Raw genomic sequence first — 55717 nt, 5'->3', positions numbered from 1 at the left:
TTTTCAAATTGGGTATGAAGGGAAATCGAGTAATTTTTGGCGAATGCTTGTAGCTGGTTTTATGAAATAAGTATAATTACCCTTTTGGGAGAAGGATAATTATACTATGTGTAACGGAATTTCGATATGAACGGTCGTTCCTTCGTTTTCTATACTGTCGATAAAAATATGCCCATTGTACATCTCTACAATTCGTTTACATATGACAAGTCCAAGACCTGTTCCAGTATCTTTATTAGTAAAGAACGGATGAAAGAGGTGTTTTTGAATATGTTTTGGAATCCCTTTTCCAGTATCTATAATTTGCAATTGTGCGTGTGTTTCATTGTTCGTTACGGAAATAGTTAGTGTGTCACCAGAAGTCATGGCTTCAATTGCATTTTTTGTAATGTTTAAAACCACTTGTTTCATATGGTCTTTTGAGCAACGGATATGAACAGGATGGTCTGGCAAATGTAAATTGAATATAATGTTATGTAGATTCGCCTCAGATTGAATAATTAATGCTACCTCATTTAGAATGTTTCTCACATCATATGTTTGTTCAATGATAGCAGTTGGCTTTCCAAGAATAAGAAATTCGCTTACAATTTCATTAATCCGTTCTATTTCTTGTTCGATGACGGAAAAATAGAACTGATCTTGTTCATCTTTATATTTTTCTTTTAATAGAGCGACGAGTCCTTTAATTCCGGTAAGCGGATTACGGATTTCGTGGGCTGTACTAGCTGCAAAAGTGCCAACTAATTCAATTTTTTGTAGTTCATTTTGTTGTCTTTCCAGTTTTGTTTGGCGTTTTAACAACATATATTGAGCAAGTAAAAATAAAATAGACATTAAAAATAAAGTAGCTATACACTCTATTGAAACCCACTGATATAATGTTTTTTGATGGATAGGCAATGGAGAAACAGAGACCTTCCAATTTAATCTTTGGAGTGGGGTAGTAAGCATATTAGAATGCGCATCACTTGTTTCGTTATTATCATCGGTGAGAAAAACTACATCATACTTATCAGTTACTTCAAAGTGGTATTGTGGCTTAATGGCATTTAAAGATGCTGAAATGTAGTCAAAGCGTAAACTTGCTAATAATAAGCCCGATAGCTCCTTCTGTTTATTGAAAATGGGAGAAGCAATTATAATAGCTTGATGCCCAAGAACACGATCTGTAATGACTGATGATACAGTTGTTTTCTTCGTCTGTAACGCGTCTTGAATATATTTACGATCTGAGACATCAATAGGTGGTTGGTCGCCTTCGGATGCGACTGTAATGATACCTTCTGGTGTAGCGTAATATAGACCAGAAAAGCGTGCATCGTTTCCATCTGTATCATGTACAATTTGTTTTACTCCATTTATATTTCCAGTCTCGGTTCCTACGACTTTTGAGAGCATTTCTAATGCGGAAATTGCTTCACCAAGATGATGATCTAAATAGTCTCTATATAAAAAGAGAACCGTGTGAGCAGATAGTTTGTTTTCCTGTTTCATTTTATACGAATGATATGAATAAAATGTAGCACCAATCCCTATCGTTGGTAGGATAACAAGCAATATATATAAAACGATGCTGTGGAATTTGACTTTCAAGTTTGGTACTCCTTCTTTTTTATTATCATTATATATAAACTATGTTAAAATTGTCATGTTTTTATTCAAGAATCATTCATAATATATTTGGGGAGAGGTAATGAATGAGTGAATACTCATTCGGAATTTACATGAAGTACTAAACTGTTTTTCTTTTTATTACTGAGAATTTAAGTGAAGGGTTGAAAGTTGTATGACATCAAATAATGAACGAGAAGATATTTCTCAATCTCTAAAAGTATTTATTGCATTATCTCGTGTACATCGTTCTGTTATGGATACTACAAATAAATCTATACAAAGTAACGGGTTAAATCCAACTGAATTTGCTGTATTAGAACTGCTATATCATAAAGGTGGTCAACCACTTCAGCAAATTGGTGAGCGTATTTTAATAGCGAGTGGCAGCATTACATATGTTGTAGATAAGCTAGAGAAAAAGGGACTAGTAAAGAGAATTCCGTGCCCGAATGACAGACGTGTTATTTATGCACAATTAACTGAGTCTGGAGAGAACTTTATTGCTTCTATTTTTCCAGGGCATGAGCAAGTTATACATCAGTCTTTTGAAATGTTAACGAAAGAGGAAAAGGATGAATTACTTGATCTATTAAAAAAGATTGGAAAGTATGAAAAGTAATAGTATGTGCCAAAGGAGCTTTGGATAACGAAATCCAAGGCTTTTTTGTTTACATGTAATTATGACAATAGCTGCCGTATTTTGCTGAAGAATAAGAGGAGATTTGTAAGTAAGCATTGAATTATAGTAAGGATGCACATAATGGAGAGGAGGCTCGTTCATGTCATTTAAAGACTATGAGTATAAACGGCCAAATATTGAAGAATTAAAAGAGAAGTTTACTGTTGCCTTAGAGAAGTTTGATAACGCCAAAACGGTAGAAGAACAAAAACAAGTCATCAATTCAATTAACGAAATTCGCAACGACTTCGGTACAATGGGGAATCTTTGTTACATTCGTCATTCTGTTGATACGACAGATGCTTTTTATAAGGAAGAGCAAGATTTCTTTGATGAATTCTCTCCAGTTGTACAAGGATATGGTACAAAGTATTATCATGCGTTAATACATTCTCCATACCGTGAAGAATTAGAAGCGTATTATGGGAAGCAATTATTTGCTTTAGCGGAGTGTGATTTAAAAACATATTCTGATGACGTGGTGAAAGATTTACAATTAGAGAATAAATTGTCTTCACAATATACGCAGTTATTAGCATCTGCAAAAATTGACTTTGCAGGAGAAGAAAGAACGTTATCGCAGCTTATTCCATTTATGCAAGGGAAAGAAAGAAGTGAACGTAAAGTAGCGAGTGAAGCATACTACGGATTTTTAGCTGGGAATGAGGAAGAGTTAGATCGTATTTATGATGAGCTTGTTAAAGTGAGAACGAAAATCGCTAAATCTTTAGGTTTCAAAAACTTTGTTGAACTTGGATATGCAAGAATGTACCGTACAGATTATAATGCGGAAATGGTGGCGAATTATCGTCAGCAAGTACTTGATTATATTGTTCCAGTTACAACGGAATTAAGAAAACGACAACAAGCACGTATCGGTGTAGAGAAGTTAGCTTATTACGACGAAAACTTTGAGTTTGCTACTGGTAATCCAACTCCAAAAGGAGATGCGGATTGGATTGTTAATCATGGGAAAACGATGTATAAAGAGTTATCGGCTGAAACGGATGAATTTTTCAATTTTATGCTAGATAATGATTTATTAGATTTAGTTGCGAAAAAAGGAAAAGCTGGTGGCGGATATTGTACATATATTGAGAATTATAAAGCTCCATTTATTTTCTCGAACTTCAACGGAACATCTGGCGACATTGATGTATTAACACATGAAGCTGGTCATGCTTTCCAAGTATATGAAAGCCGTAAGTTTGAAATTCCAGAATACAATTGGCCAACGTATGAAGCATGTGAAATTCATTCTATGAGTATGGAATTCTTTACATGGCCATGGATGAAGTCATTCTTTGAAGAAGATGCAGATAAATATTATTTCTCTCACTTAAGCTCAGCGCTTCTGTTTTTACCGTATGGTGTATCTGTTGATGAATATCAACATTATGTATATGAAAATCCAGAAGCATCACCAGAAGAGCGTAAGACAGCATGGCGTAATATAGAGAAAAAGTATTTGCCGCATCGTGATTATGAAGATAATGATTATTTAGAGCGCGGTGGTTTCTGGCAACGTCAAGGACATATTTATAGCTCGCCGTTCTACTATATAGACTACACATTAGCACAAATTTGTGCACTGCAATTTTGGAAACGTGCAAGAGATAATAGACAAGAGGCGTGGGAAGATTATGTAACTCTGTGCCAACAAGGTGGAAGTAAATCATTCTTGGAATTAGTAGAAGTTGCAAATTTAACATCACCATTTGCTGAAGGTTGTGTGAAAAGTGTCATTACAGAAATAGAAGCGTGGCTACATGCGGTTGACGACACAAAATTGTAAAAAACATGCGCTTTTTTTCACATGTTTAACATCGACATAACGAGAAAATGATGAGATAATAAAAGAAAATTCAGAATACTAAAAGGTGTTTCTAATAAGGGACACCTTTTTTCACCAACAAAAAGGGGGGAAAGAAGTATGCTTCAATCTAATATGGATGTGAGTTTAGAAAGTTTGGTGAACTCGTTACAGTCTACCCGAAGCACGCTATTATCAGAAATTGAAATGTTAAATGATACAGAAGTGAATGTAAAACCGCGCCGTGATAAATGGAGTATTATTCAAATTTTGCATCATTTACATTTAGTTGAACAATCCGTCACATCTGCCCTTGTATATGCTTTACAAAAAAATGAAAGAAACACGACTCCATTTAAAGACCTCCAACTTACGCTTGATCGCACACATAAACGAGAAGCTCCTCAGCAAATGCAACCAACAGAAACGTTAATGAAAAAACAGCAAGGAATTCAATTACTAGAACATTCACGACAAGAACTATTACACGCGCTTCATAGTGTGCTAGATGAAAAAGATCTATTTGAAAATGGATTAAAGCATCCGGTTTTTAATGATCTGAATTTGTATCAGTGGGTTCAATTTCTTGATTTGCATGAACAAAGACATCTTACGCAGTTAAAAGAGGCGAAACATGCAATTTTACAGCGATAATTAGAAGGAAGTGGGAGACCACTTCTTTTTTGATACGTGCATAGTTTTCTTTCTTATTTTGGAATACTACATGGAGAAAGAATAGAAGGAGTTGAAAAGTATGTCCAACAAAAAGAAAGAAGAAGAGCGCGCTTGGAAAGCACGTAAAGAAAATCAAAAACCACATGGAAAAGTGAAAGCCTTTGCTGAATTAGTTGAAGGAACAGAAAAAACGTGATGATTATTTCATCACGTTTTTTGTATGAGCGGAAAAGTTAATAAGAAGGTTGTACCAGTCCCTTTTTCGCTTATAATATCAATTTTTCCATTCATAGCTTGCACAACACTGAATACGACCATCATTCCAAGACCAGTCCCTTTTTCTTTCGTTGAGTAGAAAGGGGATCCAAGGCGTTTTACTTGTTCTTGATCCATACCAATCCCTGTATCTTTTATATACAATTGTATATGTTTATGATCTGGAACTAAAGTAAGTACGAGATCACCGCCTGTAGGCATAGCCTCAATACAGTTTTTTAAAATATTTAATAAACATTGGTTCAGTTTTTGTTTTTCACCAGCGATATAGAAAGATGTACTTTGTTTGATGTAGTGGATACGAACGTTTGTTAAATTAGCAAGAGGTGTGATTAAAGATAAGGCATGCAATAATTCTTCCTCTACTTGTAACTGTTGTTCTTTTTCGATACTTGGTTTCGCAAAAGTTAAGTAATCTGTAAGAACATGATTTGCTTGTTCGATTCCGTTGATGGCTATGTCGATATATAATTTTCGTTCTTGCTCAGTACATGTATTCGACTGCAAAAGTTGTAAAAATCCTTTTGTTGAAGTTAATGGATTGCGAATCTCATGTGAGATGGACGCGGCCATTTCGCCAATTAAATGGAATTTTTCAGCATTCATAAGTTCGTTTTGAAGACGAACTTGCATTTGTAGTATGTGTAGCAAATATAAAGTAAGGATTGTTCCAATTATTGTACATATTTCGTATACGATAATATGTGGTATATAATCTGCACTATTTGTAACCTCTAAAAGGAAAGATGGTATCCACCCTAAGCCAAATATGAGACTGTAAAAGATAGCGAGTGCTATTTTTATACGATTAGAACTTCGGTTAAATAGTTTGTATGTTAATAGTAGAACAATAAACAGTAAAACCGAAGCGATAAGGGATGGGAATACACCTATTCCCCCTAATAAGAAGCGGTATATGTTTAATACAGCTAAGATGGAAGCGCCAGCAATAGGGCCTCCTGTTAATGTACCGACAATTAATACGATATGGCGCATATCAAATTGAAATCCATAATTTGTTTTTGCTCCAAAAGTAATACATAGTATGGTAGTGAGGCAACACAATGTAATAAATATAGCTGAATTTAATTTAGGAGAGCGTTTCCCTTTTTGATTCCAAAATAAATGGTATACGAGCATGGTAACGAGGATGAATAATATATTTAAAAAGAGATAAATAATAAAGGGTTTCAGTAGGGTGCCTCCTCTCTTCTCATATTAAATTAATCATACTATAAAATGATAGAAATGAAATGAGAAATAGCGGAAAAGTCAGAAATTTTTTCTGGTAGTATACAATATGTTACAATAAGCTTTGTCAATGAAAGAAGGAATTCCGTGCATTGCACGGGAGAGGTTCGCGAACTCCCTCTATAAAAAACTATGGAAACAACAATATCTTTAGGTATTGTTTTGTTTTTTTATTGTGACAGTTCAAGAACGTTCTTTCTTCTTATTCGTAGTAGAGAAGGAGAATGAGTGAAATGAAAAAAGAAAAGGCAGTTGTTGTTTTTAGTGGAGGACAAGATAGTACGACATGTTTATTTTGGGCAATAGAGCAGTTTGTAGAAGTAGAGGCTGTAACGTTTAATTACAATCAACGTCATAAGCTAGAAATTGATTGTGCAGCGGAAATTGCAAAAGAGCTAGGAATTAAACATACGGTACTTGATATGAGTCTATTAAATCAACTTGCTCCAAATGCGTTAACGAGAACGGATATGGAGATTACACATGAAGAAGGTGAATTGCCATCGACGTTTGTAGATGGACGAAATTTACTATTCTTATCATTTGCTGCTGTATTAGCAAAACAAGTTGGAGCACGTCATATTGTAACGGGTGTATGTGAAACTGATTTTAGTGGTTATCCAGATTGCCGTGATGTGTTTGTGAAATCGTTAAACGTTACTTTAAATTTATCCATGGATTATCCGTTCGTAATTCATACACCACTTATGTGGATTGATAAAGCGGAAACATGGAAATTATCAGATGAGCTTGGAGCATTCGAGTTTGTTCGAGAAAAAACATTAACATGTTATAACGGAATCATTGGTGATGGTTGCGGTGAATGTCCAGCATGTCAACTTCGTAAAGCAGGATTAGATACGTACCTACAAGAGCGCGAAGGAGCGAGTAACTAATGGATAACTTCTTTGGATTTCGCATCGTAGAAAATTTGCAAAAAATGGACAAGGATATTCAGCGTAAACAGCTTAAATATCATAATAAAAGAGTAATGGTCAGCAAGGAATTTACATTTGATGCAGCACACCATTTACACTGTTATGAAGGGAAATGTAAAAACTTACATGGTCACACATATAAAGTTGTATTTGGTATTAGTGGATATGTGAATGAAATAGGTCTTGCGATTGACTTTGGAGATATAAAAGAAATTTGGAAGAATGAAATAGAAATTTATTTAGACCATCGTTATTTAAACGAAACGTTACCAGCGATGAATACGACTGCTGAAAACATGGTCGTTTGGATTTACGAAAAGATGGCAGAAGCATTAATAAAAGATAATCGTGCGAACGAATATAAAGGAGCTCGCGTTGAATTTGTTCGTCTTTTCGAGACGCCAACTAGTTATGCGGAAGTAAGACGGGAGTGGATGCTCGATGAGTAAAATCCCTGTCTTAGAAATATTTGGTCCGACTATTCAAGGTGAAGGGATGGTTGTGGGACAAAAGACGATGTTTATCCGTACAGCAGGTTGTGATTATAGCTGTGCATGGTGTGATTCTGCTTTTACGTGGGATGGATCAGCTAAGGATCAAATTAGACAAATGACAGCAGAGGACGTTTGGAATGAGCTTGTAGAAATTGGTGGCGAAAATTTTTCTCATGTTACGATTTCAGGTGGAAATCCAGCATTGTTGAAAAATATTGAGTTTCTTCTTTCTATATTAAAAGAGAATGGAATGCGGACGGCAATCGAAACACAAGGGAGTAAATGGCAAGATTGGTTACTTCAAATTGATGAGATAACGATTTCTCCAAAACCACCAAGTTCGACAATGAATACTGATTTTCAGAAGTTAGATGCAGTTATTCAGAAACTAGCAGGAAAAGATATTAGTTTAAAGGTAGTAGTATTTGACGACTATGACTTTGAGTATGCAGTTAAGATGCACGAACGTTATCCAGATGTACCATTTTTCTTACAAGTAGGGAATGATGATACAAAAACAGTGGATGATGCGATGTTGATTAAGAAATTATTAGATAAGTATGAGTGGCTTATTGATAAAGCTGTAAATTGTAAAGAGATGAATGATGCAAAAGTATTGCCGCAGCTTCATGCGTTAGTATGGGGAAATAAACGCGGAGTATAATGAGAAGGGATGTTTAAAATGGCAGGAAGATTAGATGAAGATTTAAAAGATGTAACGTTACTAGGAAATCAAAATACAAAATATTTATTTGAATATAGCCCAGAAATTTTAGAGGTATTTGATAATAATCATCCAAACCGTGATTATTTTGTGAAATTCAATTGCCCTGAATTTACAAGTTTATGTCCGAAAACAGGCCAACCAGATTTTGCGACAATTTATATTAGCTACATTCCAGAACAAAGAATGGTAGAGAGTAAATCTTTAAAGCTATATTTATTTAGTTTCCGTAATCACGGTGACTTCCACGAAGATTGCATGAACGTTATTATGAATGATTTAATTAAATTAATGGATCCACGTTACATTGAGGTATGGGGTAAGTTCACACCACGTGGAGGGATTTCAATTGATCCTTACTGCAACTACGGTCGCCCAGGAACGAAATATGAACAAATGGCAGACTACCGCATGATGAACCATGATCTATATCCAGAAACAATTGATAATCGTTAATATATAATAGAAAGAAAGGATCTGTATGTTATACAGATCCTTTCTTTCTATTATATTATGCATTTTGATTAATGACAGTATAGTTTTTATGACTTACAACTGTAAGAGGTTCCATATCTAGTTCTCTAAAATTTTCCATAATTGTTATATCTACAATAACGGAGTTTTGATTTACTTTTTGAACACGGCCTTGCATTCCACCTTTAAATTCAATGATATCTCCAGTTTCTGCGATCTGCATAAGCAACTCTCCTTGTTACAGTTTTCCCAAAAAAGAATAATTTTGGTTTTTTTATTTCTTCCTATTTTGAACCATATTGTCCAGTTTGTAAATGTTTCCAAAGTAAAAATTCGAAAAATATTCACATTTTGTAAGAAAATATGCAAGAACTCCATGTTAATAGAAAAAAAGAACGGTTTAAATGCGAACATCTTTATATGGGGGTATAATAAAAAATATACAATAACCTACTAAAGTGGGAGAAATTAGAGGCGGTAAAATGATGTTTGAATTTGTGGGGAGTGTTATAGCATTAATTTTATTTGTATTTTCTTATATAAATTTAAAAAAGATTCGTCATCATGAAACGACTACATATTTTGATGGGATGGATGGTATACATGCTGGGGTCACAAATGAGAGTGGCGAGGATATGTAAAGGTGTATAACTTTCTTTTTTTGCGTGGTATGATATTAAAAAATAGTACATAATAGAGTTCGTAAGTGATGAATGGAGAGTGGAAAGAATGAAGATTTCTTTTATTCGTCATGGTCGCTTAGATCGTACTATAGAACCAATGACGGTTACATCCTTTCATGCATGGATGAAAGGATATGACTTACATACTACAACAGAACAAGCACCTATACCAATGGAAACAAAGGAAGCGGTTGAAGCAGCAAAATTGATTGTAACGAGTGATCAAAGGTGTGCTGTACAGTCAGCAGCTGAATTAATGGATTCTTTATCCTTTATGCAAAATTCTCTTTTTAGGGAAGCTGAAGTTCCGACGAGTTTTTATGCTCCGAAATGGTTGAAATGTAAACCTAACGTATGGATGTTTATCGGACGAACATTATGGATACTTGGTTACCATAAAGATGTTGAGTCTTATAAGGAAGTAAGAGCGCGGGCAAGGCAAGCGGCTTACTTATTACATCGTTACGCCCTCGTACACGGAAGTATTGCTCTTATAGGTCATAATTATGTGAATGCAATGATTGGTGCGGAACTGAGAGCAATGGGATGGTCCGGTTCTCCTATTTTACATAGGAAGCCATGGGGATGTACAATCTATACATTCCACGAAGCGATGGATGGTAATGCATTACATACAAATTTAACATAAAAGCACACGATTTATATAAATCGTGTGCTTTTATGTTAAGATATAGAAACTTTGATGTTTAATGTTTTTACAAGATGTGCATAAGGTTCGCCTACGAGCATAACGATTTGATCTTTTTTATAACCTAGCTTCTCGTATAGTGAATAGGCACGTTTGTTTTCTAAATTAACAAGTAATGCGATTTTTTCATACACCTTTTCAGTTGCATGGATTTCAGCAGCTTCAATTAATTTAGAACCAATGCCTTTTCCGCCATATGCACTTGAAACTGATAATGTATCAATGTAATATTCATCAAGTTCAGCTTCTTTTTCTAACGTAATCGATTCATCTTTATGTAATTCTCTTAAGTAATGTACAATTGGTGTATCAAGCGTTGTTGCTTCACTACCGTGATAAGCGACAATAACCCCAACTGCATCACCGTCTTGTTCATATACAAAACAGTTTTCGTAGCTCAGTCGATTTCTCTCTTTTGAGAACCATGTTTCAAGTCCTAGTAATACTTCTGTCTCAACTGTGCTACCAGTAATTTTTTCAGCAATTTCGTGCAGAGCGTTATACAATAAAGGCGCTACTAGCTTCGCATCTGTCTTTTTTGCTTTCCGAATCATAGTATCCCTCCTAGTTCTATTTGTATATTGTAGCATAGTGGTATGGAACTTTGCATAATTGAATGTCGAAATGTTTGATATAGAGAAGTAGCTATGTTAGTATATGATATTTAGTGGACATATAGTAAAGTGATATCGTTTGCAAATAATGAAAATGAAATGAAGGTATAGCATCTGGATAATTTTACAGTTGTTGACCTAAAGAATATACGATAAAATAAAATATTGCATAGAGGTGAAATACATGGATGAGCAATTAGCAAATACAATTTTGGATCAGCTGAAAAATGGTGAAATAAAGGAGTATGTTGCAACGAAAGATGTATTTTATACGTTTAGGAAAGTTGTAGTAGGGCGTGAAGATTTTAAACATATTATTGGGAACGCGCAGCGCGGCGGACAAGTAATTTATACATATTCAGAAACGCCACGTTCGTAACTAGAAGAATATAGGGGAGGAGAATTATGGGCGATTTTAAACAAGGCATATTACCACATTGGGATTATATGTGGAAAGACAGATCCGGCAATAGGTTTATGGGGATGGTTATGTACCCAGAGAAACGAAAGTGTTCGGAAAAAATGCTTCGAAAAATAAAAAGAGCATATGAAGAGGCTATAGAAATTAAAGTAACTGTACAAGTTCAACATACATATCAGTACGTAGAAGGAATGATTGTGTACTTTGATGAAGAAGCTCCTGTATGTACAATGATTGATAAAGATGAAAATCCACATCATATATTTGTAAAAGATATTTTGCGTATTGAGCACTCTGAATAATCTTTTCATAAATAAGTTGAATTTCCATAATAATAATCTTTTTCTATAATAGTTATCTTTTAGTATGTAACGCGAGCCAAAAGTATATGTATAATATTTAATAAAGTAAAATTGATAAATGTAATCGTTTGTTAGAACAGATTATCGTTTCATGTCTGTTCTTTTTTGCGTGATGCTGGAGAAATATATTCCTCCAGCATTTGCCGTTTTATGACAAAATATATTGGTAACTTTTTTAAAAATAAGGTTAAATTCGTTGACAACTTTTTTGAAAAGCACTTTATTGACATGAGTTTTAGAATGTTGTTTCATAGTCATTGTATTGAAAAAAATCGACTATCTTGTCGAAAAGTAAAATTTAAAAAAAGAAAGAATTTATACATATATCTTGTGTCTTATTTTGAAACGTAATACAATATATAGAGAAATCGAGAATCAACATACAGAGAGTATAGATTGGAGAGGGAGGGTCGGAAATGATAGTTGCATATGATTCTATGACAGGAAACGTGAAGCGTTTCATTCACAAATTAAATATGCCGGCCGTTCAAATTGGTGAAGATCTAGTAATAGATGAAGACTTTGTTTTAATTACGTATACAACAGGTTTTGGCAATGTACCAGAACGTGTTTTAGAATTTTTAGAGCGCAATAATGAAAAATTAAAAGGCGTATCTGCAAGCGGCAATCGTAACTGGGGAGACATGTTCGGTGCAAGTGCTGACAAAATTTCTGCTAAATATGAAGTGCCTATTGTATCAAAATTTGAGTTATCAGGAACAAATAACGATGTAGAATATTTTAAGGAAAGGGTGCGGGAGATTGCGACACATTGAACTGAATAATGAAATCACGCAAATGCAGGACGGTTTTTATCAGCTTCATAAAGATAAAGAGGCGTTAGAAGTCTTTATGGAAGAAGCTAGAGAGAATACCGTTCATTTTAATAGCGTGGCAGAGCGAATGGAATATATGAAAGAACATGATTACTATTACAACGTTCTGGACGAGTATAGCTTGGAGGAAGTAGAAGAGGTATATAACATCGCTTATGGTGAAAACTTCGAGTTCCAATCTTATATGGCAGCATCTAAGTTCTACAAAGATTATGCGTTAAAAACAAATGATCAAAAACAATACTTAGAAAGCTATGAAGATCGTGTAGCAATTGTTTCATTATACTTAGGACGCGGTGATGTTGCGAAGGCAAAACACTTCGCAAGCATGATTGTAAAACAAAACTACCAACCAGCGACACCAACCTTTTTAAATGCGGGACGAAGCAGAAGAGGAGAAATGGTGTCTTGTTTCTTGTTAGAGATGGATGATAGCTTAAATTCAATCGGCTTTAACATTAATACTGCAATGCAATTATCGAAAATCGGCGGGGGAGTAGCTTTAAACTTATCTAAGCTACGCGCACGTGGTGAGCAAATTAAAGGTATCGATAATGCTGCAAGTGGTGTAGTACCTGTTATGAAATTACTTGAAGATTCGTTTTCATATGCGAATCAGCTTGGCCAACGAAAAGGTGCCGGCGCAGTATACTTAAACATTTTCCATTGGGATATTATTGAATTCCTTGATACAAAGAAAATAAATGCCGATGAGAAGAGCCGTATTCAGTCTCTATCAATCGGAATTATCGTTCCAAGTAAGTTCTTTGAGCTTGCTGAGAAAAACGAACCTTTCCATGTTTTCGCGCCTTATACGGTGTATAAAGAATATGGTAAGCATCTAGATGATATTGATATCGATGAAATGTACGATGAATTAATGAGCAATCCGAAAGTGAAGAAGAAGCCGCTAGATATTAGTGCACGTGATATGCTTATTAAAATTGCTATGATTCAGCTTGAGTCTGGTTACCCATACTTAATGTTTAAATCAAATGCAAATAACCAACATCCACTGAAGGATATTGGAACTGTGAAGATGTCGAACTTGTGTTAAATATGTAGCACCTTCTAGTAGAAATGCTAGTCGAAAACTCCGTTAAACGGGGAAAGCCTCAAATTTGAGGTAACCTACCGTGCTAAATCTTATCTTAGAATGAAAATGTAAAAGTTCAGAATGTATCTTATTATTTTGTATAGCAGAGTTAAGGGACAACATAAAGTAATAAGAGACTTTCTGAAGTATTAAGATAAGTAAAAGCCTAACGACTATCCCTTATGGGAGTAGAGCGCAAGCGATTGGCGTTCGAAAAGCGGAGCACCTAATCAGGTAATGCTGTAGGTGATGATATAGTCTGTCCTGTATGGTGACATACAGCGGTTGCTTGAGCAACGGACTGAGGAGTAGCGAACTCGGTTGAACATTCGAGACAGAAATCTTCCAGCTTCAAGAAACTTCTGAAATAAATGATTACGGTACAGATGACATTATCCGCCGTGATATTAACTGTAACTTAGGATCGTTAAATATCGTAAATGTAATGGAAAATAAAGAAATTCGTGAAGCGGTTCATGCGGGAATGGAAGCTTTAACAGCTGTTTCTGATATGACGATCATTCCGAATGCACCAACTGTGAAAAAAGCTAATGATGAGCTTCATTCAGTTGGACTTGGTGCCATGAACTTACACGGATATTTATCAAAAAACAAAATCGCATATGAAAGTGCTGAAGCGAAAGAGTTCGCTCGTACATTCTTTATGATGTTAAATTACTACTCTATTGAGAAAAGTATGGAAATCGCTAAAGAAAAAGGCGAAACATTTAAAGACTTCGATAAGTCTGATTATGCAAATGGCACATACTTTGAAAAATACGAAACGACAGATTACAGCCCAGTAACTGAAAAAGTTCAGCAACTATTTGATGGAATTCATATTCCAACAAAAGAAGATTGGACAAGTTTAAAAGAGCAAGTGAAGAAGAATGGATTATATAATTCATACCGTCTTGCTATCGCTCCAACACAATCTATCAGTTACGTTCAAAATGCAACTTCAAGCGTAATGCCGATTGTAAGTCAAATTGAGTCAAGAACGTATGCGAATGCGACAACATATTATCCAATGCCGTATTTATCAAAAGATACGTTCTGGTACTATAAATCTTCTTACGATATGAATCAGTTTAAATTAATTGATTTAATCGCAGAAATCCAAGAACATATTGACCAAGGAATTAGTACAATTCTTTACGTTAATAGTGATATTTCAACACGTGAATTAGCACGTTACTACATCTATGCACATAAAAAAGGCTTAAAGAGTCTTTATTATACGAGAACACGTAAGTTAAGCGTGGAAGAGTGCGTAGCTTGTACCGTTTAATATAAAAAGTGAGACAGCATGAGCAGGGTTTTCTGAACCCTGCTCATGCTTAGTTATCAATTTTTCATGTTTATTTAGAGAAGGGGCGATTGAATGCGTGCGGTAAACTGGAACAAAAAAGAAGATGATTTTAGTTTAATGTTTTGGAAGCAAAACATCGCTCAGTTTTGGACAGAAGAAGAAATCGCGGTATCTTCTGACAAAAATACTTGGGCACAATTATCAAAAGAAGAGCAGGTTGCTTATAAGCGTGTATTAGGTGGTTTAACACTTTTAGATACGAAACAAGGTGGCGAAGGGATGCCACTTGTACTTGTTCATCTTGAAAATTTACAAGCGAAAAGTGTATTAGCTTTCATGGGAGCTATGGAAGAAGTACATGCGAAGAGTTACAGTCATATTTTCACGACGTTAGCTACTGAAGAAGAAATTGATGATATTTTTGAATGGGTAGACAATCATCCATTACTTGAGAAAAAAGCTGGTATTGTTACTAGTTACTATCGTCGTTTATTAAAGCCTGAAGTAACGAAAAAAGAATTATACATGGCAATGGTAGCCAGTGTGTTCTTAGAAAGTTACTTATTCTATAGTGGATTCTTCTATCCACTTTACTTAGCAGGTCAAGGTAAATTGACGGCAAGTGGTGAAATTATTAACTTAATAATTCGTGATGAGTCAATTCACGGCGTATTCGTCGGTATTTTAGCACAGCAACTCTTCGCAGAACTTTCTGCAGAAGATCAACAAGAAGTGCAAAAAGAAACGCAAGAGTTATTAATGGAACTATATGAAATCGAAATGGCATACACAGAAGAAATTTACACTTCTATCGGTCTTGTAGAGGATGTAAATCGTTTCGTTCGTTACAATGCGAATAAAGGACTTATGAACTTAGGACTTGAGCCGAAGTTTGAAGAAGAAGAAATTAACCCAATCGTTTTAAATGGTTTACGTACAGATACGAAAAACCATGACTTCTTCTCTGTAAAAGGAAATGGTTACGTAAAAGCAACGAACGTTGAAAAGTTATCTGACGATGACTTCGTGTTTAATTTTTAATATATGATCATAAAGAAAAGCTGTCTTATCAATGAATAAGACAGCTTTTCTTTATGAGTTTGTTTACATAACACTATTATTTTTGTATAACAATTTCTGTTTAAAAAGTGCTATCCAGCTAATGGATAGCACTTTTTTGTAATTAAATGGGTATTTACAATCCTTTTGTATCAGTGTATTATTTAACTAGTACACTGATACAAAAGGAGGGAAGAAATGAAAATAGAGTTTTCTCCAAATACACCAATTTACATTCAGGTAATGGAATACATAAAAAAAGAAATCGTAACAGGACATTTATTGCCTGGTGATAAAATTCCCTCTGTACGTGAATTAGCGAGTGAATTACAAGTAAATCCAAATACGATTCAGCGTACATTTCAAGAGCTAGAACGGGATGGAGTTGTTGTAACGCGTAGAGGAATGGGACGATATGTAACGAATGAAGGGGAGAAAATTATGGAGCTACGAAAAGAGATGGCGAAAGAATTACTTCATTCTTTTATAGATGGAATGGACAATTTAGGTTTTTCAGAAGAAGAAATTCTTACAATCCTTCGTTCTTCATTACATGAGAAAAGGGAGGAGAGCGAATGACAGAGTTATTAAAAATAGAAAACTTATGGAAGAGATACGGGTTAAAAGCAGTGATCCGTGAATTAAACATAGAGATTACGGAAGGGAAAATTATAGGACTCGTTGGAGATAACGGGAGCGGGAAAACGACGTTATTGAAAATGATTGCCGGTCTGCAGCATCCTTCTGAAGGGAGTATTACAATCGCTGGTAAAAAGGTCGGATTAGAAACGAAAGAAATTGTTTCTTTTATGTCGGATAAACCAGTATTTGATGATTGGATGACGGTAAAAGATTCTTTATTTTTCTATCGAGATTTTTATAAAGACTTCGACATTCAAAAAGCGGTAGATACGATTGCGGAATTTAAAATACCGTTAGAAGAAAGAATTACAGCTTTATCAAAAGGTATGGTTGAAAAGTTACAAATTATTTTAACATTTTCGAGGAAAGCGAAGTTATACGTACTAGATGAACCGCTTGGCGGAATTGATCTCGTTTCTAGAGAACACGTATTGAATCTCATTCTACAATTTTATAGAGAAGATTGTACGATACTAATTTCGACTCACTTAATAAATGAAGTTGAAAATATTTTTGATGAAGTAATCTTTTTGAAAGATGGGGAAATTGTATTGTATGAAAATGTAGAAGAGTTACGCTTTCAGCGAGGAAAAGCTGTCACAGATGTGTTTAAGGAGGTTTTTAGTAGATGAAATCGAGCTTAATATATATATACAATATAAATAAAAAGCAAATTATTATTTCTTTGTTATCATTTATATTTATTGTCGCTGTAGCTTTCGTAAGTTTGGGGAATTACATTAAGCAAGAATCAGGAGAGGTAAGGCAAATAATTATAATTAGCTTGGTTATTCTAGTATATATAACCTTTTTAGCAATGATATATATTCAAGCAGTGTCTGCATTTGGGAAAATGACTGAAAGTACATTATTTCGGTTAACACCGACACCCGGTAAAAAGATTGTTTTAGCAATAGTGTTATATGCTGTAATTTATCTCCTTATTTTCGAAGTAATAGGTTCTATTTTTTTATATGGTATTTCTATGAAAATAATAAAAGGTACAGAGCTCTATGAAGTGTTATTTACCCAAAGTGTATTCAATCCACTAAAGCACCTCTTTAGTACCATGTTATATGTATTTAAATTATCTAGCATATTGCTAGTATTACTTTTTGCCGTAGCTAGCGTTAAAATATTTGCTTTGAAAAAGAAGAAGCTTGAATATACGATTATATTTTTCTTGTTTTTATTAGTAACAAAAGTGATGAGCATTATATATGAAATGTTGGGTGGGCTTGCTCCTATAGCACCCTTAATAAGAAATTTAGTCTATATAGATGAATCACCAGATACAGATATAATGTTATTCCCGGAAAAACTTATGAATTTATATAGCCTTAGTTTTTCTATAGCAATATTTATTCTACTTGTTTATATAACAGGTCGCATAATTGATAAAAAACTAGAAGTCTAAAGGAGGAATCAACATTGGGAAATGTAGTAGTAAAGTTAGAGAATGTTCGAAAAAAGATTGGTGGAACGGAAATTATCCGCGGTTTATCATTTGAAGTTCGTGAAGGGGAAGTGTACGGGTTTCTTGGACCGAACGGTAGTGGTAAAACGACGACAATTCGTATGATGACAGGTCTTATATCAATGACAGAGGGCGATATTACAATTTGTGGTCATAGTATTCGCACGGAGCGTGAAAAGGCGCTAGAGCAAATTGGAGCGATCGTAGAAAATCCTGAACTATATGATTATATGACTGGAATGCAAAACTTGAAGCATTTTGCGAACATGGCAATTACACCAATTAGTAAAGAGCGCATTGCTGAAATTGTAAAGCTTGTTGAATTAGAGCATGCGATTCATAAAAAAGTGAAAACATATTCACTTGGTATGAAACAACGTTTAGGAATTGCACAGGCATTACTTCATCAGCCGAAAATTTTAATTTTAGATGAGCCGACAAATGGATTAGATCCAGCTGGTATTCGTCAAATTCGTGATTATTTACAGCGTTTAGCGAAAGAAGAGAATATTGCCGTAATCGTATCGAGTCACTTATTAAGTGAAATTGAACTCATGTGTGATCGCGTCGTTATTATTAAGCAAGGGGAGTTTGTACAAGAGTACAACTTACATGAACAAGCGAAACATGATGAGACAGTAGTTGTAGCTTTTGAAGTAGACCAAGTACAGAAAGCAAATGAAATCATTAAAGGTAAGGCGCAAGGAAACGTAATTGCAGTATCTGTAATGAAAGAAGAAATTCCACAACTTGTAAAAAGACTTGTGAATGACGATGTGCTTGTATACGGAGTTACTGTTCAAAATAAAACGTTAGAGGACGAGTTCTTAGCGATTACAGGGGGAGTGAAAGCGTAATGTTTAAATTAATTCAAAATGAATTTTTAAAGTTGCATGCGAAAAAGAGTATGTATATGTTAATGGGTGTTATTGCAGTATTGGAGATTTTGGGAGTTTTAGCGATGCTGAAATGGGGAGACGGAAGCGAATTTAAAGGATCATATTTAGATTTTGCAAGTTCAGAGATTGGTTTAATTACTTTGTTTGCAACAATTTTTGGCATTACGATTGCTTCTCGTATGATTACTGATGAGTTCCAAAAAGGTACAATTAAGCAGTTATTAATCCGTCCAAGAAAACGAATTACAGTTTTATTCTCTAAATACATTACAGTGTTACTTACTATAGTATTTATCATATTTGCTAACACGATCATTTCAATGATTATTGGCGGAATTGTAATGGATGGTAGTAAAACAGAATTAACGCTAGGAATCGTAATGAAATCTACGTTATATCAAGTACTTTCACCATTCTTCTTTGCGACGCTTGCATTTTTCTTAGCGAACGTATTTAGAAAGTCTGTACTACCATTAATTATTACGATGTTCCTCTTCTTTTTACAAGGGCCAATTAATATGGTACTGATGATGTTTGCAAAAGGTGTAGCTAAATTTGTAGTGTTTTTCCATTTAAACTTAAGTGTGTACGATAGCAATAAATTAGTAAGTGGCGGAACGGAACCAACATTTACAGAGTTTACATTTACAACTTCATTATTACTTGTAGCTGCATATTTTGTTGTATTACTTGTAGCATCAAGTGCATTATTCCAAAAACGTGACGTATTATAATAAAAGAAATCCCCGCTTGTAAAAACGGGGATTTTTATTACATAACTTTCTCGTAGATTTCAATTGAAAAAAATGATAACTATATGTTATTTGAAAGAATTTGAGAAAAATAGGAAGATTTCCAACTATATTCATATTATAATTTCATTATCAGATCATGTATTTTTACTATCTTTGGGGGTGTTCTATATGCACTATGCATTTTCACGTATAAGACTACGCAGTTTTTTTGGATGGATGATTATAGGATTGTTCCTTACGATGATCCCATTAAGTCTATCAAATGTTTCTGAGAATACGGTGGAAGTTATTTCACAAATAACTTTATTTTTTGTATTTCCGTTATTTTGGTTATACGTAAAAACAAATAAAAATAATGTTGTATTTAATAGTTTTTTTGATAAACCAGGACGGTTACCGTGGGGCTTAATTGTATTAGCAACGATAATGGGAATGATTTTTTCAGTCGGTATATCTCATATTCAATTTTACATATTAGCACATACGTTACCGAATTTCTTAGTTACTATGTTAGAAGACGGAAATGTTATTAACACGAGTAACGTATATATTACGATATTTACTTTCATTTCAGCATGTGTGTTAGCACCTATTATGGAAGAGGTTATTTTTAGGGGCTTCTTTTTACAGCGAATGGCTTATAAATGGGGAATTAAAAAAGCTGTAATCATATCTTCACTTATTTTTGGCCTAGGACATTTTGATGTTATTGGTGCGTTCATGTTTGGTGTTGTAATGTGTCTATTATACATAAAGACGAAAAATATATGGACGAATATCGCTGTGCACGCTCTAAATAATTTAATTGCAACAAGTATGCAATTTGTCGGTGGAGAAGAGAGTAGTGCAATTTCAATTCCTGAATTACAAGCGCAAAGTAATTTATGGATCGGTATCGGACTTACAGTTGTTGGGTTACTTTGGTTAATTCCTTATGTTTGGAAACAATGGCGTACAGTAAAAGAAGTAGGTGTGCCGCCGATACGCTTTATAAATGAGGAAAAAGTGGTGAATGCATTACAAGAAAATGAAGCGTATAGTCAAGTGATCGTAACAGATAGACTGATGGCTGTAGAGCTACCAGATGAGGCTGTGAATAAGCTTCGATTAGAAGAAAATGATTATGTAACAGTATCTGTAGAAGAAGATAAAATTGTGATAAAGAAAGCGCATAATAGATAATTAAAAAGTAGCTCCTTGGAGCTACTTTTTAATTTGTAATAATTTCTACTCGAAAATTATTACCATTCTTTACATATTTAATATCTGTAACAGTGCGGACTGTTTTTAAAATCTCCACTTTTTCACCAATGCGAGGGATAGTCGGAACATTGTCCCAAATGCCAAGCAAGTCATCTAATTGTGCCGTTTTTTCATAAAACCAGATTTTCAATGTAAAGCCCCTTTCTCGAACTTTATGTATTTTAATACATAATATATTATTTTTATTCTTATTGTAAGGGGTTTTTATATATTTTATGAATAAAAATAAATTAAACTTCTGGGAAGATATGTTCAATATCAGGAGTAAGAGATACTTCTGATAATACGATATGAGAAACAGTCGTTGCATATGAAGAAACATCATTGATAAATTCTTCAAGTTCAACGAGTGAAGGAACAGAAATTTTTACAATGTAGCATAAGCTCCCTGTTACGCGGTAACAAAAGCTTGCAGATGGATAAGACTGAATAAACTGTTGCATACGTATTGTATCACCATTTTTTAAAGTGATTTCTAAAATACAATCTAAAACAAGTCCTGCTTTTTTATAATCGATATCGATTGTGTACTTTTGAATCACGCCTTCACTTTCGAGTTTACGAACACGTTCTGCAGTAGACGGAGCAGATAAGTTTACTCGTTTTGCCAATTCGCGCATTGAAAGGCGACTATCATTATATAATTCATTTAAAATTTTTCGATCTACACGGTCTAGTTGCATTTGTAAATATACCTCCAGTAAAATGATAATTTTTGTAAAGTGAAAATATAAATTAAGATTCATATGAAATGTAAAGTGAACTTTATTTATTTTACAATAAAACAGAAAGAATTAGGAGGGGAAATGATGGGGAGAATTTCATTATCAAATGTAGGAGATACAAAGTTTCAAAAGTTATTAGGGCATAATCCGGATCTATTGCATTCATGGAGTATGGTAGAGAACACATTGTATAGTAAAGGAACTCTTTCGGCAGAGCTGAAGGAGCAAGTAAGAAGAACCTTAGCGTATGGGAATGAATGTCCGTACTGTATGGCAAAGGGGAGGCCTGATGATATGCAAAAGGTAGAAGAAATGAGTGTAGCCGTTACTTTTGCACATACATTTGTTCATGACAAAAAGGCGATAGATGATAATATGTTTCATGTATTGAAACAATATTGGACGGAAAAAGAAATTGTAGAGCTTTGCGCTTATATTTGTTTTATTACTGCGTCACAACAACTTGGTTTTTTGTTTCAATTACAGCCGAATGAAGGAGAAAATAATGACTAATCAAATAGCACTTATCATAATTGATGTACAAAAGGCGTTTCAGTTACCATATTGGGGCCAGAGAAATAATCTTTTTGCTGAAGAAAACATAGGAATTTTGTTAGAAGGATGGAGAAAAAGGAAACAACCAGTTTTTCATATTCAACATGTAAATAAAGAAAATGCTCAGTCGATGTTTTATGAGGGAGCGGAAACGGTAAACTTTAAAGAAGAAGTGCAGACACTACCAGGTGAAGTGATTATTCAGAAATCTGTTAACAGCGCGTTCATTGGGACAAATTTAGAAGAGCAATTAAGAGAGAACAAATGTAATGCAGTAGTGGTTGTAGGATTAACGACAAATCATTGTGTGGAGACTACGACACGAATGGCAGGGAATTTAGGGTTTACAACGTATTTAGTGAGTGATGCAACGGCGACTTTTAACCGTAAAGGTCTAGATGGTAAAGAGTATAATGCAGAGGATATTCACAATATGACACTTGTAAATTTACATGAAGAGTTTGCTACGATTGTGACAACAAAAGAAGTGTTAAAATTATTTTAAGAAAATAATTGCGAATTATGTAGAAAAAAATAAGAATATTTCGTATAATCTAAGTACAATCATTTTGAAATAGGGGTGGCATCATATGGAGCAAATTCCGGTAAAGAGAATAGAAGAAGTACTTGTTATAGCAGGGGACGATAAACAGAAGCAAAAGGAATTTTATGAATTGCTCTTATCTACTGAGTTTTATGTTGCTGGTTCACTAGAAGCAGAGGACGGGGCAACAGAAGGAATACTTCGTTTGCGTCATTTCCAAGGAGAGGGTAGATGGATCGTTCCCTTCTTTACACAAATGGAATTTGTAAAAGACGTGTTGCCAGAAGGAACGCCCCTTATTACGATACGTGGGAAAGAGTTATTTGGTGGCATTGAGAAAGATGCTACAGCAGTATTAAATGTTGGAACTGAGATAAGTAAAACATTTATTCCAGAAGAAATTGCAGATATCGCATCTGGACGAATTTTTAATTATTATAAATAAAAGGAAAAGCGGGATCGCTTTTCCTTTTTAATTTGAGAACGGAGTGGCTACGCCAGAAGAAATAGAGAGTGTTTTATTATTTGTACTTATGGTCGCTGTAGCTCCAAGAGGAATCCCGATATTTGGGCTTATATGTCCAATCGATAAACCGAATAGAACAGGTATATGATATGGTGCAAAATATTCATATAGTATTGTTTGCAATGATTGAGATGGTTTAGAAGGAGTGCAGTCGTGACAACTTGTAAAAATAACACCACTACATTCGTTAAACTTTCCAGATAAAAGTAGCTGATTTAACATACGATCAATGCGATACGGTTCTTCCCCAATGTCTTCAAGTAACAAAAGTTTATTCGCCGTATTTATCTCATAAGGTGAGCCAATTATACTCGCTAACACAGCTAAATTTCCTCCCGCTAATGTGCCTGTAACTGTACAGGAAGAGGTAGGTACGATACATTCTGAAGCAGATAAGATGGTGGAATACGGATGGAATAGTTGATTGAAAGAAGATAAAGAGAGAGAATCTACACCTTTTCCTAATTCTTCAACCATTGGACCATGAAAAGTAACGAGCTTTGCATAACGTGAAAAGGCAGTATGTAAAGCTGTAATATCGCTATATCCCCAAAAGATTTTTGGATTTTGCCTAATGATTTCATATTGAATATGAGGGAGGAGACGAGCACTTCCGTAACCACCTCGTGCACAGAAAATGGCCTTTACTTCATGATTTGAAAATGCTTCATGTATATCATCAAGGCGAACTTGATCACTTCCAGCTAAATATCCATATTTCTCATAAACACTCTTCCCGATTACTACAGATAAACCCATTTCTTGTAATACGTTTACACCTTTTAATACATTTTCAATTGTTGGTGGACCGGACGGGGCAATAACCATTACTGTATCACCTTGTTGTAACGCATTTGGATAAATCATCGTTTTCAGCCTCCTTCACTTTCAATATATTCGCTTCATAGGAAGTTCAACCCTTGTAAAAGAAGGGGAAAGTTTGTCAAATAAAGAAGATATAAGTGGAATAGGAGGAGGAATAATGTTTACAAGTCGAGTGTTAAATATATTACAAATTAAGTATCCAATCATTCAAGCAGGTATGGCGGGTGCGATTACGACGCCAGAACTTGTTGCAGCTGTAAGTAATAGCGGAGGATTAGGAACGCTTGGAGCAGGCTATATGAGCCCTGAACAAATTCGTGACGCAATTTATAAAATAAGGGAACGAACGGATAAGCATTTCGGTGTTAATTTACTGTTAACGAAAGAAATACAAATAGAAGAAGAGAAGGTAACTTTGGCAAAGGGATTACTTAGCGGAGTAAATAGAGAATTCGGTATAGAGGAAGAAGAGACGATAAAGCTTCCGAAAAGCTATAAAGAACAATTACAAGTGTTAGTAGAAGAAAACGTGCCAGTCGTTAGCTTTGCATTTCAAACGTTAGAAAAAGAAGAAATAGATGACTTAAAAAGAAGAGGAATAAAAGTCATCGGAACAGCTACTCATGTGGCAGAGGCAAAAGTACTTGCTGAATTAGGAGTAGACATTATTGTCGGTCAAGGTAGCGAGGCAGGAGGGCATAGAGGAACATTTATCGGGAAAGAACAGGACGCTATGATTGGGACATTCGCATTAATTCCGCAGTTAGTAGCAGCAGTCCCGCATATACCAATTGTTGCAGCAGGTGGTGTAATGAACGGACAAGGGCTTGTTGCGGCATTTACACTGGGTGCAGAAGCTGTTCAAATGGGATCAGCCTTTTTAACGAGTGAAGAAAGTATTACGCATGATGTGTATAAAGAAGCAGTTTTACATAGTACAGATACGAGTACAACTGTGACCCGTGCGTTTTCCGGGAAATATGCACGGGGTATTCGTAATGAATTTATAGAGAGACATGAAGGGCATGAAGAAGGGCTTCCGATGTATCCAGTGCAAAATGTATTAACCTCTAAAATACGCCAAGAAGCATCAAAGCATAATAAAGGAGAATACATGTCGCTTTGGGCAGGGCAAGCGTCATCATTAGCACGAATAGAATCAGCTCAGCATGTAGTGGAGCGAGTGATGAAAGAAGCAGATAACGTAATCGAACAATTGCAAAATGTATATAGAAAAAGACCACTTGAATAATTCAAGCGGTCTTTTCATTAGTTTGCTTTATAAAATTGTTGGATGGCTTCATCGATATAAACCCAACCTTTCCAACCTAAGTGCATATGATCTTTTAAGAAGTATTTATCATACTCATGATTTGAGAAGTCGGCAATTGGATAGCCAGCTTTCTCAATTTGCTCATGAACTTTCTTGTAGTACAATTCGCGACGTTCTTTCGGGAAGCCAGCGTAATCGTACCAAGGACCTTTTACAGGAACAGAAATGAAGAGTGGTTTTGCACCAGATTGTTTTAATAAATCAAGTACAATTTGTAAATCTTCATATTCTGGCGATTGATCATAAGCATCATTTTTTAAGTAGCCTTCACGTTGCTTTAATTTCTTCTTAATCTTGCTGTTGAAGTAATCATCTTCGATACCGTATTCGTTAGAACCTGATTCTACTGCACCAGTTTGATCTGCATGTTTACGAGCTTCTTCCCAATTCATTTGTTTTAATGAAGGGTCAAGTTTTTCCTTATGCGGTTTAATATCAAACATTGCTGTAAATAAATCTTTACGATCTAAAATGTTACGATAAATATAAGCGAAAGGTTTAGCAGCAAGTGCTTTTACTTTATGCTTTGTATCATCATAAACGATACCTTCAAGCGAAATTTTTAATAAAGTTTCTTTCTTAACGATCTCAAAGTTTAATAAACGTTTTGCAATTTGCTTTTTCATTTCAGGCTTTAGATCATCATTGAAAAGTAAGTGATAACCTTGTTGTTTTGAAAAGTTAGGTGCAAAGTGTGTTTCATCAATACCTTGTGGTACAAACCATTGAGGAGAAAGAACAAATACCATTTTCTTATCTTTCAATTGATCCATTGTAGATGCAAAGTTTAACACATGTACAAGGTCTTGTGTTCCTCCGCGTCCAAGAAGGAATGGTGTGAACCCTTCAGGCTTTACTTTGAAATAATTTGATGGATGGAAAGCATCCATACGTGCGAATTCCGATGAACCGTACATCGGAAGGTATTTCGGGTCTGCTAACATCTTTTGCTGTAAAATCATACTTTGAATCTTTTCTTCTTTTAAAGAAGTGGCAGCTTGTTCTACTTTTTCATCACTTAAAAGTGGAAGTAGGAAGCGCGTTGGAATAAGTAAGAATACAGCAAAAAGGGCCAATGCTAAAAGCATCGGACCAAATTTTGCTTTGTTCATCGGATTTCTTCCAACTTCTTAATAACCATGTTTGGTGTAGCCCACTCGTCACGGTCAAAATCAGAAATAGAAACTTCAATATCTAAACGCTCTTGGAATTCAACTAATAAAGATACTACAGCGAAAGAATCAAGAATACCTTCTTCAAATAATTGAACATCTAAGTTTTCTTTCACAATATCGTTTTCACATACTTCTTCTAAAATATCTAATACTTGCTCTTTGAATTCTGCCATTTTTAAAATCTCCTTTATATCCGAAATATATTATATGTGCAACTTCTTATTAGTATAAGAAGGGTGCATTAAAAGTATCTGTTAAGGTGTCCAGAGAAAATTAGGAAACCGAAACATACAACGTGGAACGTAATTACAATCGCAAGGACGTGTGTAAATTTATTGTTTGGCCAAAACTTATGCTTCTTGTTTTTTCGTTCGAAAATATCGAATAAAATAAACAGTGCGGCATGATAGAGACCATAAATAACATACTGCGCAATGGCGCTTCCTTGGATGTGCCAAATTCCCATAATGAAGAAGTTTAAAAAGGCACCGATATACGAAATTGTGTAACGGTTCTTGATTAACTTTTTCTTCGTTGCAAAAAAGACGAAACGCATGTAAATAAAATCACGGAACCAGAATGATAAACTCATGTGCCAGCGGTTCCAGAAGTCTTTAATGTTACGACTAAGGAATGGCTTATTAAAGTTTTCTGGCGTTTTAATTCCCATCATGTAACTGATACCAATTACGAACGCACTATAACCTGCAAAGTCAAAGAATAATTGCATGCTAGTAGCGTACATAAAAATCACATTAGATAAAAGTGTATCTTGATTGGCGAATACTGCCTTAACAAGATATGTTGTTATCAAGTGCGCGATTATAAACTTATACAGAAAACCTTGGAAAATACGGTTAAGTCCTGTATATAGTAATTTTTGATATTCCTCAGCACTAGGTGGCTTTTGGATATCTTTTTGGAATCTACGGTAACGATCGATAGGTCCACTTGAAATCGCAGGGAAGAATAAAACAAACTCCCAGAAATTAAAGAAGGAAAGTTCTTTAATTAAATTATCACGAACTTCAAAGACCATTTGTACAGCTCTAAATGTTACGTAAGACATACCTGCGAAAACAATAAAATGTAATTCAGGTACAAATGGTGCGACCTTTGCCAAAATAAGTGGCAAAATCGATAAAATAACAGCTATACAAAACATGAATGTACTATTATTTTGTTTTCTTAAAATTAAATAGCCTTTAATCAGGGCATATTGCCAAATAATAAATACGGCTAACATAATCGCTTGCTTCGGTTTATCCGAGAAGATAATAGCAATCATGACTAATGTTAAAACGGCATTATATTTACGCAACATTTTACCTTTTAATCCAGCTATGATAGTAGGTATTAATAAAATGCCCACTATAGCGAAAAAATAAAATGATCCATATGCGGTCATGCTGTAACCTCACTCAATAATTTTTTGCGATCTACCTTTCCATTTGGTGTCATTGGAATAGAAGATTGATACATGAATTTACGTGGAATCATGTAGTTTGGTAATCGCTCATTGAGTTCTTTTTTAATTGCAGATGTTAATTTGAATTCTTTTTCAAATGAATGTTCTCCAGGAACAACAACCGCTAATAAATAATCGTATTTCTCACCTTTTTTAATTGGAACGATAACTGCTCCTTCTACGTAAGAACACGCACGAAGGTGATGCTCAATTTCTTCTAATTCCATTCGATAACCATGCAGCTTAATTTGGAAATCAAGACGACCATTATAGAATAGAAGACCATTTTCAACATAGCCAGCATCGCCCGTTTTATAGGCGCGCTCACCGTCAATCATAGTAAATGCTTTTTCTGTTAATTCAGGGCTTCCTAAATATCCAACACTTACGCTTGGACCGACGATTACGATTTCACCTTTTTCACCATCAGGTGCAATCGTGCCATCTTCTTTCATAATAAGAAGACGGCAGTCTGATTTACAGTAGCCAACTGGAAGTGATTTGTATTGATCAAGCACTTCTTCTGTAACGTGAATACCTGTTACAGCGACAGTAGCTTCTGTTGGACCGTACGTATTCATAATTGTCGCTTTCGGGAAACGCTCAATTAATTTTTTAGCCACTTCGTTTGGTAACACTTCACCGCAGAATAAGAATGTTTTCATGTTTGGTAGCATACTCTCAGAGAAAGATGCTTCCATTAAACACATTTCTGCGAAAGATGGTGTTGAAGTCCATACTTGTATATCCGATTGCTCTAAAGAAGCAAACAAGTCTTTTGGACGTGCAATCATATCTTTATCGATTGCCCAAAGTGTACCACCTGTTACTAATGATGGGTAAATATCCATGACAGATAAATCGAATGAGAAAGGTGCTTGGTTTAAGAATACTTGCCCTGTTTGTAAGTTGAAATCTTCTACAGCCCATTTTGTAAAGCTTACAAGGCAGTTATAAGTAATCTGAACCCCTTTCGGATTACCTGTGCTTCCTGATGTGTAAATAATGTAGAAGTTCTCATCACCTTTTACCGCATGTTCAGGATTTGGAGTTTTCCCTTTATGAGTAAAGAAAATATCTTTTAAGTTGTCTTCACTTACAATGCGAACTGGTAAATCAGTTACAGTTACTTCTGTTCCTGATAAAAGTAGTTTCGCACCAGAATTTTCAGCGATACGTTGTACACGATCAGCTGGGATAGATAAATCTACAGGAATATAAGCATGTCCAGCTTTTACACATCCTAAAAAGTTAATAATCATTTCAGGTTGCATATGGCCATACACCATAATTGGTGAACGATCATCTGGATACTCAGAAGAAATCCAATGTGCTAACGCATCAGAATCTTCCTTTAATTGTTTGTACGTAATTTTCGCATCTCGCCAAACAAAAGCAGTTTGATCAGGCGTTTCAATAGCCCACTTTTCAATTTGTTCTAATAACTTCATAACGTTCCCACCCTAGAATTCATTGTAAATAAATGTACTTGTGTTTGTATCATGGAATCCATACAACCAAAGTAATGCAAATAAAATTGCAAGGTAATAAACCGTCTTTGCAACCCATTGTGTGAGTGGTCGAGACCATATCTCTTTTAATCTTTCCATGTCTTTCCCTCTCTTAATGAAATGATAGCTCTTTGTAGGTATCATGTCCTACATTATTGTGAAAAAAACAAAATTCCACATTTTAGGTAAAAATAAGTCAAAAGGCTCTTTTCTGATATTAGCACTAAATACTAAAAAAGAAAATCCCTAACTTAGCAATTATATTACATTCAGCATCAATTTGTAACGAGTTTGACATGTAAAAAGAAAGTGGATTGTGTGAATACATAAAAGTGGACTAAAAGAATACGTGAAAATATAAGATTTGTTACTTATTAATCGGTAGAGAGTGAACAAACTTTAAGTTTCTAAATCTTTTTAAAAGGAGGGAATTATCATGAATAGAGTGTGGAAGAGTCTTATTTCGGAAGAAAATATCGTGAAATGGAGAAGGCATTTCCATAAGTATCCGGAATTATCATTTCATGAAAAAGAAACTTCGCAATTTATATATGATACATTATGTTCATTTTCTTCTTTTGAAGTAACGAGACCGACGAAGTATAGTGTACTAGCAATTAAAAGAGGAACGGAACAAGGGAAAGTGATTGCGATTCGAGCTGATATAGATGCTTTACCAATTCAAGAGGAGACAAGGAAATCTTATACGTCTGTGAATAAAGGAATGATGCATGCATGTGGGCATGATGCTCACGCAGCTATCTTGTTAAGTACAGCAGAAGTGCTATCACATATAAAGGAAGATTTTGCAGGTGAGATACGTCTCTTCTTTCAGCACGCAGAAGAGGTGTATCCTGGCGGCGGACAAGAAATGGTTGAGGCAGGTGTGATGGATGGTGTGGATTATGTAATAGGTTTACATGTTATGTCAGGACTTGAGAGCGGGAAGATAGGAATTACGTATGGACCTATGATGGCAGCACCAGACGTATTTACAGTTGAAATTCAAGGGAAAGGAGGGCATGCGGCGAGGCCGGAAGAAACGATAGATCCTATTGCTATCGGAGCGCAGATTATTACAAATTTACAACATATCGTATCAAGGAATACAAGTGCTTTCATGCAAAGAGTTGTTTCAGTTACGCAGTTTCATGGGGGAATGGCTGATAATATTATTCCTAGTGCAGCAACTTTAATGGGAACTGTTCGTTCATTTAATCAAGCGTTAAGGGTGGAAGCAGAAGAGAAAATTGAGAAAATCGTAAAAGGCATTATAAAGGCACATGGAGGGGAGTATACATATACGTATCGATATGGATATGATCCTGTTATTAATGATGAATATATTACGAAAGTAGTAGAAGATAGTGCACTACATTTGTTTGGGAATGAGCGTGTTGTGAAGCTTGAACCTTCTATGGGAGGAGAAGATTTTTCAGCATATTTAAGAAAGGCACCGGGTTGCTTCATTAAATTGGGGACGGGGAATGAAAAGGTAGGTACTTGTTATCCGCATCATCATCCAAAATTTGATGTAGATGAATCAGCTTTAATTTATGGAGTGGAATTATTTCTAGAGACAGCGATAAGACTACTAAAATCATAGAAAAGTATAAAAAAAGGCAACTGCGCTCTATCGCAGTTGCTTTTATTTCTTTCCGTCAGAGAGGGCTGAGAAAGAACTATGCTCATTTATAGTATATGAATAGCTAACGGACAAGCTTGTACATTTTCATCATTTTTTTAAAAATAGTTATTGACATTGATAATCACCGTCAATTAATCTAAGGGTAGTTGAAATTGATAATTATTATCAATAGGATGGGTGCGACATGTTAATGAGAAAAAATTTTCACCTTCTGCGGAGGGGATTAAAAGATAAAAATAAAGATGTGGATCAGCATATTGAATGGCAAAGAAATGTAATTCGTTCTGAATATGTAGATGAGAAGAGTACACTTCCAACAGAAAAAGAGACACAAGGTAAAAGGAGAGATACAGTTGAGTAAGTTAGTAATGATTTTTGCAAGTATGAGTGGAAATACAGAGGAAATGGCTGATCATATTGCAGGTGCCATTCGTGAAACGGAAAATGAAATTGAAGTTATCGATATTATGGATTCACCAGAAGCTTCTATACTAGAACAGTATGATGGAATTATTTTAGGTGCTTACACTTGGGGAGATGGTGATCTTCCTGATGATTTCTTAGATTTTTATGACGCAATGGATTCTATTGATTTAACTGGGAAAAAAGCAGCAGTATTCGGATCATGTGATTCAGCTTATCCGAAATACGGCGTGGCGGTTGATATTTTAATAGAAAAGCTACAAGAGCGCGGAGCGGCAGTTGTGTTAGAAGGACTAAAAGTAGAATTAACGCCAGAAGATGAAGATGTAGAAAAATGTTTACAGTTTGGAGCTGAATTTGTAAAACACCTTTCTTAATGGCAGAAGGGAGATGAAGAGCAAGTGCATGAGAAAATCGCAATCAAAACGATGACAGATTATCATTTGTATGATTTTATGCGTTGTCCGCATAAATTTTATTTTCGTCATATAAAAAGAAGAGAACCTTCTTCGTTTGAATGGCAACAAATCGCACAAATGATTGTGAATCGAATTATTAACGAATATTACACACTACCTGCGGGCCAACAAACGAAAATCGTACTTTTAATATTAATAGAAAAGTATTGGAAAAAAGTAAGGATTAATATGTTTGCTTCAAAGACGGAGTATTATATTGTGTTAGCGAAGTTAACGGATCATTTATTACAGTTCGTTGAAAGAGATGATAGTCAAACACCGCCGTTATTTTTATATGAAAAATTTCAAACATATATGGAAGAGCTAGGTGTCCACATGTCATTGACATTAGAAGTTGGTGAGTGGAGTACTGAGTCGTTTGTAATTAAAAAGTATGTTGTCGATGCGGATGAGGAAATGCTTGCTCTTTGTCAAAAGTTAATGACAGTATTCAGTTATAAAGCTTTCGGCATTCTTCCCGGAAAAATTGAAGTTATTAATTTAATAGAAGGAACTAAGTACGAGTATGTTCCGAAACAGGAAGATATTATAACTGGAATGGCTGATTTATCTAGAATGAAAGCAATGTTGCAACAACCTGAGCATTATACAGAGCGTCATTTTCGTTCTGAGTGTATAAGTTGTGCATTTCGTAGCGAATGCCAAGGGGAAGAAGTAAAGAAAGAAGCGAAGCAGAAGAAAAATATCGTACATTAAAGGATGCAATGTTGCATCCTTTTTTATTATTGACATGAAAAGCTTTTCATCATTTACCGTATATTTGTAGCAGATTTTAATAAAGGGAGGAATAATCAATGAAAGATGAAACGAAAGTATTTCAATGGTTAAAAGAACAGAATGCTCCTTTTGGAATTCAACTGCAAATTTTACAAGCATTTCAACTGTATCAAGTCATTGTTGAAATGGATAAAAAGTTAATGATGTATGAGGAGAGAGAGTATAGGGAGAGAATGTAATCTCATCCCTGTAGTATTACTTTCAGTTGCTCTGTACCCGCTAGGAATGCAAGTTCATTCTTTGTTTCAAAGCTATAAATAATATTATGTAGTATTAGAACAAAAGCAATATGTACAATAAAGTGCCACAAATAGCCGATAAAAAATCCCCCAGTTCTTTGAGGGATTTTAAAGGTTTTCATTTTGTTGACCAAGTTCTTTTTGCGCAATGTATAAATTTCCTTGTCCGACTTGTTTCTGAGTAAGAACAGAATCACCTGCATACCCTTTTTCTGTTTTTACAGTACTTTTCGTATGATTGGAATTTTGTTTCTTCATATAATATGTCACCTTTCCTTAAAAATAAACAAAAATGATAAGCACAAGTAGTACAGCAGCGAAAATGGTAATACCCATTAAAAAAGAAGTGTTTTTATTTTTAGGTGGCTTATGTACATCTTGTCGATATCCAGGTGAAATTTCAGGGGCGAATTCTTCATCGAATGATTGCTTTTTTTCTTTTTCGTCCATATGTATCCACCTTTCTTTTTCATTATGTTATACGTTCAAAGAAAAAATATGCATAAAGAAAACCGCCCCTCTATCATGAGCGGCGGTTTTCTGTTGTATATTTTCTTTGAACTTGAAAGAGACGGACAAGAAGGAAAATAGCACCAAATGCTAGACCGATAATAAGACCGATCCAATATCCTTTTGCTGCCCAGTCAGTATACGTTGCTAATATGTAACCGAGAGGGAGACCTATTACCCAATAAGCGATTAATGTCATAATTAAGGAAACATTTACGTCTTTATAACCACGTAGTGCCCCTTGTACAGGAGTTGCAATTGCATCTGAAATTTGAAATAAAATCGCAAATATGAGAAATTCTTTTGCTAGATGATGTACTTGTATATCTGTCGTATAAATAGAAGCAATTTCATCATCAAAGAAGTAGAGAAGAATTGAATATAATAGGGCAAATGCAAGTGCTAAGCCCATCCCAATAAATCCATATTGTTTTGCGTTATTATATCGCTTTGCTCCAACTTCGAATCCAACAGCGATGGTCATTGCCATTGCTAAACTTAAAGGAGTCATATATAACAAGGAAGCGAAGTTCATAGCTGCTTGATGCGCTGCGATTGTTGTCGTACTAAAATTACTCATCATAAGTGTCACTGCAGCGAAAATACTCGTTTCAAAAAAGATAGCAAATCCGATAGGGACGCCAAGTTTTAAGAACTCTTTCCAACTTGAAAGAGAAGGACGATATAATTGTTTAAAGATATGGAAAGATGCGAAAGGCTCTTTCGTACGAATAATAATAACGGTAATAATTAAAATACACCAATAAGTTGCTGCAGAAGCAATTGCTGCTCCGACACCACCGAGTTTTGGAAAACCGAAATGACCGAAAATTAATACATAATTCAATACTACGTTAATTGGTAATGATAGTAATGTAATGATCATTGTTGTGCGAGTTTTTCCTAATGCATCAATAAATCCGCGTAAAACAGTGTAAGTAAATAAAGGGATAATTCCAATTGCAATAATACTTAAAAATTGTGCCGCAATACGTTCCACAGGTTCTTCCAAGCGCATGCCGTTTAAAATAGGTGAAACAGCGAAGAAACCGATAAGGATGACCACGAAACTAGCACAAATTGCTAAATATACTGCTTGTATGACAACTTGGGGCACATCCTCTTTTTTCTTTGATCCAACGAGCTGCGCAACAATTGGAGTAGTAGCCATTAAAATTCCTGTTAATCCGGTACTAACGGGAAGCCATATACTTGTTCCGATAGCGACACCTGCTAAATCAATAGGACTCGCGTGCCCTGACATTGTCGTATCAAAAAAGCTCATTGCAAATAATGACATTTGTGTTACGAAAATCGGGAAAAATAGTAATACAAATTGCTTTAATTTTTGTGAGAATGAATTAGTTTCTTTCATAAAATCCCCTTTCCGATAAAAAAACAAACTCTTACTATCATACAATTTAATTAAAAAATAGAAAAGAAATACGCGCCTAGAACATATGGAGTCGATAAAAAAGGATGCACTTTGAAAAGGGATAAGGTATTATGATAAGGTGTGAAAAAATTACATATTCGTTATTAAGGAGGCACTACTCGTGGCTGATTGGTTAATTGGAATAATCATGGGTGCTGTTGAAGGTTTAACAGAGTTTCTACCAGTTTCATCAACAGGACATATGATTTTAACAGGTCATTTACTTGGATTTGACGATGAGAGAGCGAAAGTTTTCGAAGTTGTTATTCAATTGGGATCGATTTTAGCAGTTGTTGTTATATTTTGGAAGCGTCTATGGTCTTTAGTAGGTATAGGGAAAGTAACAGAGGGACCATCGTTAAATTTATTACATATTATTATCGGGATGATTCCTGCCGGTGTACTTGGCGTATTGTTCCATAGTGCGATTAAAGAAGTTTTATTTGGGCCAGGCCCAGTTGTCATCAGTTTAGTGGCTGGTGGTATTTTAATGATTGTTGCTGAGAAATTTTCGAAACCAAGTACAGCAAGAACATTAGATGAAATCACATATAAGCAAGCTTTTACAATTGGAATGTTCCAATGTTTAGCGCTTTGGCCAGGATTTTCTCGTTCTGGTTCTACAATAAGTGGTGGTTTATTAGCTCGCGTGTCACATACAGCGGCGGCTGAATATACATTTATTTTAGCAGTACCAATGATGGTAGCTGCAAGTGGTTTAGATTTAATTAAAAGCTGGGATATATTAAGTACGGCTGATATCCCATTATTTGCAACAGGATTCATTACAGCATTCGTTGTTGCGATGCTTGCAATTGTTTCATTCTTAAAATTATTAGCTCGTGTAAAACTAACACCGTTCGCTTACTACCGTTTCATTTTGGCTGCGGTATTCTATTTCTTCTTCATTATGTAATAAAAAAACTGCCGAGTTCGGCAGTTTTTTTATTTTACTACTTTTTCCATCATACTTTCCATTACATGTTCCCAAAGAGAAGTATCATCCGCTAATGTAGCACGGAAGTTAGCGTACATTTCTTTTTGTTTTTCCTCGAATGTTGGATCTTCTTTTTCAGGCAATGTAGCGCGCATAGAAGTTACTAATTCTTGTACTTTTGGAGCGCGTGGTCCCCAAACGGCTTGTTCATTTCCATCTTTATCAATGAAAATAAAGATTGGAATGGCACGTGCTGTTCCATTTGTTAAATATTGATCCATTAATTCTAAGTTTTCATCGCGAATTAATAATCTCATATCAATATTTGCAACTTCAGAAATTCGTTTCATAACAGGTACGCATAAAAGGGCGTCACCACACCAATCAGCTGTTAATACGATAACGCGCCACTGATCATTTTGGCGTTCTTCTAATACAGGAAGTAATTCATTTGGAATTAAAAAGTTATTGTAAATGTGTAGTAGCTCGTATTGATTTACTTTCATTTCATTCACATATGTATCAAAGGACATACCTTTATCAGCCCATTGTTGTAAGTTCATAAGTAACACCTCTTTAGTATGATTTGTTTTTATTGTACCAATTTTTATATAGAAAAGCTTGTATTCTTACTCTTTCTTGTCGCTTAATAATGTATTTACTAGGAAAAAGAATAGTACGACACATAATTCAGCTATGTTGGACAGTTGTACGTTCTCTATCCAATCGTCGGCAGTATGAATGACGAACCAATCTAACGTAATTTCAATGATTGCAAAAAGGGTAATAGCTAGCCAATTTGGCATGTTTCTTGTCATTGGGTATAGCAACGCCTTGAGGAAACCGAATATAAAGAATGTAATACCGTCTAAGAAAGTGATTAATAAAAAAAATAGAAGTAAAGCAGTGCGTGATCTATACTCTATACCTGTCATATGAAAGATTCCTACATATACAAAGAAAATAAATGCAAAAATTATAATGAGAAATAGAATAACAAAACCAATAATCAAAGTCTTATCTTTTAGATTAAGATTAGAAAATTTGTCTTCTTCACTCACTACCTCATCTCCTTTTTTTGGAAATTTAATTTTATTGTATCATGAAATGTATATTAAAAAACTACGAATTATGGGAAAATAAGGTGACAAAAAGTAAGATTTCATGTAAAATTATTAATAAGGTTTTTATTTAACCAAATGAAATAAAAGGGGCTGTCAAAATTGTCTCAAAATCGAGAGCAATTAATGGAAGAACTATCGACAAATGTGTTTGCTATGTTTCGCACGTTGCGTAATGATATTGGAAAAATATTTGGTGGTTACATACCGTGGAATGAGTTCATCGTCCTTAGAATATTGAACCGTACGAATAAAGAAATGGTATCACGTGTAGCTAACGAATTAAATGTATCGAATAGTCATATTACAGCTGTTACAGAAAAATTAATTAATAAAGGCTTTGTAACCCGTTCACGTTCTACATCAGATCGCAGAGTTGTATATTTAGAGATTACAGAGCAAGGAAAAGATTTGGTTGCGAAAATGGAAGGGGAGAAAAAGAAATATTTACAAGAAAGATTCTCCGCCCTTTCAGAAGAAGAAATGAATATCATGATATCTATTTCTAAAAAACTTATTTAATTCGTTATAAATAAGAAAACGCTTACAACTAAAGAAGAGAAGACCTTCCTTATATGAGGAAGGTCTTCTTTCGTATGTAAAAGATTATAAAAAAGAAAATATGTAACATACTACTAGTAAAGGAAGGGGGCAGAAATATGACAAATCGAAATGGTAGTAAAGGGAGCGGAAATCAAGGCTCACCGAAATCAGTTCAATTTCAGCAAGAGTTTAGCACTGAATTTGAGACTGGTAATGATAACAAAGGAAAAGAATATCGTTCGAAAAAAGGAAGTAAATCAAAAAAGGAGTGAATTCACTCCTTTTTTGATTTAAGATGCTGCAGATTGATCCGTATTATATTTTTCTTCTGATTTTGCGACAATCATTGCGCAAATCGCATCGCCAGAAATATTTACAGCTGTTCGTGACATATCTAGAATACGGTCAATACCAATAATTAAGGCAATACCTTCTACTGGTAGATTTACTTGATTTAAAACCATCGTAAGCATTACAAGTCCAACGCCTGGTACACCAGCAGTACCGATACTAGCTAGTACAGCAGTTAATACGACGACAGCTAATTGGGACATAGTAAGCTCAACTCCATATACTTGAGCGATAAACACAGTTGCTACACCTTGCATAATGGCAGTACCATCCATATTGATAGTTGCACCTAGTGGTTGTACAAAAGAACTTATCGCTTTTGGAACACCAAGTTTTTCTTGTGCTGTTTTCATTGCAAATGGAAGAGATGCATTGGAGCTAGATGTACTAAATCCAATTGCCATTACTGGTCCGAAATGTTTAAAGAAACGGACAATGCTTTCTTTTGCTAATACCTTTAATAATCCACCATAGACGAAGACGCCGTGAATAATAAGTACTAGCATAACGACAATCATATACTTGAACATCGCAGCGACGCCTGCAAGACCCATTTTACCAACGGATGAAGCGAGCAATCCAAACGTTCCGATTGGAGCTAATTTCATAACGAGATTAACAAGATACATCATTAATTCGTTGCCCTGTTCAAGTAATGAATGGATACCTTGAACTCGTTTTCCTAAAATAGCGATACCGAGTCCAATTAATACGGCAAAAGCAATAATTTGTAACATGTTTCCATCAGCCATCGCTTTTGCTGGGTTATCTGGTACGATATTGAGTAGTGTATCGACGAAAGATGTTTCGGTTTTTGCACCTTCATATTTAAGCCCTTCGGTTTTAAAGTTACCACCAGATCCTGGTTGTATAATCAGTGCAAATGTAACTGCAATAGAAATGGCAACGGCTGTAGTGACAAGAAAGAATGAAATTGATTTTAAGCCGATTCTTCCAAGTTGTTTCGGGTCTCCAAGCCCAGCAGCCCCAAGCACGATAGAAATGAACACAACAGGAACAACTAGCATTTTAATGAGTCGAATAAACAATTGACCAAGTGGATTGAACACATATTGATTTAATGGTTCAAAAATGGATGGTGCAGCTAAATTTAAAGTGAGTCCGACAACTAAACCGAGAAATAATGCAATTAAAATTGCTTTTGTTTGTTTCAATATAACCCCCCCTTATTTTTGTGAAATTACTTTCTACATTAATTGTACCGAAAAACTACCTATTTTGACAGTATTTTCTGAATATTTAGTATAAAAATATCTATTTAAATATAGATTGCTTTTGCTAGAGTAAGCAAAAAATCGGGAAATCTAGTTAGAAAACAAAATAGACCATCACATAGGATGGTCTAGGGAAGGGGACAATTTATGTCAATTTAATTAGGGATGGAAGTTGTTCAAGACACTGGGGAATGTCTTATAGATTAGGGAGGAACAACTTCGATACATATACTATAAAAGGTGGATGTGACCCCTATGTGAACATAGGGTGAAAGAGAGAGGGAGTTTTACATAAAGGATAAAGTAAACAAAAAAATAAGACCATCACAAATGATGGCCTAAGGAAGGGGACAATTTATGTCAATTTAATTAGGGATGGAAGTTGTTCAAGACACTGGGGAATGTCTTATAAATTAGGGAGGAACAACTTCGATACATATACTATAAAAGATGGATGTGACCGGGGTGTGAACATAGGGTGAAAGAGAGAGGGAGTTTTAAATAGAAGCTAGAGTAAACAAAAAATAAGACCATCACATAAGAGATGGTCAAGGAAGGGGACAATTTATGTCAACTTAATTAGGGATGGAAGCTATTCAAAGACACTGGGGAATGTCTTATAAATTAGGGAGGAACAGCTTCGATACATATACTATAAAAGGTGGATGTGACCTTGATGTGAACATAGAGTGAAAGAGAGAGGGAGTTTTACATAAAGGATAAAGACAAAAAAATAAGACCATCACATAAGAGATGGTCAAGGAAGGGGACAATTTATGTCAATTTAATTAGGGATGGAAGTTGTTCAAGACACTGGGGAATGTCTTATAAATTAGGGAGGAACAACTTCGATACATATACTATAAAAGATAGATGTGACCTTGGCGTGAACATAGAGTGAAAGGTATGAGGAATTGAGAAATGATACATATAACATGATTGTTGCGAGAGTTATAGAGTAAGAATAAATAGAATAGAAAATGTCTCGTCATAAAATGAAATAAAAGTTGAAAACTATGAAAAAAAGGATTATGCTCAACTATATTATGAGAATATAAGGTTTATCCCGCTATGTAAGGTTTGTTATAAGCCTTTAGTTATGAGGGGAAAAAGGGAGTTAGTGAATATGGAAGTAACAAAAAGACAAGGGCTGTATAATCGTTTTATACGATTAAATCCACCACAAATATTAGCATTAGGTTTTTTCTGCTTAATTGTGGTTGGCGGTTTGTTATTAAAGTTACCATTCGCAACGAAAGTACATATTAGTTGGGTAGATGCTTTCTTTACGGCAACGTCAGCAGCAACTGTAACGGGATTGGGAGTAGTAGATACTGCAAGTACGTTTACGATGTTTGGCGAGATTGTTATTATGTTTTTAATTCAAACAGGCGGTTTAGGTCTTATGACAATTGCCATTTTAATTGTTTGGGTATTAGGTAAAAAAATCGGATTACGCCATCGATTATTAATTGGAGAGGCATTTAATCAGACAAATATAGGTGGTCTTGTAAAATTAGTAAAACGTGTCTTTATATTTTCAATTTGTATTGAGTTGATTGGAGTCATCTTTTTATCATTTCGCTTTATTCCAGAGTTTGGTTTTGGAAAAGGTGTATACTATAGTATTTTTCACGTGATTGCATCTTATAATAATGCTGGATTTGCTCTATGGCCGGATAATTTAACAAGGTATGTAGGAGATCCTATTATTAATATTGGGATTTGCTCTTTAATCGTAATAGGTGGTCTCGGTTTTACTGTATTAATTGATATATGGTATAGCCGTAGTTTTCGAAAACTATCGCTTCATTCCAAAATTATGATTGTTGGAACAGTAGCGTTAAATGTTATAGCGATGATTGTGATTTTTGTATTGGAATATAATAATGTGAAGACGTTAGGGAATTTACCTTTAAATGAAAAGTTATGGGCTTCTTTTTTCCAAGGTATTACTCCTCGTACTGCTGGATTTAATACAGTTGACTACGGGGGTATGGAAGAATCATCTATATTATTTACGATGGTTTTAATGTTTATTGGTGCAGGAAGTGTATCAACGGGTGGAGGGATTAAATTAACAACGTTTGTTATTTTAGTTACATCTGTCCTTTCTTTCTTTAGAAAGAAAGAGGAAATCGTATTATTTCAGCGCACAATAAAAATGTCGACAGTAACGAGAGCGTTAGCTATTGCTGTTGCCAGTCAAATCCTCATTTTTGCAGCTGTATTTGTATTAATGCTTACAGAAAACTTCAGCTTTATTCAGTTACTATTTGAAACAATTTCAGCGTTCGGTACAGTAGGGTTAACGATGGGGATTACTGCAAAGCTATCAGCGTTTGGAAAATGCATTATTATGTTTGTTATGTTTTGCGGATTAATTGGACCGTTAACACTTGTGTTTTCTTTAGCGCGACCAGCAAAACAAAAAATTAAATATCCATCGGAAGATGTATTTACAGGATAAGGTATCCCGCATAAGCGAGATACCTTTTTCATTTTAAAAAAGGGAGAACAATAATCCGACAAGTGCTACTCGGAATAAAATTGCAATGAGTGCTGCAATTCCGCCGACAATCGCAGCGATACCACCAGTTACAGTAGCTCCGCGATTATAAGCGTAAATCCCTAATAATACAGAAACAAGACCAAATAATGTTGGGAAGGTAAAGAGTGATAAGATAGATAAAGCAAGAGCGATAAAGCCAGCAGTTGATCCAGCGGCCGACGATCTTACATCATCTTTATGATCTTTCTCATCGTAATCATAATCAATGCGCTGTGGTGCAACCTCAGCTGCATATTCTTCGTTATAGTCACTATAATCACTATCTATTCTATCTCTTTTTTTATACTCATCAAATTTCTCAGTCAAAGTCATAACTCCTTTCATAACAAGGTTCAATAGTAGTATGTTTCTCTTTTTCTTTTTTATCCCGCTTTAATGGGCAGTAAGCCCCCCACCTCAAAATTCAGCGAAAGCAAAGAAGTTAGGTGGGGGATCAACTGCCCATAAAAGTCCGATTGGTGAGGGCTAATAATCAGTGGGGGATGAAGAAAACCCCCACTGATTAAAGTTTCACTTTATCCGAGTATGTACAGGGAGTAATATCCATTTAAAAGGTGGAAATTGTTTTTTTGAAATAGGAAAAGTTAGTATGACTTCCTCTATTTTGGAAAGTATAAAAAAGAATAAGAAGGAAAGGGTGCAATACATAATGGAACATCCAATTGAAAATTTAATGAAAACAGCAATGACAAATTTAAAAGAGATGGTAGATGTAAATACAATTGTCGGAAGCCCAGTTTCAACGGCTGATGGAAATGTAGTATTAACAGTATCTCAAGTGGCTTTTGGTTTTGGTGCCGGCGGAAGTGATTTTAAAGGTGATTTTATTTCTGAAAAACATAATAACGGACAAGGGCAACATAAAGAGAACAAGCAAAGCCATCCATTTGGAGGCGGAAGCGGGGCTGGGGTTTCTATTAGTCCAGTTGCTTTTTTAGTAGTTGGTTCTAACGGTGTGCAAGTATTGCACCTCAATAGTAGTACGCATTTAATTGAAAAGGCTTTAAATACTGTACCAAGCACTGTAGATAAATTTGTAAATGGTCGCCAAAAGTGAACTTGCATTTTTTAGGAATTATGATATATTAGAAAAAGTGCGCTTTAGGATGATCGGAATAATTGAACTGTAAATATATATGATGTGTGGAATAAGGGAGAGGAATTTATGATTAATATCAAAAACTTAGTAGTTGGCTTATGTATGTTAGTAAGCGGTTTTGTTGTATATGTAATAAAAGAAAAAGCTCCATTCTAAAACAGACAAACCGTTACTGTCTGTTTTTAATTTGTAAAAAATGTTGACAAGTTATTGTATTAGTGTTAAGATTTTAATTCGTGTCTCGGTTACAGCTAGTGTAAAGTAAATAAATCTTATAAATATAATACGAAAAGTTTGCGAAAGATCGGGTAGTCTTACCAACAACTTTTGTGAACAAACCCTATAAATTATAATTGTAGGCTTTATAGGTATACTAGTGAATCAAGGAGCGGTCATTGGAACCGTGATGATGAGAGAGAGGTAGGGCTTTCATCCAGTATATGTTACTTTCCCGTTAGGTGAATATAAAAAAGAGGACTCCTTTTCAAAAGGAGTCCTCTTTCTTTTTTAAGTGCGGCTCTCAACTTGCTGACAAATTTCATCTGTTGTTAAACCATGAGCTGTAATTACCGATCCCTTAATAGATGTATCTGCAATACCCATCATATTGGAATCTTGCCCAGTTACAACACAACAATCGCACCCTTGTGCATCATGTTCGGAGTGAAGGGTAACGACCTCATGTCCCTGTTGCTTAAGAGCTTGTTGAACATCTGTTAATGAGTTTTCAACGCCAATTCTAGCCATAATTCTCACCTCCTACCATCTAGTTGCTAGTATGCCCAAGTACATCGCATATATTTATCCCGCTTTAATGGGCAGTAAGACCCCCACCTCAAAATTCAGCGAAAGCAAAGAAGTTAGGTTGGGGTCGGGCTGCCCATAAAAGTCCGATTGGTGAGGGCTAATAATCAGTGGGGGATGAAGAAAACCCCCACTGATTAAAGTTTCACTTTATGCAAAGACGGTAGGAAGCCTATATTTATTCTGCTATTGACGGATAGCTTAATTAACATATCACTTTATTTAGTCGTTATATACACCAGTAAGCATTTGACTTACGAATTGATCGTTTAAAGTATCTTGGGCGGAAGAAGTATTTGAATGAATGTCGATTGAAGCAATAAAATTATTATGTTCTTTATTATTTGGTTCTACCTCTACATAATTATTGAATTTACAAAACCCTTTCGTATCCATTAGATCAAATAGTTGAAGCATTTCTACTACCTCTTGTCTCGTTCCTTTAATTTGTACACACGCCATATTGATTTCCTCCTTCATTTTGACAAATTGTTTTTTAAAAATAGGATTATGATTGCGAGATGAAAAATATGAATGTTATTTTTAGACAGCGTTATTTTTCTTATTTTCCCCCTTTTTCAGCAAAAGTCGTTGTATATTCCCGAATTTATAAAAACGGACGTCCGTTTATTGAATACAATAGATTCGTATCAATTGATGAAAATCCTTCTTTTAAACAAATATTTTTTTTAGTGGAATTTGGCGAAAAAAATTTTTTGACTTTTTGTAAACGTTAACAATGCTGTTAAATCAATATAATCAAAGATGTACGTACGATTAAAAATTATAAATTTTCTAAAAATTCACTTGATTTATTTAGAAAGGAGAGTAAACTAGGAAACAATAAAAAATTCATAGAACATAGGAGGCGCTTTCCAGTGAATGAGCAATGGATTTTCTTAAATGGAGAATTTGTTCCAAAAGACGAAGCAAAAGTTTCAGTATATGATCATGGTTATTTATATGGAGATGGAGTATTTGAAGGAATTAGAGTTTATAGCGGTAATGTTTTCCGTTTGAGAGAGCATCTTGTCCGGTTATATGAATCAGCAAAATCCATCATGTTAGAAATTCCATATTCTTTAGATGAAGTAACGAATATTGTTGTTGAGACGATTCGACAAAATAAATTATCTAATGGATACATTCGCCTTGTTGTATCGAGAGGTGCAGGAAATCTTGGATTAGATCCTGATTCTTGTAAGAAACCGAATGTAGTCGTAATTGCAGAACAATTATCTTTATTCCCACAAGAATATTATGAAAAAGGGATTCCTGTTGTAACAGTTGCAACGCGCCGAAACCGTCCAGATGTTTTGTCGCCTCAAGTAAAATCATTAAATTACTTAAACAATATTTTAGTTCGTATTGAAGCGAAATTAGCTGGAGTACAAGAAGCACTTATGTTAAATGATCAAGGATACGTAGCTGAAGGCTCAGGAGATAACGTGTTTATTGTAAAAGGAAATAAATTAATTACACCACCAAGTTCTGCTGGAGCGTTAGAAGGTATTACACGAAACGCTATTTTAGAAATCGGTGAAAAACTTGGATATGACGTTAGAGAAGAATTATTTACAAGACATGATGTATATGTAGCTGATGAAGTATTTTTAACAGGAACGGCTGCTGAAGTAATTGCTGTTACGACAGTAGATGGTAGAACGATTGGTTTAGGGCAAACAGGTCCACATACGAATCGTTTATTAGAAGAATTCCGAAAGTTAGTTATAGAAGATGGAGAGAAAATTTACGAAGAAAATAAAGTTGGATAACAACTTTTTATAACATAAGAAAGCGTTGAGAGGGAGGAGTAGTTGATTGTGAAGCCTCACAGAGAGTCGGTGGTTGCTGAAAACCGATGGTTCACGTCGACGAACATCGCCCTTGAGTGCTAAGCTGAAGCATTTGTCTAGGCTTAGACGGTAGCTCCGTTATTAGCTAGACTCATTAATGGGTCACTGAGGCAAGAGTATTCTTGCGAAGAAGGGTGGTACCGCGAAATCTTTCGTCCCTTCAGCACATAGCTGGAGTGTGGACGTAGGATTTTTTTTATTGATAAAAGTTTTCAAAAAGGGGGCTTATAAAAACAATGTCTTCAAAAACGGAAGAGAAACTGGCAACTGGTGCACAGCTATTGTTAGAAGCGCTAGAAAAGGAAGGAGTAGAAGTGATTTTCGGTTATCCTGGTGGTGCTGTTTTACCTCTTTATGATGCACTCTATGACTGTGAAATTCCGCATATTTTAACAAGGCATGAGCAAGGTGCTATTCACGCCGCTGAAGGGTATGCCAGAATTACTGGTAATCCAGGGGTTGTCATTGCAACGAGTGGACCAGGTGCTACAAATGTTATTACAGGTCTTGCAGATGCCATGATTGATTCGTTACCACTTGTTGTATTTACAGGGCAAGTAGCAACAACGTTAATTGGAAGTGATGCTTTCCAAGAAGCGGATATTATGGGGCTTACGATGCCGGTGACAAAGCATAACTATCAAGTGCGAAAAGCTTCAGATTTACCTCGAATTATTAAAGAAGCATTTCATATTGCTAGAACAGGAAGACCAGGCCCAGTCGTTATTGACCTTCCGAAAGATATGGTGGTAGAGCAAGGGGAACGATGTAATGACGTACAAATGGATTTACCAGGATACAACCCGAATTATGAACCGAATTTACTCCAAATAAACAAATTATTACAAGCAATTAGTGCTGCAAGTAAGCCGTTAATTTTAGCTGGAGCAGGTGTATTGCATGCGAAAGCATCAAAAGAGTTAACAAGTTTTGCTCGTAAATATGAAATCCCAGTTGTGCATACTTTACTTGGTCTTGGAGGCTTTCCGCCAGATGATGAACTTTTTCTAGGAATGGGAGGAATGCATGGCTCATACACAGCCAATATGGCGTTATATGAATGCGACTTACTTATTAATATAGGTGCAAGATTCGATGATCGGCTTACTGGAAATTTAGCTTATTTTGCTAAAGAGGCGACTGTTGCGCATATCGATATTGATCCAGCAGAAATCGGAAAAAATGTGCCGACTGAAATTCCTATTGTTGCAAGTGCTAAGCAAGCGTTGGAAGTATTACTTCAACCGGAAGGAAGGAAAGAAAATCATCATAATTGGCTTTCCTTATTAAAGAGTAGAAAAGAAAAATATCCACTATCTTATAAACGGAATTCGGAAAGTATTAAGCCTCAATACGCAATTGATATGTTATATGAACTTACGAAAGGAGAAGCGATTGTAACAACAGATGTTGGGCAACATCAAATGTGGGCCGCACAATATTATCCGCTGAAAAACCCAGATAAATGGGTAACTTCTGGAGGATTAGGAACGATGGGCTTCGGATTTCCAGCAGCAATTGGGGCACAAATTGCAAAGCCTGATGAACTAGTTATCGCAATTGTCGGTGACGCTGGATTTCAAATGACGCTGCAAGAATTAAGTGTGTTAAAAGAACACTCCTTACCTGTTAAAGTGTTTATTTTAAATAATGAAGCTTTAGGAATGGTAAGACAATGGCAAGATGAATTTTATAACAAAAGATATTCGCACTCTTTACTATCGTGTCAACCAGATTTCGTCGCTCTTGCGAATGCGTATGGCATAAAAGGAGTTCGCATAGATGATCCACTTCTTGCAAAGAAGCAAATACAGCATGCGATTGAATTACAAGAACCGGTCGTAATTGATTGTCGTGTACTTCAATCAGAAAAGGTAATGCCGATGGTTGCGCCAGGGAAAGGTGTTCACCAAATGGAGGGAGTGGAAAAAAGGTGAAGAGAATTGTTACAGCGACAGTTCGAAATCAAAGTGGTGTGTTAAACCGAATTACAGGTGTTATGACACGAAGGCATTTTAATATTGAAAGTATTTCAGTAGGTCATACAGAATCATCGGACATATCACGGATGACGATTGTTGTACACGTTGAAAATGAGCAGCAAGTTGAGCAGTTAATTAAACAACTTCATAAGCAAATTGATGTTCTGAAAGTATCAGATATTACGGAAGAAGCGATGATCGCAAGAGAACTTGCACTTATTAAAGTCGCAACATCAGTAGCAAGAGCAGAATTATATAGTTTAATTGAACCGTTTCGAGCCGCTGTAATAGATGTTGGGAAGGATTCCATAGTTGTGCAAGTAACCGGTACGCAGGAGAAAGTAGAAGCATTAATTGAATTACTTCGTCCATACGGTTTGAAAGAAATTGCTAGAACAGGTGTAACAGCATTTACGCGTAGTATGAAAAAACAAGATAAGCAAGTTATGTTAATTCAATAATCATTTAAATATAGGGGGAAATGAAAATGGCAAAAGTTTATTATGAGAAAGATGTAACGGTAAATGTATTAAAAGAAAAGAAAGTAGCAATCATCGGATATGGCTCGCAAGGTCATGCGCATGCGCAAAATTTGCGTGATAACGGATTTGATGTAGTAGTAGGTTTAAGAAAAGGTAAGTCTTGGGATAAAGCGAAAGAAGATGGATTTTCTGTATATACAGTAGCAGAAGCGGCGGAGCAGGCTGATTTAGTAATGATCTTACTACCGGATGAACTGCAGCCAGAAGTATATGAAGCGGAAATTGCACCAAATTTACAGGCAGGAAATTCTCTCGTTTTTGCACACGGATTTAATGTTCACTTTGATCAAGTGAAACCACCAGCTAATGTAGATGTATTTCTAGTAGCGCCTAAAGGTCCAGGGCATCTTGTACGCCGTACGTTTGCTGAAGGCGGAGCCGTACCTGCATTATTTGCCGTATACCAAGATGCGACAGGAGTTGCGACTGAAAAGGCACTTTCTTATGCTGATGGAATTGGAGCGACGAGAGCGGGCGTATTAGAAACGACGTTTAAAGAAGAAACAGAAACAGATTTATTTGGAGAGCAAGCTGTACTTTGCGGCGGAGTAACTGCGCTAGTAAAAGCTGGATTTGAAACGCTAGTTGATGCAGGATACCAGCCTGAACTTGCATATTTTGAATGTTTACATGAACTAAAACTAATCGTTGACCTTATGTATGAAGGCGGACTTGAAAATATGAGATATTCAGTTTCAGATACAGCGCAGTGGGGCGACTTCGTATCAGGACCACGCGTTGTAACGGAAGATACGAAGAAAGCGATGGGTGCAGTGCTAGCCGAAATTCAAGATGGTACATTTGCAAGAGGCTGGATTGCAGAGCATAAAGCAGGAAAACCGAATTTCCATGCGACAAATGAGAAAGAGAATGAACATGAAATCGAAGTAGTTGGACGTAAATTACGTGAAATGATGCCTTTCGTACAGCCGCGAGTAAAGGCAGGGGTCAAATAATATGAAGCAGATTTTGTTCATGGATACGACGCTACGTGATGGCGAACAATCACCAGGAGTGAATTTAAATGAACAAGAGAAATTGCAAATTGCAAGGCAATTAGAGAGACTGGGTATTCATGTCATGGAAGCTGGCTTTGCAGCAGCTTCCGAAGGGGATTTTCAATCGGTAAAACGCATCGCAAATACGATTCAAAATGCTACAGTTATGAGTTTAGCTAGAGCGAAAGAAAGTGATATTCGAAGAGCATATGAAGCGGTGAAAGGTGCTGTATCTCCCCGTCTACACGTATTTTTAGCTACGAGTGATATTCATATGAAGTATAAACTTTGTATGTCAAAGGAAGATGTGTTAGATAGTATTCATCGCTCGGTTACACTTGGGAAATCGTTATTTCCGACAGTACAATTTTCTGCAGAAGATGCGACAAGAACAGCAAGAGATTTTTTAGCTGAAGCAGTAGAAGTTGCGATTCGTGCAGGAGCAAATGTAATTAATATTCCAGATACAGTTGGATATACGAATCCAGAAGAGTATTATTCTCTTTTTAAATACTTACAAGAATCCGTTCCTTCATATGAAAAAGCAATTTTCTCTTGTCATTGTCACGATGATCTTGGGATGGCTGTAGCCAATTCATTAGCTGCGGTTGAAGGTGGAGCATTGCAAGTAGAAGGAACAATTAATGGAATTGGAGAAAGAGCAGGGAATGCGGCATTAGAAGAGGTCGCAGTTGCTCTTCATATTAGAAAAGATTTCTATAAAGCGGAGTCTTCTATGACGCTAAAAGAAATTAAAGCGACGAGTACATTAGTAAGCAGATTAACAGGTATGGTTGTACCGAAAAATAAAGCAATCGTTGGAGCGAATGCATTCGCTCATGAATCAGGAATTCATCAAGATGGTGTACTAAAAGAAGTGACAACGTATGAGATTATTGAACCAGAGCTAGTAGGCGAATCTCAAAACTTATTTGTACTGGGAAAACATTCTGGACGTCACGCGTTTACAGAAAAAATGAAAGAGCTTGGCTATGAATTTACAAAGGAAGAACGAGATGCGGTGTTTGAAGCGTTTAAAAAATTAGCTGATCGCAAGAAGGAAATTACGGAGGAAGATTTACGTGCACTTATGCTTGGTGAAGCAGCATTTGCGGCTCAGCAATATACTATTACGCAACTGCAAGTACATTTCGTATCAAATAGTACACAATGCGCGACAGTTGTATTAAAAGATGAAGAAGGAAATGTATACGAAGATGCAGCTACTGGCTCTGGTAGTATTGAAGCGATTTATAATGCAATTCAAAGAATTTTAGGATTAGAATGTGAATTGGCGGATTATCGCATACAATCTATTACACAAGGTCAAGACGCACTAGCTCATGTTCATGTTGAATTAAAAGAAGGAACGCATCAAGTATCAGGTTTTGGTGTTGCGCAAGACGTATTGGAAGCGTCGGCGAGAGCATATGTCCATGCGGCGGGGAAATTAAAATCTTTTATCCAGCTTGTGAAATAAGTGGTTGATAGGTGAGAGAAGCTTTCCTCACCTATCAAATTAAAGTTCTGAAAATTCAGTTAGAAGGAGTGTTGAAATTGGAAAAACGTATCGTTTGTTTAGCTGGTGATGGTGTTGGCCCGGAAGTTATGGAAAGTGCGAAGGAAGTATTGCATATGGTAGAGAGATTATATGGGCATCGTTTTCATTTGCAAGATGAGTATTTTGGTGGGAGTGCTATCGATTTAAATGGGCAACCATTACCACAACGAACGCTTGCCGCCTGTTTAGCAAGTGATGCAGTTTTACTCGGAGCAGTTGGTGGACCAAGGTGGGATAGTGCGAAAGAAAGACCAGAGAAAGGGTTATTAGCTTTAAGAAAAGGACTCGGCGTATTTGCGAATGTTCGCCCTGTAACGGTAGAAAGCGCAACGGCACATTTATCGCCATTAAAAAAGGTTGATGAAATTGATTTCGTTGTCGTTCGTGAATTAACAGGCGGGATTTATTTTTCTTATCCGAAAGAACGAACGGACGAAGTAGCAACCGATACACTTACGTATCATCGTCATGAAATTGAACGTATCGTTTCGTATGCTTTTCAATTAGCGAGCAAGCGGAAGAAGAAAGTAACATCGATTGATAAGGCGAATGTTTTAGAGTCTAGTAAACTATGGCGAACTGTGACAGAAGAAGTATCACTTTGTTATCCAGGCGTTGAACTAGAACATATTTTAGTAGATGCCGCTGCGATGGAATTAATTCGAAATCCAGGACGGTTTGATGTAATTGTAACGGAAAATTTATTTGGAGATATTTTGAGTGACGAGGCTTCTGTATTAGCTGGATCATTAGGGATGCTTCCATCAGCAAGTCACGCGGAAAAGGGACCTTCATTATACGAGCCAATTCACGGCTCAGCACCGGATATTGCCGGGAAAAATAAGGCGAATCCAATTGCAATGATGCGCTCTGTTGCAATGATGCTTGGGCAATCTTTCGGATTAACGAGAGAAGGGTGTGCAATTGAAGATGCAATTTCTGCAGTCCTTACATCAGGGAAATGTACAGCAGATATCGGGGGGACTGAAACGACAACTTCATTTACGAAGGCGGTTATGCAGGAAATGGAAGAGCAAGCGTTAGTAGGGAGAGGGAGATAATGGGGAAAAGGTTGCTAGATAAACTATGGGAAAGACATATAGTTACGACAAACGAAAATGGGTTGGATTTATTATATATCGATCTTCATCTTGTCCATGAAGTAACGTCACCGCAAGCCTTTGAAGGCTTGCGGCTTACAAATCGAACGGTCCGTAGACCAGATTTAACATTCGCAACGATGGATCATAATATTCCAACGAAAGATGTTTGGAATATTACCGATCGCATTGCGAAACAGCAACTAGATACACTTCGTGAAAATTGTAAACAATTTCAGGTACCGTTAGCGGATATTGGAGATGAAGAGCAAGGGATTGTTCATGTTATCGGACCAGAACTTGGGCTCACGCAGCCAGGAAAAACAATTGTTTGTGGTGATAGTCATACAGCAACACACGGTGCGTTTGGCGCGCTAGCATTTGGCATTGGTACGAGTGAAGTTGAACATGTATTGGCGACACAAACGTTATGGCAACGTAAGCCGAAAGCGATGGGCATTGAGTTAAAAGGGAAATTACAGAAAGGTGTTTACGCAAAAGATATTATTTTGCATCTCCTTTCGAAGTACGGTGTAGCAGTTGGAACCGGATACGTAATGGAGTTTTACGGAGAGACAATTGGAGCTATGGAGATGGAAGAGAGAATGACGCTTTGTAATATGGCAATTGAAGGAGGAGCGAAAGCTGGTATTATAGCACCAGATGAAAAAACATTTACTTATGTAAAAGGACGTCAATATGCACCGAAAGACTATGAAACTTTCGAGAAAAAATGGTCTGAACTGTATACAGATTCAGATGCGATTTATGATTTACATATTTCAATTGATGTGGCGGATTTAGCACCGTACGTTACGTGGGGAACAAACCCGAGTATGGGTGTTCGTATTGATGAAAAATTGCCAGAAAAGCATGATGCAAATGATGAAAGAGCATTTTCTTATATGGGATTAAGCCCAGGACAAAGTACGTATGACATTCCAGTTCAGCATGTTTTTATTGGATCTTGTACAAATTCCAGGCTCTCTGATTTAGAAATTGCTGCTTCTGTTGTGAAAGGGAGAAAGGTAAAAGAAGGTGTGAGAGCACTCGTTGTGCCTGGATCGAAAAGAGTAAGAGAAGCTGCGATGCAAAAAGGACTACATCACATCTTTGAAGAAGCAGGATTTGAATGGAGAGAGCCTGGATGTTCAATGTGTCTTGGAATGAATCCAGATCAAGTACCTGAAGGAGAACATTGTGCTTCCACTTCAAACCGCAATTTTGAAGGAAGACAAGGAAAAGGAGCGCGAACACATTTGGTTAGCCCAGCAATGGCGGCAGCAGCTGCGTTATATGGTCATTTTGTTGATACTAGAAAGGAGAGTTATGATGGAGCCATTTCGTATTCATAAAGGTACTGCCGCAGTACTGATGAATGATAACATTGATACAGATCAAATTATTCCGAAGCAATATTTAAAGAGAATTGAAAGGACGGGATTTGGAAAATATTTATTCGATGAATGGCGTTATGATAATAACCGCCATGAAAACCCTAATTTTCCACTTAATGCACAAGATAGAAAAGGAGCAAGTATATTAATTACAGGTGATAATTTTGGTTGTGGTTCTTCAAGAGAACATGCTCCGTGGGCGCTTGCTGATTATGGTTTCCGTGTTATTATCGCTGGCGGGTTTGCAGATATTTTTTATATGAATTGTATGAAAAATGGTATGTTACCAATTGTAATGGATAAAGAAATGCGCGAACAGCTTGCCAAAACGGATGCGAGAGAACAAATAGAAGTAGATTTAGAGAATGAAGTCATCACAACGAGTACGCACAAGTTTCATTTTACAATCGAGAAAATGTGGAAAGAGAAATTATTAAATGGTCTAGATGAAATTAGTATTACAATGCAATATGAACAAAAAATTGTAGAATATGAAAGGGAAGTAGCTTTATATTAAGAAATAACGGAATGTTTGAAATGTATTTACATTCAGAATTAAGTATTATATACTATGTAAAAAATCAGAGGAGAAAGGGAGTAAGTATTATGAATATCGTGCAACCTATTGAAATGCTTACACAACTACATCATCATACATAAAGCCCTTGAACCTAGCGTGAAAACGTGTAGGCACAAGGGTTATTCCCGTTGTACCTACACTCTACTAAAGAGCCTTGTAGGTATTTTGTCTACAAGGCTCTTTTTATTTTCGGTTTAGGTGAATGAAATAGGCATACATTAGAAAGGGAAAGGTGTGAGAAGTTAGATGACAAAATGGAAACGTGCAAATCCAAATGGAACGAGAGATTATTTATTCGAAGAATGTACGTTAATTGAAGACGTGGAGCAAAAATTAAGACGTACTTTTTTAGAGCGAGGTTATGAGGAAATAAGGACACCAACAATAGAATTTTATGATGTGTTTGCCTTTCAAAATAGACCGATAGATGAAGAAAAGATGTATAAATTTTTTGATGAAAAGGGACGGATTATCGTCTTGCGTCCAGATATGACAATTCCTTTAGCGAGAGTGATGGGAACGCAGAGGTGGGATACGCCGCTAAAACTGACGTATGGCGGGAATGTATTTCGGGCGAATGAGTCCCTTACTGGAAAATATAATGAAATTATACAAAGTGGTATTGAAATTATTGGGATTGATAATGTAAGAGCTGAAATTGAATGTGTCATAAGCGTCATTCAATCACTTCAAAAGGTGAAGGTGCAATCTTTTACAATAGAGATTGGGCAAGTGCAGTTATATAAATGTATTGTCAAAAAGCTCTCCATTCATGAGGAAGAAGAGAGAGTACTTAGAACATATATTGAAAGTAAAAATTATGCTGCTCTATCAAATTTTATTAGAGAAAAGAAATTAGATCGATGTGATGAAACAGTAAGATTACTTGAGAAATTACCAAGGTTATTTGGGAATTTAGAAGTAATTGAGGAAGCGGAAAAACTCGCCTCAAGTAATGAAATGAAAATGGCCATCGCAAGAGTGAAAGAAATATATGTAGCCATTGAAAAACTAGGCTATGGATCTTACATATCAATTGATTTAGGTATGATCCAACATCTAGATTACTATACAGGAGTTATTTTCAAAGGGTATATATATGAAATTGGAGAAGAAATTGTTAGTGGCGGAAGATATGATGAGTTAATTGGAAATTTTGGAGAAATGCTGCCGGCTGTTGGACTCGCGGTGCAAGTCAATCAAATTGTGAAGGCGCTGCAAGAGCAGCAAGAACCATATGAACGAAAGAGAATAGATATAATCATTCATTATGAGTTAAATAGATTAGCAGAAGCGGAAAGATTACGAAATTTACTTCAAAAGGACGGGAAAAAAGTAGAGCTATCCTTATTCTCTAATGTAAACGACACCTTTCAATTTGCAAGAAAAAATCAAATAGTAACGGTCGTTGAGGCGAAGAATGAATCATTATTGGAATATGTATGGAAAGAGAAATGGGTAGTCCAGAAAGAAGGAGAAACCTCATGCGTAACATTCAAATTGCGTTAACGAAAGGGAGATTAGAAAAGCATGTGATTCCACTCTTTGAGCAGATTGGAATTGATTGTTCAGAGCTTAAAAATAAAGGGCGAAAGCTTGTCTTTCAAAGTAAGAATACAGATATCTCATTTATTTTAGTGAAAGCAGTAGATGTTGCTACTTATGTAGAACATGGAGTAGCGGATATTGGGGTCGTTGGAAAAGATATTTTAATGGAAAATGAGAAAGATATTTATGAAATGTTGGATTTAGGAGTAGGCGTGTGTAAGTTTTGTGTAGCTTCTATTCCTACTTATA

The 55717-nt window shown here is 35.7% G+C and carries 69 protein-coding genes, 2 pseudogenes, 1 riboswitch and 1 other annotated feature (2 of these 73 running past the window's edge); of the genes and pseudogenes, 49 read left to right on the top strand and 22 right to left on the bottom strand.

Annotated elements, in window-relative coordinates; translation table 11 throughout:
- On the top strand, positions 1-70 hold the 3' end of the coding sequence (locus tag MR115_RS12535) for an aspartyl-phosphate phosphatase Spo0E family protein (RefSeq protein WP_000495532.1). The gene continues 212 nt to the left of window position 1, outside the view; 70 of the gene's 282 nt are visible here — the last part of the coding sequence; its start codon lies off the left edge, out of view; its stop codon occupies positions 68-70.
- Positions 71-99: 29 nt separating this feature from the next.
- Here MR115_RS12535 and MR115_RS12530 read toward each other — a convergent pair whose 3' ends face one another.
- Complete coding sequence (locus tag MR115_RS12530) at positions 100-1596, bottom strand: DUF3149 domain-containing protein (protein ID WP_242241505.1); 1497 nt, start codon at positions 1594-1596, stop codon at positions 100-102.
- A gap of 193 nt (positions 1597-1789) precedes the next feature.
- On the opposite strand from MR115_RS12530, the gene MR115_RS12525 reads away from it, so the two are divergent.
- The 4 genes from MR115_RS12525 (at position 1790) to MR115_RS12510 (ending at position 4980) form a co-directional block, all read left to right on the top strand.
- Positions 1790-2236, top strand: coding sequence for a MarR family winged helix-turn-helix transcriptional regulator (locus tag MR115_RS12525; protein ID WP_000203340.1), 447 nt, complete (start codon positions 1790-1792; stop codon positions 2234-2236).
- Positions 2237-2396: 160 nt separating this feature from the next.
- A complete protein-coding gene (locus tag MR115_RS12520; RefSeq protein ID WP_242241503.1) occupies positions 2397-4091 on the top strand; it encodes a M3 family oligoendopeptidase in 1695 nt (564 codons plus the stop codon).
- 138 nt (positions 4092-4229) lie between these two features.
- Positions 4230-4763 carry a DinB family protein gene (locus MR115_RS12515; RefSeq protein ID WP_097816693.1) on the top strand — a complete coding sequence of 178 codons (534 nt, stop codon included), beginning with the start codon at positions 4230-4232 and terminating at the stop codon, positions 4761-4763.
- Positions 4764-4863: 100 nt separating this feature from the next.
- Positions 4864-4980, top strand: a complete 117-nt coding sequence (locus MR115_RS12510) for a DUF6254 family protein (RefSeq protein WP_000066280.1) — start codon at positions 4864-4866, stop codon at positions 4978-4980.
- 11 nt (positions 4981-4991) lie between these two features.
- Here MR115_RS12510 and MR115_RS12505 read toward each other — a convergent pair whose 3' ends face one another.
- Complete coding sequence (locus tag MR115_RS12505) at positions 4992-6200, bottom strand: ATP-binding protein (RefSeq protein WP_242241501.1); 1209 nt, start codon at positions 6198-6200, stop codon at positions 4992-4994.
- Between the two features lie 207 nt (positions 6201-6407).
- Positions 6408-6451: riboswitch (PreQ1 riboswitch) on the top strand.
- A gap of 93 nt (positions 6452-6544) precedes the next feature.
- Between MR115_RS12505 and queC the strand changes: the two genes are divergently transcribed.
- Genes queC through queF form a run of 4 tightly spaced genes read left to right on the top strand, consistent with a single transcriptional unit; the run spans position 6545 to position 8923 of the window.
- On the top strand, positions 6545-7207 hold the full coding sequence (queC, locus tag MR115_RS12500; protein ID WP_242241499.1) for a 7-cyano-7-deazaguanine synthase QueC: 663 nt from the start codon (positions 6545-6547) through the stop codon (positions 7205-7207).
- Positions 7207-7698 (top strand): 6-carboxytetrahydropterin synthase QueD, encoded by a 492-nt coding sequence (gene queD, locus MR115_RS12495; protein ID WP_000368410.1) that lies wholly within the window; start codon positions 7207-7209, stop codon positions 7696-7698. Before queC ends, queD begins: the two co-directional genes overlap by 1 nt.
- Positions 7691-8407: a 7-carboxy-7-deazaguanine synthase QueE gene (queE, locus tag MR115_RS12490; RefSeq protein WP_073517446.1), complete on the top strand. Its 717-nt coding sequence runs from the start codon at positions 7691-7693 to the stop codon at positions 8405-8407. Before queD ends, queE begins: the two co-directional genes overlap by 8 nt.
- Positions 8408-8425: 18 nt before the next feature.
- Positions 8426-8923, top strand: a complete 498-nt coding sequence (queF, locus tag MR115_RS12485; protein ID WP_000918895.1) for a preQ(1) synthase — start codon at positions 8426-8428, stop codon at positions 8921-8923.
- A 55-nt stretch (positions 8924-8978) separates the two neighbouring features.
- On the opposite strand, the gene MR115_RS12480 is transcribed toward queF, so the two are convergent.
- Positions 8979-9164: a YkvS family protein gene (locus tag MR115_RS12480; protein WP_001165081.1), complete on the bottom strand. Its 186-nt coding sequence runs from the start codon at positions 9162-9164 to the stop codon at positions 8979-8981.
- A gap of 235 nt (positions 9165-9399) precedes the next feature.
- On the opposite strand from MR115_RS12480, the gene MR115_RS12475 reads away from it, so the two are divergent.
- Both MR115_RS12475 and MR115_RS12470 read left to right on the top strand, forming a co-directional pair.
- Positions 9400-9582 carry a hypothetical protein gene (locus MR115_RS12475; RefSeq protein WP_242241497.1) on the top strand — a complete coding sequence of 61 codons (183 nt, stop codon included), beginning with the start codon at positions 9400-9402 and terminating at the stop codon, positions 9580-9582.
- Between the two features lie 88 nt (positions 9583-9670).
- Positions 9671-10273, top strand: a complete 603-nt coding sequence (locus MR115_RS12470) for a histidine phosphatase family protein (protein WP_242241495.1) — start codon at positions 9671-9673, stop codon at positions 10271-10273.
- Between the two features lie 35 nt (positions 10274-10308).
- On the opposite strand, the gene MR115_RS12465 is transcribed toward MR115_RS12470, so the two are convergent.
- Positions 10309-10887, bottom strand: a complete 579-nt coding sequence (locus MR115_RS12465; RefSeq protein ID WP_063261904.1) for a GNAT family N-acetyltransferase — start codon at positions 10885-10887, stop codon at positions 10309-10311.
- A 244-nt stretch (positions 10888-11131) separates the two neighbouring features.
- Here MR115_RS12465 and MR115_RS12460 point away from each other — a divergent pair, with 244 nt between their 5' ends.
- The 12 genes and pseudogenes from MR115_RS12460 (at position 11132) to MR115_RS12405 (ending at position 20988) form a co-directional block, all read left to right on the top strand.
- Complete coding sequence (locus MR115_RS12460; RefSeq protein ID WP_000344283.1) at positions 11132-11326, top strand: hypothetical protein; 195 nt, start codon at positions 11132-11134, stop codon at positions 11324-11326.
- 26 nt (positions 11327-11352) lie between these two features.
- Positions 11353-11670 carry a hypothetical protein gene (locus MR115_RS12455; protein WP_242241493.1) on the top strand — a complete coding sequence of 106 codons (318 nt, stop codon included), beginning with the start codon at positions 11353-11355 and terminating at the stop codon, positions 11668-11670.
- 476 nt (positions 11671-12146) lie between these two features.
- Positions 12147-12506 (top strand): class Ib ribonucleoside-diphosphate reductase assembly flavoprotein NrdI, encoded by a 360-nt coding sequence (gene nrdI, locus MR115_RS12450; protein ID WP_000634376.1) that lies wholly within the window; start codon positions 12147-12149, stop codon positions 12504-12506.
- Positions 12493-13620, top strand: a pseudogene (locus MR115_RS12445) (ribonucleotide reductase N-terminal alpha domain-containing protein); the annotation flags it as partial. The gene nrdI and the pseudogene MR115_RS12445, both read left to right, overlap by 14 nt.
- A gap of 382 nt (positions 13621-14002) precedes the next feature.
- Positions 14003-14953: a ribonucleotide reductase large subunit gene (locus MR115_RS12440; RefSeq protein ID WP_306472068.1), complete on the top strand. Its 951-nt coding sequence runs from the start codon at positions 14003-14005 to the stop codon at positions 14951-14953.
- Positions 14954-15046: 93 nt separating this feature from the next.
- On the top strand, positions 15047-16015 hold the full coding sequence (gene nrdF, locus MR115_RS12435; RefSeq protein ID WP_001203019.1) for a class 1b ribonucleoside-diphosphate reductase subunit beta: 969 nt from the start codon (positions 15047-15049) through the stop codon (positions 16013-16015).
- A gap of 216 nt (positions 16016-16231) precedes the next feature.
- Entirely contained in the window at positions 16232-16612 is a 381-nt protein-coding gene (locus MR115_RS12430; protein ID WP_000687513.1) for a GntR family transcriptional regulator, read from the top strand.
- Positions 16609-17307 (top strand): ABC transporter ATP-binding protein, encoded by a 699-nt coding sequence (locus MR115_RS12425; protein ID WP_048561422.1) that lies wholly within the window; start codon positions 16609-16611, stop codon positions 17305-17307. The genes MR115_RS12430 and MR115_RS12425 overlap by 4 nt, the downstream gene beginning before the upstream one ends.
- Entirely contained in the window at positions 17304-18092 is a 789-nt protein-coding gene (locus MR115_RS12420; protein WP_242241491.1) for an ABC transporter permease, read from the top strand. Before MR115_RS12425 ends, MR115_RS12420 begins: the two co-directional genes overlap by 4 nt.
- A 14-nt stretch (positions 18093-18106) precedes the next feature.
- Positions 18107-19009 (top strand): ABC transporter ATP-binding protein, encoded by a 903-nt coding sequence (locus MR115_RS12415; protein ID WP_242241490.1) that lies wholly within the window; start codon positions 18107-18109, stop codon positions 19007-19009.
- Positions 19009-19785: an ABC transporter permease gene (locus MR115_RS12410; RefSeq protein WP_242241488.1), complete on the top strand. Its 777-nt coding sequence runs from the start codon at positions 19009-19011 to the stop codon at positions 19783-19785. Before MR115_RS12415 ends, MR115_RS12410 begins: the two co-directional genes overlap by 1 nt.
- Before the next feature lie 189 nt (positions 19786-19974).
- Positions 19975-20988, top strand: a complete 1014-nt coding sequence (locus MR115_RS12405; RefSeq protein ID WP_242241486.1) for a CPBP family intramembrane glutamic endopeptidase — start codon at positions 19975-19977, stop codon at positions 20986-20988.
- Positions 20989-21016: 28 nt separating this feature from the next.
- Here the strand turns inward: MR115_RS12405 and MR115_RS12400 are convergent, their stop codons facing one another.
- Positions 21017-21199 (bottom strand): DUF3913 family protein, encoded by a 183-nt coding sequence (locus MR115_RS12400; RefSeq protein ID WP_000707107.1) that lies wholly within the window; start codon positions 21197-21199, stop codon positions 21017-21019.
- A 100-nt stretch (positions 21200-21299) separates the two neighbouring features.
- Entirely contained in the window at positions 21300-21752 is a 453-nt protein-coding gene (locus MR115_RS12395) for an Lrp/AsnC family transcriptional regulator (protein WP_242241484.1), read from the bottom strand.
- Positions 21753-21815: 63 nt separating this feature from the next.
- On the opposite strand from MR115_RS12395, the gene MR115_RS12390 reads away from it, so the two are divergent.
- From MR115_RS12390 to MR115_RS12380, 3 genes are all read left to right on the top strand, one after another.
- A complete protein-coding gene (locus MR115_RS12390) occupies positions 21816-22307 on the top strand; it encodes a carboxymuconolactone decarboxylase family protein (protein ID WP_242241482.1) in 492 nt (163 codons plus the stop codon).
- Complete coding sequence (locus MR115_RS12385) at positions 22300-22854, top strand: cysteine hydrolase family protein (RefSeq protein WP_242241480.1); 555 nt, start codon at positions 22300-22302, stop codon at positions 22852-22854. Before MR115_RS12390 ends, MR115_RS12385 begins: the two co-directional genes overlap by 8 nt.
- Before the next feature lie 85 nt (positions 22855-22939).
- Entirely contained in the window at positions 22940-23338 is a 399-nt protein-coding gene (locus MR115_RS12380) for an SseB family protein (protein ID WP_061678885.1), read from the top strand.
- 27 nt (positions 23339-23365) lie between these two features.
- Here MR115_RS12380 and MR115_RS12375 read toward each other — a convergent pair whose 3' ends face one another.
- Entirely contained in the window at positions 23366-24286 is a 921-nt protein-coding gene (locus tag MR115_RS12375) for a S66 peptidase family protein (RefSeq protein WP_242241478.1), read from the bottom strand.
- Between the two features lie 115 nt (positions 24287-24401).
- Between MR115_RS12375 and MR115_RS12370 the strand changes: the two genes are divergently transcribed.
- Positions 24402-25496 (top strand): NAD(P)H-dependent flavin oxidoreductase, encoded by a 1095-nt coding sequence (locus tag MR115_RS12370; protein WP_242241476.1) that lies wholly within the window; start codon positions 24402-24404, stop codon positions 25494-25496.
- Between the two features lie 17 nt (positions 25497-25513).
- Here the strand turns inward: MR115_RS12370 and dltD are convergent, their stop codons facing one another.
- The 5 genes from dltD to MR115_RS12345 form a co-directional block, all read right to left on the bottom strand.
- Entirely contained in the window at positions 25514-26689 is a 1176-nt protein-coding gene (gene dltD / locus MR115_RS12365) for a D-alanyl-lipoteichoic acid biosynthesis protein DltD (protein ID WP_048544965.1), read from the bottom strand.
- Entirely contained in the window at positions 26686-26925 is a 240-nt protein-coding gene (gene dltC / locus MR115_RS12360) for a D-alanine--poly(phosphoribitol) ligase subunit DltC (RefSeq protein ID WP_000807310.1), read from the bottom strand. Before dltC ends, dltD begins: the two co-directional genes overlap by 4 nt.
- Positions 26926-26993: 68 nt before the next feature.
- On the bottom strand, positions 26994-28160 hold the full coding sequence (gene dltB, locus MR115_RS12355) for a D-alanyl-lipoteichoic acid biosynthesis protein DltB (RefSeq protein ID WP_048544963.1): 1167 nt from the start codon (positions 28158-28160) through the stop codon (positions 26994-26996).
- Entirely contained in the window at positions 28157-29671 is a 1515-nt protein-coding gene (dltA, locus tag MR115_RS12350; RefSeq protein WP_242241473.1) for a D-alanine--poly(phosphoribitol) ligase subunit DltA, read from the bottom strand. Before dltA ends, dltB begins: the two co-directional genes overlap by 4 nt.
- 12 nt (positions 29672-29683) lie before the next feature.
- The gene (locus MR115_RS12345) at positions 29684-29830 is read right to left on the bottom strand and encodes a teichoic acid D-Ala incorporation-associated protein DltX (RefSeq protein ID WP_000440293.1); all 147 of its coding nucleotides are present in this window, start codon (positions 29828-29830) and stop codon (positions 29684-29686) included.
- Positions 29831-30167: 337 nt separating this feature from the next.
- Here MR115_RS12345 and amaA point away from each other — a divergent pair, with 337 nt between their 5' ends.
- The 5 genes from amaA to MR115_RS12320 all read left to right on the top strand — a co-directional run bounded on the left by amaA (position 30168) and on the right by MR115_RS12320 (position 33237).
- The gene (gene amaA / locus MR115_RS12340) at positions 30168-31337 is read left to right on the top strand and encodes an N-acyl-aliphatic-L-amino acid amidohydrolase (RefSeq protein ID WP_242241472.1); all 1170 of its coding nucleotides are present in this window, start codon (positions 30168-30170) and stop codon (positions 31335-31337) included.
- A 226-nt stretch (positions 31338-31563) separates the two neighbouring features.
- Positions 31564-31740 carry a hypothetical protein gene (locus MR115_RS12335; protein ID WP_242241470.1) on the top strand — a complete coding sequence of 59 codons (177 nt, stop codon included), beginning with the start codon at positions 31564-31566 and terminating at the stop codon, positions 31738-31740.
- Positions 31733-32179, top strand: coding sequence for a flavodoxin (locus MR115_RS12330; protein WP_000041146.1), 447 nt, complete (start codon positions 31733-31735; stop codon positions 32177-32179). Before MR115_RS12335 ends, MR115_RS12330 begins: the two co-directional genes overlap by 8 nt.
- A gap of 24 nt (positions 32180-32203) precedes the next feature.
- Complete coding sequence (locus MR115_RS12325) at positions 32204-32977, top strand: hypothetical protein (protein WP_242241469.1); 774 nt, start codon at positions 32204-32206, stop codon at positions 32975-32977.
- A 98-nt stretch (positions 32978-33075) separates the two neighbouring features.
- Positions 33076-33237, top strand: coding sequence for a hypothetical protein (locus tag MR115_RS12320; RefSeq protein WP_016088745.1), 162 nt, complete (start codon positions 33076-33078; stop codon positions 33235-33237).
- Between the two features lie 2 nt (positions 33238-33239).
- Here the strand turns inward: MR115_RS12320 and MR115_RS12315 are convergent.
- The 4 genes and pseudogenes from MR115_RS12315 to MR115_RS12300 all read right to left on the bottom strand — a co-directional run.
- Positions 33240-33332, bottom strand: a pseudogene (locus MR115_RS12315) (aminoglycoside phosphotransferase family protein); the annotation flags it as partial.
- Positions 33333-33405: 73 nt separating this feature from the next.
- The gene (locus MR115_RS12310) at positions 33406-33555 is read right to left on the bottom strand and encodes a hypothetical protein (protein ID WP_242241467.1); all 150 of its coding nucleotides are present in this window, start codon (positions 33553-33555) and stop codon (positions 33406-33408) included.
- Positions 33556-33573: 18 nt separating this feature from the next.
- The gene (locus MR115_RS12305) at positions 33574-33747 is read right to left on the bottom strand and encodes a hypothetical protein (protein WP_000343557.1); all 174 of its coding nucleotides are present in this window, start codon (positions 33745-33747) and stop codon (positions 33574-33576) included.
- A gap of 73 nt (positions 33748-33820) precedes the next feature.
- Positions 33821-35182: an MATE family efflux transporter gene (locus MR115_RS12300; protein ID WP_242241464.1), complete on the bottom strand. Its 1362-nt coding sequence runs from the start codon at positions 35180-35182 to the stop codon at positions 33821-33823.
- Positions 35183-35363: 181 nt separating this feature from the next.
- Between MR115_RS12300 and uppP the strand changes: the two genes are divergently transcribed.
- Positions 35364-36158, top strand: coding sequence for a bacitracin resistance undecaprenyl-diphosphatase (gene uppP, locus MR115_RS12295; protein WP_000796251.1), 795 nt, complete (start codon positions 35364-35366; stop codon positions 36156-36158).
- A gap of 29 nt (positions 36159-36187) precedes the next feature.
- On the opposite strand, the gene MR115_RS12290 is transcribed toward uppP, so the two are convergent.
- Both MR115_RS12290 and MR115_RS12285 read right to left on the bottom strand, forming a co-directional pair.
- Positions 36188-36775, bottom strand: a complete 588-nt coding sequence (locus MR115_RS12290) for a thioredoxin family protein (RefSeq protein WP_097816720.1) — start codon at positions 36773-36775, stop codon at positions 36188-36190.
- Positions 36776-36808: 33 nt separating this feature from the next.
- On the bottom strand, positions 36809-37240 hold the full coding sequence (locus tag MR115_RS12285; RefSeq protein WP_097816721.1) for a regulatory YrvL family protein: 432 nt from the start codon (positions 37238-37240) through the stop codon (positions 36809-36811).
- Positions 37241-37402: 162 nt separating this feature from the next.
- Here MR115_RS12285 and MR115_RS12280 point away from each other — a divergent pair, with 162 nt between their 5' ends.
- Both MR115_RS12280 and MR115_RS12275 read left to right on the top strand, forming a co-directional pair.
- Complete coding sequence (locus MR115_RS12280) at positions 37403-37822, top strand: MarR family winged helix-turn-helix transcriptional regulator (RefSeq protein WP_000081442.1); 420 nt, start codon at positions 37403-37405, stop codon at positions 37820-37822.
- Between the two features lie 137 nt (positions 37823-37959).
- On the top strand, positions 37960-38115 hold the full coding sequence (locus tag MR115_RS12275) for an imidazoleglycerol-phosphate dehydratase (protein WP_242241462.1): 156 nt from the start codon (positions 37960-37962) through the stop codon (positions 38113-38115).
- Between the two features lie 18 nt (positions 38116-38133).
- On the opposite strand, the gene MR115_RS12270 is transcribed toward MR115_RS12275, so the two are convergent.
- On the bottom strand, positions 38134-39369 hold the full coding sequence (locus MR115_RS12270; protein WP_061678898.1) for a dicarboxylate/amino acid:cation symporter: 1236 nt from the start codon (positions 39367-39369) through the stop codon (positions 38134-38136).
- A gap of 1186 nt (positions 39370-40555) precedes the next feature.
- Here MR115_RS12270 and MR115_RS12265 point away from each other — a divergent pair.
- The gene (locus tag MR115_RS12265; RefSeq protein WP_000454120.1) at positions 40556-41899 is read left to right on the top strand and encodes a TrkH family potassium uptake protein; all 1344 of its coding nucleotides are present in this window, start codon (positions 40556-40558) and stop codon (positions 41897-41899) included.
- A gap of 33 nt (positions 41900-41932) precedes the next feature.
- Here MR115_RS12265 and MR115_RS12260 read toward each other — a convergent pair whose 3' ends face one another.
- On the bottom strand, positions 41933-42325 hold the full coding sequence (locus MR115_RS12260) for an imidazole glycerol phosphate synthase (protein WP_116758375.1): 393 nt from the start codon (positions 42323-42325) through the stop codon (positions 41933-41935).
- A gap of 265 nt (positions 42326-42590) precedes the next feature.
- Between MR115_RS12260 and ytfJ the strand changes: the two genes are divergently transcribed.
- Both ytfJ and MR115_RS12250 read left to right on the top strand, forming a co-directional pair.
- Positions 42591-43058, top strand: coding sequence for a GerW family sporulation protein (gene ytfJ / locus MR115_RS12255; RefSeq protein ID WP_061678666.1), 468 nt, complete (start codon positions 42591-42593; stop codon positions 43056-43058).
- Between the two features lie 108 nt (positions 43059-43166).
- Positions 43167-43256, top strand: a complete 90-nt coding sequence (locus tag MR115_RS12250) for a hypothetical protein (RefSeq protein ID WP_000608225.1) — start codon at positions 43167-43169, stop codon at positions 43254-43256.
- A 351-nt stretch (positions 43257-43607) separates the two neighbouring features.
- Here the strand turns inward: MR115_RS12250 and MR115_RS12245 are convergent, their stop codons facing one another.
- Positions 43608-43847 carry a YkuS family protein gene (locus MR115_RS12245; protein WP_061678665.1) on the bottom strand — a complete coding sequence of 80 codons (240 nt, stop codon included), beginning with the start codon at positions 43845-43847 and terminating at the stop codon, positions 43608-43610.
- Positions 43848-44126: 279 nt separating this feature from the next.
- Positions 44127-44366, bottom strand: coding sequence for a DUF3911 family protein (locus MR115_RS12240; RefSeq protein WP_242241458.1), 240 nt, complete (start codon positions 44364-44366; stop codon positions 44127-44129).
- 59 nt (positions 44367-44425) lie between these two features.
- Between MR115_RS12240 and MR115_RS30045 the strand changes: the two genes are divergently transcribed.
- From MR115_RS30045 to hisG, 11 genes are all read left to right on the top strand, one after another.
- Positions 44426-44641 carry a hypothetical protein gene (locus MR115_RS30045; RefSeq protein WP_071722330.1) on the top strand — a complete coding sequence of 72 codons (216 nt, stop codon included), beginning with the start codon at positions 44426-44428 and terminating at the stop codon, positions 44639-44641.
- Positions 44642-44782: 141 nt separating this feature from the next.
- Entirely contained in the window at positions 44783-45679 is an 897-nt protein-coding gene (gene ilvE / locus MR115_RS12235) for a branched-chain-amino-acid transaminase (RefSeq protein WP_001005497.1), read from the top strand.
- Between the two features lie 16 nt (positions 45680-45695).
- Positions 45696-45923: a binding site (T-box leader), on the top strand.
- A gap of 73 nt (positions 45924-45996) precedes the next feature.
- Positions 45997-47697, top strand: coding sequence for an acetolactate synthase large subunit (ilvB, locus tag MR115_RS12230; RefSeq protein WP_242241456.1), 1701 nt, complete (start codon positions 45997-45999; stop codon positions 47695-47697).
- On the top strand, positions 47694-48203 hold the full coding sequence (ilvN, locus tag MR115_RS12225) for an acetolactate synthase small subunit (protein WP_000822948.1): 510 nt from the start codon (positions 47694-47696) through the stop codon (positions 48201-48203). Before ilvB ends, ilvN begins: the two co-directional genes overlap by 4 nt.
- 26 nt (positions 48204-48229) lie before the next feature.
- The gene (gene ilvC, locus MR115_RS12220) at positions 48230-49240 is read left to right on the top strand and encodes a ketol-acid reductoisomerase (protein WP_001151727.1); all 1011 of its coding nucleotides are present in this window, start codon (positions 48230-48232) and stop codon (positions 49238-49240) included.
- Position 49241: 1 nt separating this feature from the next.
- Positions 49242-50762, top strand: coding sequence for a 2-isopropylmalate synthase (leuA, locus tag MR115_RS12215; RefSeq protein ID WP_097843832.1), 1521 nt, complete (start codon positions 49242-49244; stop codon positions 50760-50762).
- Between the two features lie 77 nt (positions 50763-50839).
- A complete protein-coding gene (gene leuB / locus MR115_RS12210; RefSeq protein WP_242241454.1) occupies positions 50840-51904 on the top strand; it encodes a 3-isopropylmalate dehydrogenase in 1065 nt (354 codons plus the stop codon).
- Complete coding sequence (leuC, locus tag MR115_RS12205; protein WP_061678660.1) at positions 51904-53298, top strand: 3-isopropylmalate dehydratase large subunit; 1395 nt, start codon at positions 51904-51906, stop codon at positions 53296-53298. Before leuB ends, leuC begins: the two co-directional genes overlap by 1 nt.
- Positions 53276-53857, top strand: coding sequence for a 3-isopropylmalate dehydratase small subunit (gene leuD, locus MR115_RS12200; RefSeq protein ID WP_063261937.1), 582 nt, complete (start codon positions 53276-53278; stop codon positions 53855-53857). Before leuC ends, leuD begins: the two co-directional genes overlap by 23 nt.
- 309 nt (positions 53858-54166) lie before the next feature.
- A complete protein-coding gene (gene hisZ / locus MR115_RS12195) occupies positions 54167-55429 on the top strand; it encodes an ATP phosphoribosyltransferase regulatory subunit (protein WP_242241452.1) in 1263 nt (420 codons plus the stop codon).
- Positions 55405-55717: the beginning of an ATP phosphoribosyltransferase gene (hisG, locus tag MR115_RS12190; protein WP_001244477.1), read on the top strand. 323 nt of this gene lie beyond the right edge of the window; the window shows 313 of its 636 coding nt (coding positions 1-313); the start codon lies at positions 55405-55407; its stop codon lies off the right edge, out of view. The genes hisZ and hisG overlap by 25 nt, the downstream gene beginning before the upstream one ends.

It is taken from the genome of Bacillus cereus group sp. BfR-BA-01309 (genome assembly GCF_022664315.1).
Taxonomy (GTDB): domain Bacteria; phylum Bacillota; class Bacilli; order Bacillales; family Bacillaceae_G; genus Bacillus_A; species Bacillus_A mobilis.
The sequence above is the reverse complement of the archived record's forward strand: the minus strand, read 5'-3'. Positions and strand labels throughout refer to the sequence as shown.

What these genes read in the sequence shown, in the direction of transcription:
- MR115_RS12455 (WP_242241493.1), top strand. Translation starts at nt 11,353, where the DNA reads ATGGGCGATTTTAAACAAGGCATATTACCACATTGGGATTATATGTGG.
- MR115_RS12395 (WP_242241484.1), bottom strand. Translation starts at nt 21,752, where the DNA reads ATGCAACTAGACCGTGTAGATCGAAAAATTTTAAATGAATTATATAAT.
- MR115_RS12375 (WP_242241478.1), bottom strand. Translation starts at nt 24,286, where the DNA reads ATGATTTATCCAAATGCGTTACAACAAGGTGATACAGTAATGGTTATT.
- queD (WP_000368410.1), top strand. Translation starts at nt 7,207, where the DNA reads ATGGATAACTTCTTTGGATTTCGCATCGTAGAAAATTTGCAAAAAATG.
- MR115_RS12520 (WP_242241503.1), top strand. Translation starts at nt 2,397, where the DNA reads ATGTCATTTAAAGACTATGAGTATAAACGGCCAAATATTGAAGAATTA.
- nrdF (WP_001203019.1), top strand. Translation starts at nt 15,047, where the DNA reads ATGCGTGCGGTAAACTGGAACAAAAAAGAAGATGATTTTAGTTTAATG.
- MR115_RS12510 (WP_000066280.1), top strand. Translation starts at nt 4,864, where the DNA reads ATGTCCAACAAAAAGAAAGAAGAAGAGCGCGCTTGGAAAGCACGTAAA.
- queE (WP_073517446.1), top strand. Translation starts at nt 7,691, where the DNA reads ATGAGTAAAATCCCTGTCTTAGAAATATTTGGTCCGACTATTCAAGGT.
- MR115_RS12265 (WP_000454120.1), top strand. Translation starts at nt 40,556, where the DNA reads ATGGAAGTAACAAAAAGACAAGGGCTGTATAATCGTTTTATACGATTA.
- MR115_RS12305 (WP_000343557.1), bottom strand. Translation starts at nt 33,747, where the DNA reads ATGGACGAAAAAGAAAAAAAGCAATCATTCGATGAAGAATTCGCCCCT.
- nrdI (WP_000634376.1), top strand. Translation starts at nt 12,147, where the DNA reads ATGATAGTTGCATATGATTCTATGACAGGAAACGTGAAGCGTTTCATT.
- dltB (WP_048544963.1), bottom strand. Translation starts at nt 28,160, where the DNA reads ATGACCGCATATGGATCATTTTATTTTTTCGCTATAGTGGGCATTTTA.
- MR115_RS12370 (WP_242241476.1), top strand. Translation starts at nt 24,402, where the DNA reads ATGTTTACAAGTCGAGTGTTAAATATATTACAAATTAAGTATCCAATC.
- MR115_RS12250 (WP_000608225.1), top strand. Translation starts at nt 43,167, where the DNA reads ATGATTAATATCAAAAACTTAGTAGTTGGCTTATGTATGTTAGTAAGC.
- MR115_RS12430 (WP_000687513.1), top strand. Translation starts at nt 16,232, where the DNA reads ATGAAAATAGAGTTTTCTCCAAATACACCAATTTACATTCAGGTAATG.
- MR115_RS12335 (WP_242241470.1), top strand. Translation starts at nt 31,564, where the DNA reads ATGTTAATGAGAAAAAATTTTCACCTTCTGCGGAGGGGATTAAAAGAT.
- leuC (WP_061678660.1), top strand. Translation starts at nt 51,904, where the DNA reads ATGGGGAAAAGGTTGCTAGATAAACTATGGGAAAGACATATAGTTACG.
- ilvC (WP_001151727.1), top strand. Translation starts at nt 48,230, where the DNA reads ATGGCAAAAGTTTATTATGAGAAAGATGTAACGGTAAATGTATTAAAA.
- MR115_RS12410 (WP_242241488.1), top strand. Translation starts at nt 19,009, where the DNA reads ATGTTTAAATTAATTCAAAATGAATTTTTAAAGTTGCATGCGAAAAAG.
- MR115_RS12385 (WP_242241480.1), top strand. Translation starts at nt 22,300, where the DNA reads ATGACTAATCAAATAGCACTTATCATAATTGATGTACAAAAGGCGTTT.
- dltC (WP_000807310.1), bottom strand. Translation starts at nt 26,925, where the DNA reads ATGGCAGAATTCAAAGAGCAAGTATTAGATATTTTAGAAGAAGTATGT.
- MR115_RS12380 (WP_061678885.1), top strand. Translation starts at nt 22,940, where the DNA reads ATGGAGCAAATTCCGGTAAAGAGAATAGAAGAAGTACTTGTTATAGCA.
- MR115_RS12310 (WP_242241467.1), bottom strand. Translation starts at nt 33,555, where the DNA reads ATGAAGAAACAAAATTCCAATCATACGAAAAGTACTGTAAAAACAGAA.
- ilvB (WP_242241456.1), top strand. Translation starts at nt 45,997, where the DNA reads ATGTCTTCAAAAACGGAAGAGAAACTGGCAACTGGTGCACAGCTATTG.
- MR115_RS12240 (WP_242241458.1), bottom strand. Translation starts at nt 44,366, where the DNA reads ATGGCGTGTGTACAAATTAAAGGAACGAGACAAGAGGTAGTAGAAATG.
- dltD (WP_048544965.1), bottom strand. Translation starts at nt 26,689, where the DNA reads ATGAACAAAGCAAAATTTGGTCCGATGCTTTTAGCATTGGCCCTTTTT.
- MR115_RS12505 (WP_242241501.1), bottom strand. Translation starts at nt 6,200, where the DNA reads ATGCTCGTATACCATTTATTTTGGAATCAAAAAGGGAAACGCTCTCCT.
- MR115_RS12245 (WP_061678665.1), bottom strand. Translation starts at nt 43,847, where the DNA reads ATGGCTAGAATTGGCGTTGAAAACTCATTAACAGATGTTCAACAAGCT.
- MR115_RS12425 (WP_048561422.1), top strand. Translation starts at nt 16,609, where the DNA reads ATGACAGAGTTATTAAAAATAGAAAACTTATGGAAGAGATACGGGTTA.
- MR115_RS12390 (WP_242241482.1), top strand. Translation starts at nt 21,816, where the DNA reads ATGAAATGTAAAGTGAACTTTATTTATTTTACAATAAAACAGAAAGAA.
- hisZ (WP_242241452.1), top strand. Translation starts at nt 54,167, where the DNA reads ATGACAAAATGGAAACGTGCAAATCCAAATGGAACGAGAGATTATTTA.
- leuD (WP_063261937.1), top strand. Translation starts at nt 53,276, where the DNA reads ATGGAGCCATTTCGTATTCATAAAGGTACTGCCGCAGTACTGATGAAT.
- MR115_RS12480 (WP_001165081.1), bottom strand. Translation starts at nt 9,164, where the DNA reads ATGCAGATCGCAGAAACTGGAGATATCATTGAATTTAAAGGTGGAATG.
- MR115_RS12345 (WP_000440293.1), bottom strand. Translation starts at nt 29,830, where the DNA reads ATGGAAAGATTAAAAGAGATATGGTCTCGACCACTCACACAATGGGTT.
- MR115_RS12515 (WP_097816693.1), top strand. Translation starts at nt 4,230, where the DNA reads ATGCTTCAATCTAATATGGATGTGAGTTTAGAAAGTTTGGTGAACTCG.
- MR115_RS12275 (WP_242241462.1), top strand. Translation starts at nt 37,960, where the DNA reads ATGACAAATCGAAATGGTAGTAAAGGGAGCGGAAATCAAGGCTCACCG.
- MR115_RS12320 (WP_016088745.1), top strand. Translation starts at nt 33,076, where the DNA reads ATGAAAGATGAAACGAAAGTATTTCAATGGTTAAAAGAACAGAATGCT.
- amaA (WP_242241472.1), top strand. Translation starts at nt 30,168, where the DNA reads ATGAATAGAGTGTGGAAGAGTCTTATTTCGGAAGAAAATATCGTGAAA.
- MR115_RS12420 (WP_242241491.1), top strand. Translation starts at nt 17,304, where the DNA reads ATGAAATCGAGCTTAATATATATATACAATATAAATAAAAAGCAAATT.
- MR115_RS12260 (WP_116758375.1), bottom strand. Translation starts at nt 42,325, where the DNA reads ATGAAAGGAGTTATGACTTTGACTGAGAAATTTGATGAGTATAAAAAA.
- MR115_RS12300 (WP_242241464.1), bottom strand. Translation starts at nt 35,182, where the DNA reads ATGAAAGAAACTAATTCATTCTCACAAAAATTAAAGCAATTTGTATTA.
- MR115_RS12465 (WP_063261904.1), bottom strand. Translation starts at nt 10,887, where the DNA reads ATGATTCGGAAAGCAAAAAAGACAGATGCGAAGCTAGTAGCGCCTTTA.
- dltA (WP_242241473.1), bottom strand. Translation starts at nt 29,671, where the DNA reads ATGAAGTTATTAGAACAAATTGAAAAGTGGGCTATTGAAACGCCTGAT.
- MR115_RS12460 (WP_000344283.1), top strand. Translation starts at nt 11,132, where the DNA reads ATGGATGAGCAATTAGCAAATACAATTTTGGATCAGCTGAAAAATGGT.
- MR115_RS12470 (WP_242241495.1), top strand. Translation starts at nt 9,671, where the DNA reads ATGAAGATTTCTTTTATTCGTCATGGTCGCTTAGATCGTACTATAGAA.
- MR115_RS12405 (WP_242241486.1), top strand. Translation starts at nt 19,975, where the DNA reads ATGCACTATGCATTTTCACGTATAAGACTACGCAGTTTTTTTGGATGG.
- leuA (WP_097843832.1), top strand. Translation starts at nt 49,242, where the DNA reads ATGAAGCAGATTTTGTTCATGGATACGACGCTACGTGATGGCGAACAA.
- MR115_RS30045 (WP_071722330.1), top strand. Translation starts at nt 44,426, where the DNA reads ATGAAAAATATGAATGTTATTTTTAGACAGCGTTATTTTTCTTATTTT.
- ytfJ (WP_061678666.1), top strand. Translation starts at nt 42,591, where the DNA reads ATGACTTCCTCTATTTTGGAAAGTATAAAAAAGAATAAGAAGGAAAGG.
- MR115_RS12525 (WP_000203340.1), top strand. Translation starts at nt 1,790, where the DNA reads ATGACATCAAATAATGAACGAGAAGATATTTCTCAATCTCTAAAAGTA.
- queF (WP_000918895.1), top strand. Translation starts at nt 8,426, where the DNA reads ATGGCAGGAAGATTAGATGAAGATTTAAAAGATGTAACGTTACTAGGA.
- queC (WP_242241499.1), top strand. Translation starts at nt 6,545, where the DNA reads ATGAAAAAAGAAAAGGCAGTTGTTGTTTTTAGTGGAGGACAAGATAGT.